Below are 48,122 nucleotides of genomic sequence, written 5' to 3'. Positions count from 1 at the left end.
GAGCGCCCCTGGACACCAGGGGCCGCCCGCAACACGCGGGCGGCCCCTGGTGTCGTCTTCGGCCATGAAGGGCTGGCTCGGGCGACACGCCCGTGCGCCTTCGGCAGGATGACCCGGAGTGGCCGAAGTGCCCACAGGGACGACACGCGCCCGGCGGAGGAGGCGACGACTCGCCCGATCGGATGCTGCCCTTCCGGGCTGCAGCGGAGTCGGGTGGCCACCTGCACGCCGACCCCCGGCCCTGGCCCGCCGGGCACTGGGGGCCGGGTGCCTGGCGCCGGGCACCGGGCATTGTGTGCCGGGTGCCGGGTGCCGGGCGCTGGGCACCGAGTACCGAGTGCCGGGCGCCGGGCGCCGGCAATGATTGCGCCACCAGCAGTTGGCACGGGGCGCGGACCGGGTGATGGTCCGCCCCGACGTCGTCGTCACGGACGGAGATGTCGAGAACGTCGCCCGGACAGGCCCAGCGACCGCCGTCCCGCTCCGGGCACATCTCCAGGCATGTCCCGGTCAGGCCGTCCACGCAGCCTCGGCGGACCGGGGGGCGCTCGCCGTGCGGTGCGATGCGGAGGTGCTCCCGGCGCGCTCCGGGGTCGCCCTGCGACACGGATCCCGTCCGGGCCACTCCGGCTCCGGCGGGGCGCAGTGAGGGGGGTGGAAACGGCGGAAGAGGCCGTCCGCGAGATGCGGACGGCCCCTTCAACCTGTCGACGCCCGCTCCTCGGTGCCCCGCGCCCGGCGCCCGCTCCTCGGTGCCCGGCTCCCGACGGCCGGTGCCGGGTGTGGTGGATCAGCGGACGGGCAGCCCGGCGCGCTCCCAGGCGAGCATGCCGCCGGCCGTGGTGTCCGCGGTATAGCCGGCGCCGGTGAGCGCGTCGGCCACCCGGGCGCTGCGGTGACCGCTGCGGCAGACGACGATCACCGGGCGGGTCCGGTCGATTTCGGGCAGGCGGGAGGTGAGCTGCCCCATGGGGATGTGGAGGGCGCCGGGGATCATGCCGTCGGCGACCCCGACGTCCTCGCGGACGTCGAGGACCTGTTCCTGGGCGCGGCGCTGCTCGGCCTCGGTGACGCCGATCTCGGACATGGCTGCTCCTGGGAATGCTCGATGCTGCGGGACGGTGGCGACGGAGCCGGGCGGCGGCGCACGCGGCCCTCGGTCAGCTCCGGTCAGCGCCGATCGGCCTTGGTGGGGCTCAGGATCCCGCAGCGGGGATCTGGCTGATGGCGGAGGTGGCGGTGGGCTCGTCGGCAGCCCTGTTCCACGGCATGGCTGCGAGCGCCTTGCCCATCGCGCAGGTGTTGGAGGCCGCCGAGAAGGCCAGGCCGGTGCCGACGATCCCGGCCAGGGCGCGCACCTTGGGCGAGATGAGCCGGCCCCCGACCAGCCCCGTGAGCACGAGGGAGCCGGCGGCCATGCGCACCTGGCGCTCCAGGTCCCAGCGCTGGGCACCGCGCACGACATCACCGCCCGCGGCGGCGAAGCCGGGGGCTCCGCCGGTGAGCACGTAGGCGGTGTCGATTCCGGCGGTGGACAGCCGTTGGCGGGCCTGCTCGGCACGGACTCCCGACTGGCACACCAGCACGACGCGCTCACCGAGGCGCGCGGCCAGTTCGGCAGTGTGCTCGGACAGCAGGGGCAGGGGCACGTTGTAGGAACCGCGGATGTGCAGGGACTCGAACTCGGCCGCGGACCGGACGTCGACGACGACCAGGTCCTCGTGCTGGGCCATCCACTGGCGCAGGGTCCGGGGGTCGAGGGTGGTCACGGTGGGGGCGGAGGTCACGAAGTGCCTTTCGACGTGTTGTCGGGGAACGGTGTGACCCCAGTATGCAATATACCCCCTGGGGTATGCAAGGGTCCGGGGCAACCCGCCGGTCGCCTGGCGGCCCGGGATGAGGATCTCGGGCCGCCGAACGCCGCGGGAGCGGACCCGGTCCGCGGCGGAGTGCTCGAGCAGCGGGAGGGATGGGTCAGCGCGCGACGTCGTAGACGGCCTTGACGACGCCGTTCCCGTAGGCCTCGTGCTCGACCAGGTCGAGCTTGCGCAGCGTGTCGGTCGTGTCGTCGAAGAGACGCCGTCCCGCACCGAGCAGCACGGGAAAGATCAGCAGGTGGTACCGGTCCACGAGGTCGGCGGCGGCCAGGCCCTTGGCCAGCGTCGCGCTGCCGTGCACCAGGATGGTGCCGTCGACGGTCTCCTTCAGCCGGGCAACCTCCTCGAGGGAGCGCAGCACCGAGGTGTTGTGCCACGCCGGGTTCTCGAGGGTGGAGGACACCACGTACTTCGGCATGGCGTTGTACTCGGCGAAATCCTCCATCGAGGGCCAGACCGGGGCGAACTCCTCGTAGCTGACCCGGCCCATCAGCATCGCGGCCGCCTCCTGCTGCTCCCGGTCCTTGATCTCGTAGGCGGCCTCGTCGAACTCCACCTGCTGGAAGGTCCAGCCCGCGTGCGGATGCGGGCCACCGCCGGGGGAGTCGACGACGCCGTCGAGCGTGGTGAACTCGGTGATGATGAGCTGGCCCATGGGGACCTCCTGTCGATGACGTGCGGCCGGTGTCGCCGTGCCTCATACTCTGGCGGTACCTCGCGGTTCGCGGAAGGGGCGCGCCGAGCGGGCCGTCACAGATCGCGGAATCTGCCGGTGGTGCACGTGCGGTGCCGCTGTGGACAATGAGGCCATGACCGGCACCGCTCCCCAACCGCGGGCACCGCTCCGGGTGAGCCGCGTCCTGATCGCTGTCGCGGTCTGCCTGATCGGGCTCATGGCGTCGGTGGCCCTGTACCTCGGCCTGGTGCACGCGGTTCCATTGGTGAGCTGGGGCACCGACGAGGAGGAGCTCCTGCGCGTCGAAGGCGCACACGACGTGCGCCGTGCATCCGCGGTGGCCGCGCTGGCCGGCGTCCTGCTCCTCACCGCCCGCGCTCGGTGGACGGGTGGCATCGCGGTGGCGGCCGCCTGCCTGCTGGCCGTGCTCTCCCACGAGAACACGATCGCGTCCTGGGGTCTGCTCCTGGTCTACGTGCTCGTCCTGCTGGTGGGCGGTGGCGCCGTCGTCGGACGGGTCAGGAGTCGACGGGACACGGCGCCGTAGCGGCGGTCCACGATCAGCGACGTCGTGGAACGGCGGGCCTGCGCTCGTGCGCCGGCCGTCGCCTCACCGTCTCGCGAGCCGATTCCTCGCGCCGGGCGTGGCGCACCGAGCCGTCGACCGGGACCCGGCCCGTGGAATCTCGTCGCAGCGTCGCAGCTCTGGGGGCGGACTCAGGCGGGGGCGGTCTCGTCGGCGTCGCCGCCGATCGGTTCGAGGGTGGCCTCGGGGGCGTAGGTAGGAATGCGACCGAGCTTCCACTTGTCGGTGAACACGGCGATCGGTTCGCCGTCGGCCCGCCACAGCACCTCGGTGCCGGGGATGCGGTTGAGGACCTCGGGGTCCGGGGCGACGACCCGCCGGGCCAGGGTGTAGGGCAGGACCTCCAGGCGCACCTGGGCGCCGAACTCCTGGGCCATCCGGTCGGCGACGACCTCGAACTGCATCGGCCCCACCGCCGCGAGCACCGGCGCCTGGTCCCCGCGGGCCTCCGAGCGCAGCACCTGGATGACGCCCTCGTGCTCGAGCTGGGTGATCCCGCGGCGGAACTGCTTGGCCCGTCCGGCGTCCACGGCCCGGGCCACCTGGAAGTGCTCGGGGGAGAAGTGCGGAATCGGCGGGAAGACCACCGGGGTGTCCACGTAGACGCTGTCCCCGGCCCGCAGCACGGAGGCGTTGACCAGTCCCACCACGTCCCCGGGAAAGGCGGTCTCCACGGTCTCCCGGTCCCGGCCGAAGACCTGGTGGGCGTACTTGGTGGCGAACGGTTTGCCGGTGGCCGCGTGGGTGAGGACCGTCCCGCGCCGGAACACCCCGGAGCAGACCCGCAGGAACGCCACGTGGTCGCGGTGGGCGCGGTCCATTCCGGCCTGGAGCTTGAACACGAACCCGGAGAACGGCGCCTCCACCGGTCGCGGGACCCCCGCGGCGTCGGGACGCGGACCGGCCGCCGGAGCGAGGTCGACCAGGACGTCGAGCAGGGTGGCCACCCCGAAGTTCAGGGCCGCGGCGGCGAACAGCACCGGGGTGGCCTCCGCGGCCAGGAACGCCCCCGGCTCGAAGGCCCCGTTGCTCTCGGCCATCAGGTCGGCCGTCTCGCACGCCTCCTCCCACGCCGGCCCTTCGAGCTCGGCGGCCTGGGCGGGGTCGAGCACCTCCGCCTCGGCCACCGCGGCCCCGGCCGCCACCCGGCGGTACCGGGTGTAGGTGCCGGTGGGCACGTCGAGGGTGCCGCGGAAGTCCCCGGACAGCCCCACCGGCCAGGTCAGCGGCACCGGCACCCGGCCGGTGCGCTGCTGCACCTCGTCCATCAGCTCCAGGGCGTCCTTGCCGGGGCGGTCCCACTTGTTGATCACGGTGATCACCGGCAGGCCCCGCCTCGCGCACACGTCGAAGAGCTTCAGGGTCTGGGTCTCCAGGCCCTTGGCGGCGTCGACGAGCATCACCGCGCAGTCGACCGCGGCCAGCACCCGGTAGGTGTCCTCGGAGAAGTCGGCGTGGCCGGGGGTGTCGAGCAGATTGATCACGGTGTCCCGGTAGCTGAACTGCAGGGCGGCCGAGCTGATCGAGATCCCCCGGTCCTGCTCCATCTGCATCCAGTCCGAGACCGTGGCCTTCCGGCTGGACTTGCCGTGCGTGGCCCCGGCCTCCTCGATCACGTGGGCGTGCAGGGCCAGGGCCTCCGTCAGCGTTGACTTGCCCGCATCCGGGTGCGAGATCACCGCGAAGGTCCGCCGACGGGCGGCCTCCGCCGCCACCGTCTCCGGTGCGGGCCCGTCGAGCAGGTTCGACGGGGTGCGTGCTGTCTGCTGTCCGGCCATGCCCTCGACTCTAGCCCGACGTCACGAGGGGGTCGTCGGCGGCGATCCCACGGGCCCGGGGCGCGACGGCGCCGCCGCCACGCGCACGGCCCGGCGGCGCCCGCGGTCACCGCTCGCTCCGTCGCCGTCCGGGGCGGTCCGGACCGCCCCGGGCCGACCGGGGGAGGGCGCCCACGTGGGGGTCTCAGCGACGGGGGCGCCGGCGGGCGAGCCAGCGCACCGGGCCTCCGCGGACCAGCAGGTGCCGGGTGTGGGGGTCCAGGAGGATCAGATAGGCGGTGAACGCCAGCGCTGTCACGAACGCGATCGTCGACGCGTCGACCGGCAGCTCCATGAACGGCCACACGGACAGCTGGTCCTGGGCACCGAAGATGACGAAGAAGGTGATCACGACGTACAGCGAGCGGATCTGCCAGTTGTCCCTGATGCCGGTCGCGGCGAGGAACGGCAGGAACCACAGGATGTACCAGGGCTGGATGATCGGCGAGAGCAGCACCACGGCCGCGAAGGCCAGACCCAGCCTGCGGACCGCCTGCCGGTCGTCGCCGCGGAACATCAGGAGCAGCACCAGCCCGATGGCGGTGTACTGCAGCGCACTGCGCAGCGCCGAGGCCAGCTGAGCGCCCGGCAGGCCCACCGCGTCCGCGAGGTGGTCGACCCGCTGGCTCAGGAACCCGGACGGTGAGTAGCCGGTGAAGCCCGGGGTCGGATCCACCAGCGCCCAGACCCACCCGGTGCCCAGCTGGTAGGGGAGCCCGCTCAGCAGCAGCACCCCGAAGCTCAGGGCCGCCGTCGCGGCCCAGAGGCCGAATCTCCGCCCCCAGGACGCCTTCGGTCCCGCCCACAGCAGCCCGATGAACGGCAGCAGCAGGATGGTGATGGGCTTGATGGTGATCGAGGCGGTCACCAGCAGGACCCCGGCGATCGGCCGGCCCGTGGCCGCGGCGTACGTGCCCGCCACGGCCAGCCCGAGCATCAGGGCGTCGTTGTGCGCGCTGGCCACGAAGCTGATCAGGAACAGGGGATTGGCCACGGCGATCCACAGGGCGCGAGCCGGGTCCACCCCGTGCAGCTGCGCCAGCCGGGGCACATAGACCACGCAGAGGAGGACGCCGGCGCAGGACAGGAGGCGGAAGAGCAGGACCGAGAGGTCCGGTTGGGCGCCGGTGAGGGCCACGACCGCCCGCGCAGCCCACAGGAAGTACGGACCGTAGGGAGTGCGGGCCTCCGCCCAGGCCGGATCGGCGCCCAGCATGAACCAGTTCTCCAGAGTGGAGATGCCGGTCGTGTAGGGATTCTGGTCGGCCAGCATGAGCCGCCCCTGGCCGATGTAGGCGTAGACGTCCCGGGAGTAGATCGGCACGGCGAACAGCAGGGGCAGCGACCAGGCGCACACCGCCAGCAGGACGGTGCGGTGGGCGCCGGCGGGCCAGCCCTGGAGTCTCTGCCCGAGGCGGAGCCAGGAGCGCACCAGCAGCATTGCGCCGACGGTCAGCAGCACGGTGGAGCAGTACACGCCCCACCCTTCGACGCGCAGGGCGATGACCAGGGGATTGCGGACCATGGGGGAACCGCTCGCGATCCACCCGGTGCCGATCGATCCGACGAACATCAGCACGCAGCCGACGAACCCCTGCAGGACGGCGACGTGCGCTCGCGGTGGCCGCGGGGAGGCCGGCTCCGGCCGGGGCCGTGCTGCCGCGGCCTCCTCGGCCTGCTCATGACGGTTCTCCGGTGCCCCCCGATGCGAACCACCTGCCGTCATGACGTGTGCTGATCCCCTAGGTGTGCCATTGCTGGGCGGACAGGTGTGCCGGATGCTCTCCGGGAGCCCGATCCTAGCAGTCACGGACTCCTGGGCCCCGGGACCGCGGGGGGCGTGGTCCCCGCACCGGGGCGCCGGCCGGGGCCGGGGTGTCCGGGGGCGCGGGTGTCCGCCCGCCGCCGCCCGGGCACGTAGCATGGGGGAGCCGCGCAACGGTCCCGGTGACGGCTCGCCGGGACGGCCCGCTGCCCTGTCGCTCAGCCCCTGACGAGGATCGCCCCATGTCCACGGACAAGACCTTCAGCCTGCTCACCCGGTTCCGAGACCGCCTGCTGCCCCAGCGGTGGCAGCTCTGGGCGAACTCCCCGCGCGGACTGCTCACCGGCTTCCTGGCCGTGCACCTGGTGTTCCTGGTGTACGCCCTGGTGACGTCCCTGCTCGGCGGAGCCTTCAGCGACACCTACATCTATCGTGCGTGGGCACAGGCCGGCTTCGACGAGCAGAACCTGGGTGCCGAACCGAGCCCCTGGGTCTATCCGGTGCTGGCCCTGCTGCCGATCGCGGTGGCCGGAGCGGCCGGTCCGGGACCGTTCTTCTTCCTGTGGGTGCTCATGATCACCGTGCTCAACGGCTGGGCCGTGGGGAAGCTGACGGACTGGGGGCGCGACCGCCGGGCCGTCCCGGCCGCGTGGTGGTGGCTGGGCTTCGTCTTCCTGATGGGCTGGCTGGGCTTCGCCCGTGTCGACGGGCTCACGGCCCCGCTGGTGCTCGTCGCCCTGGTCTACGGCGCGGCGCACCCGGTGGTCGCATCGGTCCTGCTCAGCGTTGCCACCTGGATGAAGGTCTGGCCGGCCGCCGTGGTGCTCGCCCTGGTCACGGTGGTGCGCCAGCGGGTGCAGGTCGTCGTCGCGGGCCTGCTGGTCAGCGCGGCCGCGGCCGGGATTGCCGCCGCCATGGGGGAGCTGCCGAGGCTCCTCGACTTCCTCACCCAGCAGGGGGACCGGGGCATGCAGCTCGAGGCCACGTTCACCACCCCGTGGCTGTGGCTGTCCGTGCTGGGGGCGGGCGAGTCCCGGATGTACATGAACACCGAGATCAACTCCATGCAGGTGGACGGCCCCGGGACGGAGACCATGGCCGTGCTGATGCAGCCCCTGCTGCTGCTGGCCGCCGCCGTGGTCACCGTCCTGATCGCCCGGGGGCTGCGCCGCGGTGAGCAGTCCGGCGCCGTCGACCGCACCGAGCTGCTGCTGGCCGGCTCGCTGACCATGGTGACCGCCTTCATCGTGTTCAACAAGGTCGGTTCGCCGCAGTTCATGGTGTGGCTCGCTCCGGCCGTGGCCGTGGGGCTGACCCACCACCGGGCAGTGTGGCGGGTGCCGGCGGCGATGCTGATCGTCATCGCCGTGGCCACGTTCTTCGTCTACCCGCTGTTCTACTACGAGCTCAGCCACAACGACCCGCGGATGGCCCTGGTGCTGACCCTGCGCAATGCCATGCTCGTGGTGCTGCTGTGGTGGTCGGGGCGCCGCCTGTACCGGCTCGGCTCGACGCGGCCGACCACCGTGCTCACCACCAAGGAGTCCTGAGATCTCCGCCGCCTTCCGGGACCGGCTGACCGGTCTGCGCGACACCGTCCTGCCCGCCCGCGCCGTGGCCTGGTTCGCCCGCCCGTCCAGCGTGTGGTGGGGCTTCGCCGTCGTCCACCTCTACTTCCTGGGCTGGATGATGTCCTTCGTCGTCCACGGCGACGCGTTCAGCGACACCGAGCAGTACCGCCGGTGGGCCATGGCCGGGTACGACCCGACCGGTGGCGCGGACGGCATCAGCCCGTGGGTGTACCCGGTGCTGGCGCAGATCCCGATCCACCTGGCCGGGATCGCCGGGCCCGGCCCCTATCTGCTGGTGTGGACGCTCATCATCACGGTGCTCGACGCCGTGGCACTGGCCTGTCTCACCCGTGGTCCGTGGCGTGCGCGCAGCGTCCTCCCGGCGTGGTGGTGGCTGGTCTTCACCGTCTTCATGGGCTACCTCGGCTTCGCCCGGGTGGAGGGCGTCGCGGCCCCGATCGTGCTCATCGGGCTGCTCTGTGCGGCCGGGCGTCCGGTGCTCGGCTCGGTGCTGCTGAGCATCGCCACCTGGATCAAGGTCTGGCCGGCGGCCGTCCTGCTCGCCCTGGTCATCGCCTGCCGGCAGCGGCTCCAGGTCCTGGCCGCCGGGGTGGTGGTGACCGCGGTGGTGGTGCTGGGCACGTATCTCTCCGGCGGCATCGCACGTATCGCGGACTTCCTGGTCAACCAGGGGGAACGAGGCATGCAGCTGGAGGCCACGTTCTCCACCCCGTGGGTCTGGTTGAGCGTCCTCGACGTCGCCGGAGCGCGGATGGCCGACAACGTGGCCATCAACTCCACCGAGGTCTACGGGCCCGGTGCCGAGGTCACCGCGTTCCTCATGCAGCCCCTGCTCGTGCTGGCCGTCCTCGCGGGGTCGGCCCTGCTGGTCCGTGCGCTCCGGCGCGGGGCCGAGCGGGAGGAGCTCCTCTACGAGGGGGCGCTGATGATGACCACCGTGTTCATCGTCTTCAACAAGGTCGGGTCCCCGCAGTTCATGATCTGGCTCGCCCCGGTCGTCGTGGTCGGCCTGGTGCACGACCGACGGCGGTGGAGGGCCCCGGCGGCGCTGCTGATGGGGATCGCGGTGGCCACGTTCGTGATCTACCCGCTCTTCTACACCCCGCTCATCCACGCGCACCCGGTGATGGCGGCCGTCCTCACCGTGCGCAACGCGCTCCTGGTCCTCCTGCTGTGGTGGTCCGTGCGGCGCACCGTGGAGCTGGGCAGCGCCACCCGCTCCGCGCCCCGGACCGTCGACGCCTGAGCCCGCGGACCGGCTCGGGGCACCGCCCGGCCGGACCCGGGGGGCTACCGCCGGTCCGGCCAGTCCAGGGCCTCGAGCATCCGGGACTCGACGTCGGGGGCGAGGGTCTCGCCGTAGGTGGAGGTGACGTGGTCGAGGTCCATGTAGACCTGGATGTTGCCGATCACGCCGGGGCAGACGGTGTCGGTGCACAGTCGGTCGGTGAGGTCGATGCTGTGCAGGTCCTCGTGCCGGGCGGCCAGGGACTCCAGCGGGTTCTCGGGCAGCAGTGACTCGGAGCGGGGCGGGTTGCAGCGGTGGTGGTCGGGGCCGTAGGTCTCCACGCAGGCGAACATGCTGAAGGGGAAGCGCGGGTTGTCGCGGAAGGCCAGCACCGGGATCCCGGCGTCCAGGAACGGGCGCACGCCGTCCTCGTAACCGTCGACGAGCTTCTCGTGCGGGGCCTCGGGCAGGGACCGGGTGCCGATCGTGACGACGGCGTCCGGGTCGGCCGCCAGCGCGGCCTCGCCGGCGGCGGCGTTGAACTCGTCGCACTCGGCGTCGGCCGGCTGGGTGCCGCCCGTGTAGCGGCAGGCCATGCGCAGGTAGGAGATCACCGTCCAGCCCTGGGCGTCGGCCGCCCGGTGGATCGGGGTGAGCAGCTGCTGGGCGTGGGAGTCCCCGATCACCACGACGGTGCGTGCGGGGGCGGCGCCGTCGTCGGGTGCGATCACCCGGCAGTGGCCCAGGCCCTCGAGGGACTCGGGCGTGTCCTCGGGCGGACACGCTCCGCCGGTGTCGCCCCACTCGTGCTCGCGCTCGGCGCCGTTGGGGACTATCGGCACGTCCGGGACCTCGGTGACGTCCCCGCGCAGCACCGCGGCCCCGGGGTAGTTCTGCGCGGTGCGCTCCACCCCGGCGGTGGGGTCGCGCTGGACCGTGTACTGGTGGGCGCCGGTCAGAGGAACCGCCACGAGCAGGGCGGTGGCGGTCAGGCGGAGGCCGTTTCCGGCGCGGATCCCCGGCAGGGCCCGCCAGCCGGCCAGCAGCGGCGCGGTGGCCCGGGTCAGGAGCACGGAGGCGGCGAGAACGCCGAGCCCGTGCAGCACCGGCACGGTGTCGCGGGCCGTGACCAGCAGATAGGTGATCAGCAGCGGCCAGTGCCACAGGTAGATCCCGTAGGCCCGGTCGCCGAAGAAGAGCAGCGGGCGGGCCGTGAGCGCGCGCCCCGCGCTCAGCGGCGCGTCGGGGGCCAGCGCGCCGCCGACCAGCACCGCGGCCGCGCCCACGGTGGGGGCCAGGGCCGCGGTGCCGGGGAAGCGGGTGTCGGCACCGATGAGGAAGGGGGTGGCCACGATCGCGGCCAGCCCGGCCCAGCCCAGCGCCACGCCCACCGGCCGGCGCACGGCGTCCGGGACGCTTCCCCGCGACCCGGCCTGCGGGCGGGACGGGCGGAGGAGCGCCAGGGCGGCCAGGGAGCCGAGGGCGAACTCCCACAGCCGGGTGACGGTGCTGAAGTAGGCCCAGGCCGGCGCGCCGGCCGTCTGCGCCAGGGACCACGCGAAGGAGCCGGCGAACACCAGGGCGAACACGGCCAGGGACACGGTGCGGAAGCGCAGCCCCGCCCGCCGGGCGACGAGCGCGCAGCCGGCCAGCAGCAGCGGCCAGAGCAGGAAGATCTGGCCCTGGACCGACAGCGACCACACGTGCTGCAGCGGGGTGGTGGCCGCGGTGTTGCCGGCGTAGTAGTCCACGGACTGGCCGGCCAGCACCCAGTTCTGCACGTAGGACAACGAGCCCCACACGTGGGAGAGCAGCTCCTCCCACCGGCTGGGCGGGAAGAGGGCCAGCACCGCGGCGAGCACGGCCAGCAGCATGACCGCCATCGGTCCGATGAGCCGCGCGAAGGTGCGCACCCAGTACTCGCGCACCGCCAGGGGCCTCCCGCGCTCCACCCGTCGCGCGAACGTGCCCGTGAGCAGGAACGCGGACAGGACGAAGAAGACGTCGACTCCGCCGGAGACCCGGTCCGTCCACAGGTGGAAGGCCACGACCAGCAGCACGGCCACTCCGCGCAGGCCCTGGATGTCGGGGCGGCGGCCGGGCACGTGGTCACCCGCCGGGGCGGGCGGGGCCGGGGTGGTGGTCGTGGTCGGGTGCGTCATGGGTGGTGGTGCCTGTCGGGGTCGATGGCAGGGTCGGCGTCCGGTGCCGGCCTGCAAGGGCGAGGAGACCCGCACCGCCGTCTCCGGGGCCGCGGCCCGCCCGGGTGGGGAGAGCGCCCACGGGGTGGGCCGGCACCCGGCGTCCGGGGCGGTCGGAACCGGGGTGCTCCCCGGGCGTGCGGTCACCGGGCACGGGACCGCTGCGAGGCAGGGGGCCACAGGCGGAGCCGCCGGGACGGGCGAGCAGGCCCGGCGGCACACCGGCGTCGTCGACCGTCGATCGGAGGCCGCGGGGAGCGGAGGACGGGCCCGCCCCGTTCGGGCGCGGGGCGAACTGCCCTCCGACGTGCACCTCCACGGTACCTGCTCCGCCACGGGGTGCACGAACCGGTGGGCCGCCCCGGGGGCGCAGAGCCCGCCGGGGCGGCCCGAAGGGCGTGGATCAGGCGTCGATGACGACCGCGGTGACCAGCGGGGCCCGGCGGTAGGCGCGCTCCAGGTGGCGGGCCACGGTGTCGCCGATGAGCGACTCGAGCTCGTCGAGGTCCTCCAGCTTCTGCGTGGCCGGGCGAGCCAGGGCGTGCTGGACCTTCTCGGCGGCCTTGTCGAAGATGTGCTCGTCGTGGACGAAGCCCTTCGCGATGAACTCCAGCGGCTCGGTGAGCGCGTTGGTGTCGGCGTCCACGATGGCCACGACGGTGACCACCCCGCCCTCCTGCAGCAGGCGCCGCTCCACGAGGGTCTCCTCGGTGACCTTGCCCACCGTGTGGCCGTCGACGTAGACCAGCCCGGCCTCGACCTGCCCGGAGATCCGGGCCCGGCCCTCGACGAGGTCGATGGTGCTGCCGTCCTTGCCGATGAGCACGTTGGCCGGGTCCACGCCGGTGCGGATCGCCAGCTCGGCGTTGGCGTGCAGGTGCTTGGACTCCCCGTGCACGGGCATCACGTGGGTGGGCTTGACGATGTTGTAGCAGTAGACCAGCTCCCCGGCGGAGGCGTGGCCGGAGACGTGCACCTTGGCGTTGCCCTTGTGCACGACCTTCACGCCGAGGTCGGTGAGCTTGTTGATGATCCCGTAGATCGCGTTCTCGTTGCCCGGGATCAGCGAGCTGGCCATCAGCACCGTGTCCCCGGGGTTGAGCTGGATCTGGTGGGTCTCGTTGGCCATCCGCGACAGCGCGGCCAGCGGCTCGCCCTGGGAGCCGGTGCACACCAGGGTGACCTTCGCGTCGGGCATGGAGCGCAGCTTCTTGAAGTCGACCACCAGCCCGCGCGGGATCTTCAGATAGCCCAGCTCGGTGGCGATGCCCATGTTCTTCACCATGGACCGGCCGACGAAGGCGACCTTGCGCCCGTGGGCGTGGGCGGCGTCGAGGACCTGCTGGATCCGGTGGACGTGGGAGGCGAAGCTGGAGACGATGATGCGCTTGGGCGCGGTGGCGAAGACGTGGTCGATCGCCGGGGTCAGCTCCTGCTCCGAGGTGGTGAACCCGGGGACCTCGGCGTTGGTGGAGTCGGTGAGGAACAGGTCCACGCCCTCGTCGCCCAGCCGGGCGAAGTGGCGCAGGTCGGTGATCCGGTCGTCCAGCGGGAACTGGTCCATCCGGAAGTCCCCGGTGTGCAGCACCAGCCCGGCGTCGGTGCGGACGGCCACGGCGAGGCTGTCCGGGATCGAGTGGTTCACCGCCACGAACTCGCACTCGAAGGGGCCCGCCCGGTGCTTGTCCCCGGCCTCCACGTGCACCGTCCTGGGGGTGATCCGGTGCTCGGTGAGCTTGGAGGTGATGAACGCCAGGGTCAGCTCGGAGCCGATCAGCGGGATGTCCGGGCGCTCCTTGAGCAGGTACGGCACGCCACCGATGTGGTCCTCGTGCCCGTGCGTGAGCACGATCCCCACGATGTCGCCCAGCCGGTGCCGGATGGAGGTGAAGTCGGGCAGGATGACGTCGATGCCCGGCTGGTGCTCCTCGGGGAACAGCACCCCGCAGTCGACGACGAGCAGCTTGCCGGCGTGCTCGAACACGGTCATGTTCCGCCCGATCTCGCCCAGGCCCCCCAGCGGGGTCACCCGCAGGCCTCCGGCGGGCAGCGGCGGCGGGGACTTGGGCTTGCGGGAGGAGCGGGAGGAACGGGAGGTGTTGGTCAACGGTTCACGCTTTCTTGGTGGGTTCGGGCACGGTGGTGCGGCCGGCTCGCGCGGAGCACGGCTCGCGTGCGGGGTGGAACGGCCCCGCGAAGTCTGGGTCAACTCTAACGTGGTGGGAAAGTTCCCAGGCGCGGGCGGCAGCCGGAGGCGGGCGCCGGCGCTGCCCGGATCCCGCGCGAGGGTGGGGAACCGCCGGCCGGGGGAACTGCCTGGGCAGGGAACGGCCGGGCAGGGGATCCCGTCGCACGAGGTCTCCACGCGCCCGGCACCCGTGGTGTTTGCGCTTGTCAGAGAACATTTCGTCCCGATAGGCTCCCGGCCGTACATGCAATGACATCCATGAATCCCGGAGCAGCGCGGGCGGACGTCCTCATGGGCCGGAGCCGACTGATCCCTCCCGGGAGCAGCACGGGTGCCGTGTGCCGCTCGGACCGCCCCGCGGCGATCTCCTGGGACCGTCACGAGAACAGGAACGCCCAGTGCACACGCTCTTCCCGATCAGGACCGCGACCACGAGCCGGCAGGCCCGCCGCCGGTGGTGGTTCCTGCGCCCGGCCGCCGGTGCTGTGCTCGCCGGCGGACTGCTGCTCGCGGCGGCTCCGGCGCAGGCCGTGACCACCAGCTCCACCGGCTGGCACCCCGTCAGCGGTGCCGACCGGGTGTTCCGCGCGGACAACGGCATCTCGCTGACCTACCACTACTACGCCGAGGGCGTGGACTGGGACCGTCCGGCCGGGGCGGTGTTCTTCTTCGACGGGGACGGCACCGCCCGTGCCGAGCAGCCGACCGGGCGCTTCGCCACGCGCATGGCCCGGGCAGCCGCGGACACCAACCGGGCCTTCGTGTTCGTGGAGGCTCCCCACGGCACCCGCAGCTGGCGGGCCGGGAACGTCGGCGCCGTCGCCGAGGCGGTGCGCCAGTTCGCCACGACCAACATCACCCCCACCACCGACGCCGGGGTGCTGGTGGCCGGCTACTCCGGCGGCGCGGAGTTCCTCTCCCGCCACCTGCTGCGCGGGGGCGCGCACTGGTTGCCGGACGGGTCCGGGGTCGCGTTCATCGGCGGCGGCGGCACCTACGGGCAGCCGGTCGGCGAGGTCACTCCGGCCACCGAGGACCTGGCGCTGACCTGGGTCGTCGGCGACCGGGACGGTGCCTACGCGACCGACGCCGGGTCCTGGTCGGCCCGGGCGGCCGCCGCGCAGGCCGAGGCCGCGTACCAGGACGCCGGCTACGAGCGGGCCCGGCGCATCACCACCGCCGGGGCGCACGCCGACTACGACATCCCCGCCCTCGTGGCGGACCGGCTGGCCGCGCTCGACCGGTGACCGTGCCGCCCGCGGGCGGGCGCGGCGTGGCTGTCCGGCGCGGAGTCGTCCTCCGGCGCGGGGTTCGTGGTCGCGTCACTATCACGATTCCGCGTCCACGTCGAAGGTGCACCTAAGGCTACTGAGCAGTACAGTGGTGTGCGGCTCGGACCGCGGGCCTGGGGATCGCCGGAGGCCCGGATGGCCTCGGGGGCGGCGTGCTCCAGGGCGACCTGCTCGAGCCGGAGGTGGCGTCGGGGCCGGGGGGCCCCGAGGCCACTGCCCGGGTGACCGCCCCGCGCGACCGCGGGCAGGACCGCAGCCCCCGCTGTCCGCCGGTCCCTGTATCGTTGACGAGGTGACTATCACACCGCTGTCGACCGTCACCTTCGAGGGGCGCTTCGCCCGTGAGCTCGGCGAGCTGGCCGTGCCCTGGCGTGCCGAGGAGGTCCCCGACCCCCGGCTGCTCGTGCTCAACGAACCCCTCGCCCTCGAGCTGGGCTTCGACCCTGCCGCGCTCGAGAGCCCGGCAGGCGTGCGGCTGCTGGTCGGCAACGCCGTTCCCGGCGACGCCACCCCGGTGGCGCAGGCCTACTCCGGACACCAGTTCGGCTCCTTCAATCCGCGCCTGGGCGACGGCCGCGCCCTGCTGCTGGGCGAGATCGCCGACGCCGGGGGCCGCTTGCGCGACCTCCACCTGAAGGGCTCCGGCCGCACGCCGTTCGCGCGCGGCGGCGACGGCCTCGCCGCGGTCGGCCCGATGCTGCGCGAGTACGTCGTCAGCGAGGCGATGCACGCCCTGGGCATCCCCACGACACGTGCCCTCGCCGTCGTGGCGACAGGACGCCGGGTGCGCCGGGAGCGCCTGCTGCCGGGGGCCGTGCTGGCCCGGGTGGCCGGCAGCCACCTGCGGGTCGGCAGCTTCCAGTACGCCCGGGCCACCGGCGATCTCGGGCTGCTGCGCCGCCTCGCCGACCACGCCGTCGACCGGCACTACCCCGAAGCGGCATCGGCCGAGCACCCGCATCTGGCCCTGTTCGAAGCCGTCGTGGCCGCCCAGGCGTCCCTGGTCGCGCAGTGGATGCTGGTGGGCTTCGTCCACGGGGTGATGAACACCGACAACATGACCATCTCGGGCGAGACCATCGACTACGGGCCGTGCGCGTTCATGGACGCCTTCGACCCGGCCACGGTCTACAGCTCGATCGACGAGCGCGGGCGCTACGCCTACCGCAACCAGCCGGTCGCGGCGGAGTGGAACCTCGCGCGGCTCGCCGAGGCCATGCTGCCTCTCTTCGACGAGGACCAGGACCGTGCGGTGGGTCTGGCGGAGACGTCGCTCGGGGCGTTCGCCGGGCAGTACAGCGCCGCCTGGACGGCCGGCCTGCGCGCCAAGCTCGGTCTGCCCCAGGAGCTCGGCGACGACGTCGTCTCCGCGCTGGCCGACGACCTGTTCGCCCTGCTCCAGGCCAACCACGTGGACCACACGTCCTTCTTCCGCAACCTCGGCGCGGCCGCCCGCGGCGACGCCCGGCCCGCCCGGGACCTGGTGCTCGATCTGCAGGCCTTCGACCGCTGGGCCGAGCGCTGGCGGGCCCAGAACCCGGACCCCGAGATCATGGACCGGACCAACCCGGTCTACATCCCGCGCAACCACCTCGTCGAGGAGGCGCTCGCAGCGGCCGGGGACGGCGATCTCGACCCGCTGGGACGGCTCCTGGAAGCGGTGACCGCCCCGTACGACGAGCGGCCGGGCCTGGAGCGCTACGCCGCCCCCGCGGCGGAGGACTTCGGGCCGTACACCACGTTCTGCGGGACCTGAGGCCGGGCCCCGGCCCGAGCGACCGTCGCAGCCGAGCGCCCGTGGCCGCCGGGCGCTCGGCTCAGGCCGCCGGCCCCAGGTGCTGCAGCAGCTTCTCCGTCGAGATCATCGCCCCGCCCAGGACGGCCGGCAGCCCGCCGCCCGGATGGACGGAGGCCCCCACCCGCCACAGCCACGGGCGCAGCAGGCTCCGGTGGGACGGGATGTGCAGGGGCCCGCTCTGCCACGACGGACGGACCGCGCCGTAGAGCGCCCCCTGCGCCGAGCCGTGGACGGCGAAGAACGCCGGGTCGAGGATCTCCGTGCGGCGGAAGTGCTCCCGCAGCGGGGCCCGCAGCCCCAGCACCCGGGCCGCTCGGTCGAGCTCGCGGACCACGAAGGGGTCGTCGAGGGTGTAGGACCTCCCGTTGGCGGGGGCCGTCAGGAGCAGGGCCAGGGTGGGGGAGCTGTTCGGGTAGACGCCGTGGGCCGGGTAGTAGTTCGCGAAGGCCATGGTCTGCGCGGGCTCCTCCCCGGCCTCCAGGCTGGCGTAGAGCTCCGCCGGGCGGTCCGGCAGGATGACTCCGTGCCGGGGCGTGCCCTCGGGGAGCGCGGCGTCGAGGACGGCGTAGATCGCGATCGCCGAGCAGCTGAGCCGGCGCGGTCGCCGGGGGGCGCCCCCGGCGAGGAGGCCGCCCAGGCGGTGGGCGTCGACCCCGCTGACCACGGCGTCGGCCCGGTAGGTGCCGCGGGCGGTCTCGACCCGCCGTCGTGCGACGGCGGTGACCGGCTCCCCGGTGCGGGTCTCCACGCCGGCCCGCCGGGCCAGCCGCTCCAGGGCCTCGACCAGCTCGTACACCCCGCCGCGGGGGATCCACACCCCGTCCCGGGCCATCACCGCGGGCATGCTCGCGTAGAGGGCCGGGGTGCGCGAGGGGCTGACGCCGGCGTTGAGGGTGTGGATGGCGATCACCTCGCGCAGGCCCTCCGGCATCCAGTCGAGGCCGTCGAGGTAGCTGCGGGTGGTCAGGTGCGGCCCGTAGAGCCGGCCGAGCGCGGCCAGCGCGGGGTAGGAGCTGCGGTCCAGGGGAGCAGTGGTGAGCAGCCGGGTGATGTCCGGGCCGAGACCGCCGTGCTCGGACTCGAAGCGCGCCCAGGCCGCGTGCCAGGGGTGGCCGGGCGGCACGGGCAGCTCGCTGCGGGTGCCGCGGTAGTAGTACGTCCCGATGTCGGGCAGCCGCTCCAGCTCCAGACGGGCCACCGCCGCGGCGTCGGGCTCCCCGGCGCGGGCACCGGTGCCCGCGCCGCGCAGGGTGTCCAGGCGCCCGAGCAGCTCCTGCCACACTCCCGGGAACGTGACCAGCGAGGGCCCGGTGTCCATCCGCTGCCCGGCCTGTTCGATGCGCCGGCTCTTGCCGCCGAGGTGGTCGGCGGCCTCCAGCACGGTGACCCGGTGGCCGGCGTGGCCCAGCAGGGCGGCGGCGGTCAGACCGCCGATGCCGCCGCCGACCACGACGACGCGGCTCACGGGTACCGTCCCAGGATCAGCGCGCCCGCCAGCTGCACCCCGGCCACGGTGCCGGCGACGTAGGGGAACGCGATGGAGTGCCGGTAGAGCCGGTGGCCGGTGGCCGGGGCCGGGGCCTGCAGCAGGGAGACCACGAGCCACCCGGCGATGAGCGCGTTGACCACCGCCACCGGAACGCTGACGAGCGCGAAGCCCAGCACGGACACGGCCCACCACGCGCCGCTCCACCACCCGGTGCCGCGCGCGCCGAGCCGGACCGCCGTCGTGGTGATGCCCACCGCGCGGTCCTCCTCGATGTCCTGGACGGCGTCGAAGGCGTGCTTGGCCACGCTCCAGGCCATCAGGCCCAGCGCCGCCGGCCACACGGGGGTGTCGCCGAGCGCGTAGGCCAGGACGACCAGGGGGAGGGCGTAGGCGGCGTTGCTCAGGGAGTCGAGGAAGGGCCGCGCCTTGAAGCGCAGCGGCGGGGCCGAGTAGAACACGAACACCAGCACGTACAGCGCGATCCAGCCCAGCGCCGCCGGGGGGAGGGCGAGGGCGAACCAGAGGGCGAACGGCAGGTTGGCGGCGAGCACCGACACCCAGATCGTGCGCACCTCGGAGGCCCTGATCCGGGCGCCCTCCAGCGACCCCTTGCGCGGGTTCAGGGCGTCGGTGTCCTGGTCGAAGATGTCGTTGACGCCGTAGATCAGCAGATTGAACGGCAGGGTCAGCCACAGCAGCAGCGGCACGGCCTCCCACCGCAGCAGCGAGCCGGTGAGCCACATGCCCAGCACGCCCGGGCCCAGCGTGTTGATCCAGAGCACCGGCCGTGAGATGTGCACCATCCGCCGGAGGGCGGGAGCGGGGCCTGCTGCTGGCACGGTGGTGGTCCTCCTCGGACGACGGGCACCCGGGAAGCCCGGGCGCCCTCCACTCTACGGGGCCGCGGGAACCGGGGAACTTCCGCGGGCGGGCGGGGCGCCCGGCCCGGAGGGCGGCCGGGGCGGCGCCCACGGCGGTTCGTGCCCGGCCGTGCGGCCGGGCAGACTGGTGGTCGTGCGCATGATGCTCCTGACCTCCGGAACCCGCGGCGACGTCGAGCCGTTCGCAGCCCTGGCCCGCTACGCCGCCGCCCGGGGGCACGAGGTCCGGCTGGGGGTGCCGGACCGGTCCGGCGCCGACCTGTCCGGGCTCGACACCGTGCGTCTCGGGGTGGACTTCCACCGTCTGCTGCGCACCGACGGGCTCTCCCCGCGCGCGGCGCTGCGCCACTACCGCACCGAGGTGCGCCCCGGCATGCGGCGGATGCTCTCGGCCGCGGTGCGGGAGACGCTGGCCTTCGGCCCCGACCTGGTCGTGCACCACCCGCTGATCCTCACCGCCCCGGCCGTGGCCGACGCCCTGGGCGTCCCGCGGGTGCTGACCGAGTTCGTGCCCGTGGCCACGCCCACCCGCGAGTTCTCCGCCCCGGGCGGGCCCACGGTCAGCGCGGACCTCGGGCGGTTCAACCGGGCCACCTACGCGGTGCCGCGCGGCGCGGCGCGGCTGTTCCGCGCCGACGTCGAGGGTGCCTGCGCGGCGCTGCCCGGTGGCCGGGCCCCCTCGTCCCGCTCGCCCTCCCGGGCCACGCTGATCGGGGCCAGCCCGCACCTGCTGCCGCGGCCCGCCGACTGGCCGGCCGCGGTCCACCTGACCGGAGCGTGGCACGACGAGGCGCTGGAGCCTGCGACGGAGCCCGTGGTGGACCGGTTCGTGCGCGGCGGACCGTACCTGGTGGCGACCTTCGGGTCCATGCGGGCGGGCGACGCGCAGGCCCGGGCCCGTGCGGTCGTGGCCGGGGCGCGCGCCCACGGCCTGCGCACCCTGCTGCTCAGCGGATGGGGCGGCCTGGTCCTGCCGGAGGACCACCCCGGGGAGGACGTGCTGGTCGTGCCGTCCGCGCCGCTGGGCCCCGTGCTCCGGGGGGCCGCCGCGGCGGTCCACCACGGCGGGGCCGGAACGGTGCACACCGTCGCCCGCGAGGGCGTGCCCTCCGTGGTCGTGCCCTTCCTCGCCGACCAGCCGTTCTGGGCCGGGCAGCTCCACCGCCTGGGGATCGCGTCGGCCCCCGTGCCCCACCGGAGGCTAACGGTGGAGACGCTGGTCCCGGCGCTGGGCGAGGCCCTGGCCCGGGGCGAGCGGGCCGCGCGGCTGGGACGCGCCATGCGGCAGGAGCGGGGGCTGCGGACCGCGCTGGACGTCCTCACCGGCCTCTGAGCCGGCCCGCCCCGGCTCGTCCGGCGCGCACGCCCCGTTCGGTGCGCAGTGCCCGTCCGGCGTGCAGTGACCTTTCGATCGTGCGGAACGGCCTGCTCGTCCGGAGCCTGCTGTCTGTCCGGCCCGCCCCGTCCTTCCGGCTCGGTCACCCGCCCTGCCCCCGGAAGAGGGGTCAGACGGGCCCGGTCGGGCCGTGCCACGATGCCGGGGGAACGACGCCGAGCGGAGGGGGACCGCCATGCCGAACCAGATGACGCTGCTGTTCATGAACCTGCTGCTGACGATCGTCCTCGTCGTGGGGTTCTCCCTGCACCTGGGCGGATGGCAGTGGTGGTTCCCGTGCCTGTGGCTCGTGGGCATGGCCCTCGGCTCCGTCTGGAGTGCGCTGCCCCGCCCGCACGCGGTGCGGTCCCGGTGGGCCGGCACCGGATGACCCGACGCGGGAGCCGGCGACGGGTCCGGCGCGTTCGGTCCGGGGATCGGCGGCGGCGCATGTGACGCCCCGTGTCGCGTGCTGCCCGGTGCTCCCGGACGGGCCGGCCGGGAGCGGGCGTCAGGCCAGTTGCGCGGAGGTCGCGGGGCCGACGGGGTCCAGCGGCGCGCTGCCGAGCGCGGCGTCGGCACGGGCCAGGCCGGACACGGCCCGTTCCAGCTCCGCGACGGGCAGCGTGAAGGGCAGGCGCAGGAACCGTTCGAAGGTCCCGTCGACGCCGAAGCGGGGCCCCGCCGCCAGGCGCAGCCCGTGGCGCGGCGCGAGCGCGGCCAGCGCGCTGCCGACCGGTTCCGGCAGCTCGGCCCACAGGGAGAGTCCCCCCGGGGGCACCTCGAACCGCCAGCCGGGCAGGTGCTCGCTGAGGAGGGCGACCAGCGCCGTCCGCTGGACGCGCAGCTGCTCCCGGCGGGCCGGGAGCACGTCCGGGTCCCGCAGCAGTGCCGCCGTCGCCAGCTGCTCGACGATCGGCGAGCCCATGTCCACGCTCGGTCGGGCCGCCGCCAGCCGGGCGGCCGTCCCGGGTGCCGCACGGACCCACCCGATGCGCAGACCTGCCCAGTAGGACTTGCTCGTCGAGCCGATCGAGATGACGTCCGGGTGGTGGACCGCAGCCGGAGGCGGGGGCGGTCCGTCGAGGTGCAGGTCGACGAGGGTCTCGTCCACGACCAGCGTGGTCCGGGACTCGCGCGCGGCGCGCACGATCGCGGCGCGCTCCTGACCGGTCATGCACCGACCCGTGGGGTTGTGGAAGTCCGGGATCACGTAGGCCATGGTCGGCGCGGTCTGCCGGAGCGCGGCGCGGAAGCCCTCGACGTCCCACCCGGTGCTCCCGAGGGCCACGGGCACGGGACGGCAGCGCGCCTCCCGCACGGCGTCGAGGGCGTGCGGGTAGGAGGGGTGGTCGACGACGACGCGGTCGCCCGCCGCGGTGACCAGTCGGAGCACGAGGTGCAGGGCGTGCTGCGCCCCGGAGGTGACGAGGATCTGCTCCGCCGTGGTCGGCAGGCCCCGGGCCGTGTACGTCTCGGCGACGGCCTCGCGCAGCACGCCCACCCCGGCCGGGGAGTACCCGTGGCTCGGCAGGTGCGCCGGCAGGTCCTGGAGAGCCGCGGCGTAGGCGGCGTGCACGGCCTGCGGCGCGGCCGGCAGCGCCGCGTAGGCGAGGTCCAGCACTCCGTCCGGTGCCTCCGGGCCCGGTGTGCTCGTTCCGCTCCTGCCGGGCAGGGCCGTGGTGCTGCGCGCGCCCTGCCGGCCGGTGAGACAGCCGTCCTCCCGCAGCAGCCGGTAGGCCCCGGTGACGGTGGTCCGGCTCAGGCCGAGGGCGGCCGCCAGCTCCCGCTCCCCGGGCAGCGCCACGCCCAGCGGCACTCGTCCGTCCAGCACGAGCAGGCGCAGGTGGTCCGCCAGCTCTCGATAGGCGGGTCCGCGGCCGGACGGGGGCGGGAGCATCGGGGCCAGGGCACGGGCGCTGATCCTGCGGGTCACGAGAACCAGTGTTCACCGACTGGCTATAGCAAGCAATGCCAGTCGAGCTGAAACTGGAGGCATGTTGAGGCGCAGACTCGTCCAGTTGTACACCGGCCTGGTGGCTTACGGCTTCTCGCTCGCCCTGATGCTCCGTGCCGACCTCGGCCTGGATCCCTGGGACGTCTTCCACCAGGGCGTGGCCGAGCGGCTCGGCTGGAGCTTCGGGGCGGTGGTCATCGCCACCGGCGCGCTGGTCCTCCTGCTCTGGGTGCCGCTGCGGCAGCGGCCGGGTCTCGGGACGATCAGCAACATCGTGGTCATCGGCCTGGTCGTCGACGCAGCCCTCCTCGTGCTCCCGCACGTCACCGGGATTCCTGCCCGGGTGGGGCTGCTCGCGGGCGGTGTGCTGCTCAACGGGGCGGCCACCGCCGCCTACATCGGGGCCCGCTTCGGCCCCGGCCCCCGCGACGGCCTGATGACCGGGCTGGTGGCGCGCACCGGCGGCTCCGTCCGGCGGGTGCGCACGGCCATCGAGCTCTGCGTCCTGGCCACGGGTTGGATGCTGGGGGGCAGCGTGGGCGTGGGCACCGTCGTCTACGCGCTCGCCATCGGGCCGCTCGTCCACCGCCTGCTGCCGGTGCTGGACCTTCCCGCCGGTCCCCGCACCGTGCCCGCGCCCCGGGAGAGGACCGCGCCCCGGGAGAGGACCGTGCCGCGAGTTCACGGCTGATGCCGCTCCGTGCCCTGATCGCCGCTCTGCGCCCTCGGCGTCCTCGGCTGCGGCGTCCCGGCGCCGCCGGCACGGTGTCCGGTGGCGCGCACAGGTGTCCTGACCGCCGGTGGCGCGTACCGTGGGCGAGGTGATGGACGTCTTCGGGAAGGTGAACCCATGAGTACGGCAGTGCACTTCGGTGCAGGCAACATCGGACGGGGTTTCGTGGGGCTGCTGCTCCACGAAGCGGGCTACGAGGTGGTCTTCGCGGACGTGGCGGCGCCGCTGATCGACGCGCTGGCCTCGACCCCCAGCTACACGGTGCACGAGGCCGGCGAGGGCGGCCGCGACCACGTCGTCGAGGGCTACCGGGCGGTCAACTCCGCCACGGACGAGGACCGACTGGTCCAGGAGCTGGCCCGAGCGGACGTGGTGACCACGGCCGTGGGCCCGAACATCCTGCGGTTCGTGGCCCCGGCCATCGCCAAGGGCCTGGCCGCCCGCCCGGCCGGGGCGTCCCGGGTGGCGGTGATGGCCTGTGAGAACGCGATCAACGCCACCGACATCCTGGAGCGGGAGGTCCGGGCCGCTGCCCGGGACCAGGGCCTCGACGACGCGGCGGTCGACACCCGGGCTGTCTTCGCCAACACCGCGGTGGACCGCATCGTGCCGAACCAGGAACCGGGGGCGGGCCTGGACGTGCGGGTGGAGCCCTACCTCGAGTGGGCGATCGAGCGGGGACCGTTCGGCGACACCGTCCCGGAGATCCCCGGGGTGACCTGGGTGGAGGCACTAGGCCCCTACATCGAGCGCAAGCTGTTCACCGTGAACACCGGCCACGCGGCCGCCGCCTACTTCGGGCGCGCCGCCGGGAAGCGCAAGCTCTCGGACGCGCTGGCCGATCCGCAGATCCGGGCCAAGGTCGAGGCGGTCCTGCAGGAGACCAAAACGCTGCTGGTGGCCAAGCACGGCTTCGACCCCGCGGAGCAGGAGGCCTACGTGCAGAAGATCCTCACCCGCTTCGCCAACGCCGAGCTGCCGGACACCGTGGACCGGGTGGGCCGGGCCCCGCTGCGCAAGCTGAGCCGGCACGAGCGGTTCACCGGGCCGGCCGCGGAGCTGGCCGAGCGCGGACTGGGCACCGCCGCCCTGCTGGACGCCATGGCCGCGGCCCTGCGCTTCGACGCCCCGGACGACCCGGAGGCCGCCGAGCTCGCGCAGCTGCTGGGCGGACCGGACCCGGACGAGACCCTGGCCGGGCGGCTGACCGGCCTCGAGCCCGGTCACCCGCTCTTCGAGGACGTCGTGGGCGTCGTCGCCGCCGCCCGGGCGTCCCGGCGGGACTGAGACCGCCGGGCACCGCACGGGACGGGCGTCCCGGACCCCGGTCCGGGACGCCCGTCCCTGCCGGGTGCCCCGGTGGGCCCGCGCCCCCGGATGAGGGGTCAGACACGGCGGTGCCCGGGGTGGGAGGATGCGGTCATCGAGCACGTCCGACCGGGGGAGGACCACGTGCTGACCGGCGTCGACAAGCTGCTCCTCGGGCTCTGGCTGCTGCCTCTGGGCCTCGGGTTCGTCGTCGGCCTGCGCGCCGGGGGCGACGACGGACTGGTGCTGCTCTTCGTCTCGGGGGTCGTGGCCGCGATGTATCCCGCGGTGCTGGCCGGCATGCTCCACCACGCGCGTCGCCGGCGCCGCTGGGCCGACCTCGTCGCCGCGGACGGGCCTTTCGGGCGCACGGACCGGACGCCTCCGGCCGGCGAGGACGTTCCCGAGGCCCCGGGCGAGCGGGGCCGGCTGCTGGTGGTCCGTGCCCTCCCGCTGCTCCTCGTCGTGCCCCTGGCCGTCCACCTCGTCGCCGCCGAGGGCGGCTGGGCCTCCGCGGTCATCACCGCCCAGCTCATCACCGTGGTGACCATGGCCGCCCATGTCCACCAGGGGGGCAGGGAGCCCGGCCCCGCCTCCCCGTGGCCACCCGCCTGAGGCGCCCGCGGCGACCGAGGGAGCCGCAGGCCGCCGTCCCGCCGCAGGCCGCCAGGAGGGGACGGCCACGGGGATCGCGCCCGCCGGCTCAGGGGCCGTCCGGAGGCACGGCCTTGCGGTAGTGCCGTGACGGCTGGGCGTAGCCGTGGCGTTCGTAGAACCGGTGGGCCCGCCGCCGCCGGTTCGAGGTCGACAGCTCCAGCGCGGTGGCCCCCATGTCCCGCGCCGTCCGCTCGGCCGCGGCCAGCAGGAGCGCGCCCACGCCCTGGGACCGGGCGGGCTCGTCGACCACGAGCGCGGTGAGCCGGGCCCGGTAGGCGCTCTCGGTCAGGAACGGCACCCGGTGCAGGTGCGCCAGGCCGACCACCCGTCCGGCCGCCTCCGCCACCAGACACCGGTCGTCGGGTCCGCCGGTGCACACCCAGGCGCGCACCCAGCGCGCCTCGGGGGCGTAGCCGAGCTGCCCGAGCAGGGCCACCACGGCGGGGACGTCGGTGGCCCGGGCCCGGCGGACGGAGACGGCGGGGACCTCCTCGGTCACGGCGGCGTGCCGTCCGGCGGATCGGCGGGGCCACGGGCCGGAGCGCCTCCCGCGGACCCGCCGCCGGACGCACGGCCTGACCGTCGGGTGCAGAGCACGTCGCCTACCGGCGCACGACCAGGACCGGGCAGTGCGCGTGGGAGACCAGCGCGGAGCTGACCGAGCCCAGGATCATGCCGAGCACCCCGCCGACGCCGCGCGCCCCGACCACCAGCATCCGGGCGCTCCTGCTCTCCTCGACGAGCAGCTCGGCGGGGCGTCCGCGCAGCAGCCGGGTGCTCAGCCGGGCGGGGCGGGTCTCGCCGAACACCTCCTGGAGCGTGTCCTGGAGCATGCGCCGGGCGTCGGCCTGGAACGCTTCGGGATCGAGTTCGGGGATGTATCCGTAGGAGGTCGCGTACAGGGCCGGATCCTGCCAGCACGCGATCACCTCCAGAGGGGCGTCGAAGGCCTGCGCCAGCCGGGCCGCTTCCCGCAGCGCCTCCCTGGAGTGGTCCGAGCCGTCGACGCCCACGATGACGCGGTCGCCGGTGGGGGTCTCGATCGGGGTGTCGCTCATGGCGCTCCTTCTGTGCGGGGCCGGCGCTGCCGGGGAGGGTGGATGGGGTCGCCCCGTCCCCGGGACGCCGGGCTCGAGGCGGTGCGGTGCACCGTGGCCGGGGCCGCGGTCGGGCCGCGGTCGGGCGGCGGGTCGCACACCGGTGGAACCGCCGCCGCGGGCGGTGACCCTAGGCGGAGCCGGATTCCCGACGGGTCACCGGGATCTTCTTGGTGGCCTGTTCACCCGGCTCGCGCATCGGGGCCCGGACCTCGAGCACCCCGTCGGTGTAGGCGGCGGTGATGTCCTCCTCCCGGCAGCCCTTGGGCAGGGGCAGGGCGCGGGAGAAGGAGCCGTAGTGGAACTCGGAGCGGTAGCTGCCCTTGTCCTTGTGCTCGGTCCTCTCCTGGCGGGTGGCCCGCAGGTGCAGGGTGTCGTTGACGACCGTGAGCTCGACGTCCTTGTCCGGGTCGATCCCGGGCAGCTCCGCCCGGATCACCATGGTGTTGCCGTCCTGGAACTCCTCCACGCGCGGCCACGTGGTCTCCAGGTCCCCCTCCATGAGACGACGGAGGGGCTCGAGCACGTCGAAGGCCTCCCTGCGCATCAATCCAGCCATGACCAGACTCCTCATCGTGAACTGACCGGCGCCGGCCCCCGTGGCCGACGCCCCCGGTGCCGGCGTCCGGATCCCCGGGACCGTGCGCTGCACGTGGGCATTTCCACCGTAGGCACCCTGTGCCGGTGCGGTAAGGCCCGGGGCCGACATGTCCCGATCGTGACGCCGCCCGGGAAGCACCGGCGCTGCGCAGAGCCGCCGCGGACGCGCTCAGGGGGCTGAACGTCCGTGCCGGGGGTCCGGAGCCGATGATGTCGTCGCGGCGGCCGCCGCCGACGTCGGTCAGGGGGCGCACGTGCCGGTCGCCGCGCCGGCCCCTGGCCGCGCCGGCGCGGCTGCCGTCCGTCGCCCACCCGAGGGTTCTCCCGGGTGCGACGACTTGTTGCGCCCATCGGCCGCCGCGCCGGACCGGCCCCGGTCCCGGCGGCCTACCCTGGGTCCAGGGGGGTGGTGGCCGTGCCACGGAGGACCGCGACGATCGTGCTGGGGACCCTGCTGCTGGCCGCGGGGGTACTGCTACTCCTGGAGGCGACCGGCCTCATGGGAGCCGTCGGCGTGCTGTGGGGACTGCTCTTCCTCGCGGCCGGCGCCGCGTTCGCCGTCCTGTACGCCACGGACCCGTCCAAGTGGTGGGCGGCGATCCCCGCGGGCACCCTGCTCGGACTCGGCCTGCTCGTGCTGTTCGACGACGCCGGTGTGCCCGGCAGCCAGCAGTGGGGCGGTGCCCTGTTCCTCGGCGGCGGCGGCGCCGGATTCGCCGCCGTCTACCTGCGCGACCACCGCCGGTGGTGGGCCCTCATCCCGGCCGGTGTGCTGATCACCCTGGCGCTGCAGGCCCTGCTCACCGCCGCCGCCCAGGAGGAACAGGCCGGCGGAGTGCTGTTCTTCGTGGGGCTGGCCGTCACGTTCGCGCTCGTGGCCGTGCTGCCGACCGGCGCGGCCCGCAACCGCTGGGCGTGGATCCCCGCCGCCGCCCTGGCCCTCCTCGCGGCACTGATCGCCCTGGAGGCCACCGTGCTGCTGTCCGCGGTGTCCTACCTGTGGCCGCTGGCGCTCATCGCGGCCGGCGGCTACCTCATCGTGCAGTCCCTCCGGCGCCGGCACGACACGCCCGAGCACGGGCCGGCGCCCGGCCCCGGCAGCACCTCGAGCGCGGCCCGCGACCGGTGAGCGGGCCGGGCCCCCACCCGGCGCGGAGTCGGGGACGAGCGCTCGCGGCCGGTGCCGCGGACCCGCTGCGCGGTGGGCAGAGCGCGCCGCCTCCCGGGCGCTCTGCCCCGCGCGCCCCTCCCGCACCGGCGGGGCCCCGTGGCGTGCTCGGTCAGGGCAGCCGGGCGGGGCGCAGCCGGACCGCGTCCCCGGCCCGCTCCGGGTCCAGGGGCACCGGGCTGTGCAGCACGGCCGGCCCACGGTGCAGGACTCCGTCCGAGAGCGGCCGGCAGCGCAGACCTCCCCGTCCGCGCATCGCGGCGTGCGCCCCGGGGGCGAGCATGCGGTCCATCCACGCGCAGGGGTGAGCGGGCCGCCCGGCTCGCAGTCGGACGAGCTCACCGCGCGACTCCAGGGCGAACTCCTGCCCGAGCAGCGGGGCCAGCTCGGCGCCGCGCAGGACCACGTTGCGCCGGGCGAGCAGAGGGTCGAAGGGGTCGGCGCCAAGGTCGGCCGCGATGGCCTCGAGCGCCTCGACGGCGAGCAGGGTGACGGCCGCGTCCATGTGCGCGGCCTTGCCGAAGAACCGGTCGCCGACGATGCCCTTGCCGGTCACCAGCTCGGCGCGGTCCGCGTCCGTCGTCGGGACGTCCGCGGCGCCGTCCCGGGCCCGGCCGAAGTAGGCGTGGCCGGGGGAGACGAGCAGGTGGAGGATCTCCACGTCGTAGCGGTGGGTCGTCGTCATGGGTTCCAGCCTCTCACCGGCTGCGCGCGGCGTCATGCGGCCCGGCGGCGAGGCCCTCCGGGGGCGCTGCCGCAGGGGGACCGCCGAGGGGCTCCCGGCCCCACATCGCCCGGTGTATCGTCACGAGCGTGACCGACTCCACGCCCGGTGCCCCGGGCCCGCGCGCAGCCCTGGTCGTCGTCGACGTCCAGCGGGGTTTCGACGACGCCGCGTACTGGGGCCGGCGGGACAACCCGTCGTGCGAGGCGAACATCGCGGCCCTGCTGGCCCACTGGCAGGAGAGCGGCAGTCCCGTGGTGTTCGTCCGGCACGACTCCACGACCCCGACCTCACCGCTGCACCCGGACCGCCCCGGCAACGCCTTCAAGGACATCCTCACCGGCACCCCGGACCTGCTGGTGCGCAAGAGCGTCAACTCCAGCTTCCACGGCAGCCCCGACCTGCACGCCTGGCTGCAGGCCCACGACGTCCCGGAGCTGGTCGTCTGCGGCATCACGACCAACCACTGCTGCGAGACCACGGCCCGGGTCGGGGGCAACCTCGGCTACCGGGTCCACTTCGCCCTGGATGCCACCCACACCTTCGACCGCACGGGACCGGACGGCGTGACCGTGCCCGCGGCCGACCTGGCCCGGGTCACCGCGGTCAACCTGCACGGGGAGTTCGCCACCGTGGCGACCACGGCGCAGCTCACCAGCCCGTCCCGCTGACGAGGGACGAGCGGGCCGGCCGGCCCGCTCCGCCAGCCGCACCGGACCCGCGCACCGTCGGCGCCCGCCCCGGCGCGGAGGACCGGCGCCGGGACGGGAGGCGTGCGCGCCCCTGCCCCGTCGGCCCGCGTGCGGCCGCGGGCCCGGTGCTACGCTCCACGGACTCGAGGGGAGTGATGTCATGCACCACAGAGTTCGGATCGTCGCACTGGTCGTCCTGCTGCTCGCACTGGGCCTCTTCGCCGTGACCGAGTGGCCGCCGGCGCTGTACCTCGTCCCCGCGGCGGGAGGAACGCTGCTGGTGAACGAGTACGGGGCGCGGTCACCGGGGCCGGGCCGGCGGGAACGGGATCGGCCACGCCCGTGAGGTCCCACGGCGCCCCGGGCGGGGGATCCGAGGTCCCGGGCGCCCCACCGCCGCGGGCGCCCGGGCGGCCGGGGCCATGACCGGTCCGCCTGACCCGATCGCCGGCGCGTGGCCCCGGCGCACGGACCGGTGCCTGTTGCGCCCGGTGCGCGCCTCCGACCTCGAGGCGATGCTCGCCTACCGGGGCGATCCGCACGTCACCGAGCACCTGGGCCATGCCCCCTTGTCGCGCGAGGAGGTCCGGGACCGCATCGACGCCCGTCTGGCGGGACGCGACCCGGGGTCCGGGCGGGTCGTGCGCGGCGTGGCGATCGTGGTCGACGGCCGCTGCGTGGGAGATGCGATGCTGCGCCTCCAGCCGGCGCCCGGGGAAGGGGGCTGGCAGCTGTGGATCGGCTACGCGCTGCGACCGGAGATGTGGGGGCGTGGTCTGGCGACCGAGGTGGCCACCGAGCTCGTCGGCATCGCCCAGGACTGTGGTCTGCCGGTGTGGGCCGAGACGTTCGCGGAGAACCTGGCCTCACAACGGGTGCTCGAGAAGGCGGGACTGGAACTCGTCGACGAGGTGCTGGCCGAGGGCCGGCGCTGCCGCATCTTCGCTGCCGGACACCCTGGGTCACCGGTGCCGGCACCTCCTGTCCCGTCCCGGTAGGGCGCGCTCGACCGGTCGACCGCACCAGGGCACACCGGCTCCTCGTCGCCGCCCCGTGGGCCGCAGCGGGCCGCTCAGCCGGCGCCGCCCCGCAGCACGTCCACGTGCACGTGGTCCAGGTGGCGCAGGATCTCGTTGGCGGGCTCGGGGGCGTCGTAGTCCTGCCAGCGCCCGCGGGCGCTGTGCGCGCTCCAGAACCGGTCGTCGAAGATGACGTACTGGACGTCCAGGTCCTCGGCGTGCGCGACCAGCCATTGGGCCAGCACCCACCCCGCCCGCCGGTTCTCCTCGGTCACCGGCCGGAAGAAGACGTCGACGGCGCGCCCGTCGTAGTGCGTCGACTCCTCGCCGTGCCCCCGATCCACGCCGCCCGGGGCGAACCCGCCCAGGCTCTGCTCGCCGAACACCTCGGTCATCGCCGCGCGCAGCCGCTCGGCGCGGGGCGTCAGACCGGTCCCGGTCAGCTGCTGCTCGGGCAGCCCGCCGTCGGCCGGGCCCCGGCAGGCCAGGCTCGCGCCGGCGTCCTCGGGCGGCCCGTCGGCCAGCCGCTGCAGCACCGTCTCGTCGAGCCCGGCGGTGTCCACGGCCTGCCCGCGGGCGGCGAGCGCCACCGCCGTCGTGGCCCGCTTCGCCTCCTCACGGGTGAGCTCCACCTCCCCGTCCGCGGTCTCGACCGTGCACTCCGGGCCCCAGCGCGCCCAGTCGTCGCCCGCGCGCAGACCGCTCAGCAGGTTCGGCCCGACCAGCACCAGCGCGCCCGCGAGCGACCCCAGCAGCAGCAGGCTCAGGACGAGCCGGAGAGGCCGGCGACGCCCCCCGGGCGTCCCGTCCGGACTCATCGTCGGCGCGGACGGGGCGCCGGCACGAGCGCCGTCCCCGTGCTCGTGCGCGCGCCGGCCGGTCCGGGGGCCGGGGCGGGGCCGACGCCTCCGGCGCCGGCTGCGGTGATCGTGACGGTGATGTCGCACCTGCTTCTGCTCGGTCTGCTGTTCGGTCTGCTGTTCATCCTGCTGTTCGATCTGGTGGTGATTTTTCCGGTCCTGCCGGGCTTCCAGCTATAGCAGAGCGGAGGAACGAGGGCAGCACCCGGGCGGGGACTGGAAATTTCCATAATGCACTGTCAGTGCATTACGGTGCACTCATGGACGAGAGCACGACGACCTTGGCGACGGCCATCGGCACCCGCGTGAGACAGGAGCGGCAGCACCGGCACTGGACGCTGGACCAGCTGGCCGAGGCCGCCGGGGTCAGCCGCCGGATGGTGGTCAACGTGGAGCAGGGCGCGGCCAACCCCAGCGTGGGCACCCTGCTGCGGATCAGCGACGCCCTCGGCATCGGGCTGCCGGCGCTGGTGGAGCCGCCGCAGCCCAGGCCGGTGAAGGTCACCCGGCACGGGGAGGGCGCGGTCCTGTGGACCGGGAACTCCGGCGGCCGGGGGGTCCTGGTGGCCGGCACCGCGCCCCCGGACGTGGTGGAGCTGTGGGACTGGACCCTGGGCCCCGGCGACCGGCACGCGAGTGAGGCCCATGCCCCGGGCACCGAGGAGCTCCTACAGGTCCAGCAGGGCACGCTCACCGTCGAGATCGCCGGCCGGTCCGTCCCCCTCGACACCGGCGACGCGCTCACCTTTCCCGGCGACGTGGCCCATGCCTACGCCAACCCCGGGGCCGGGCCGGCGCGCTTCTCCCTGACCGTCTTCGAACCGGGCGTGGGCTCGGGACACCGCCAGGAGGGTTCTCATGACTGAGCCGAGCACACTGGAACGGCTGCTCGACGAGGCCCGGGTCGAGGCGGAGGTGTTCGCGCTGCGACCGGACTACCGGGCCGCGCTGCTGGCCGTCGACGGGATCGTCCCGGGTCCGAGCGACGAGACCGGTGAGGCGCTGCTGCAGGAGGCCGAGGCCGCCGCCCGCCGGGCGCTGGACGGCCGGCCGGTGGAGCAGCTGCCGCACGTGGCCGCCTGGCGGGAGGCCTACCGGGCGTTCGGGGCGAAACCGCAGCGCACCCGCAACAGCCTGGAGGCCCTGCTGCGCCGGGCCTCCACCGGGCTGCCGCGGGTCAACCGGCTCACGGACCTCTACAACGCGGTCTCGGTGCTGCACCAGATCCCGCTCGGCGGGGAGGACCTCTCCCGCTACCGCGGCGCTCCGCGCCTGGCCCGCGCCACCGGTGCCGAGCCGTTCGACACGGTCGCGGCCGGCGCACCGGTGACCGAGCACCCCCAGCCCGGAGAGGTGGTGTGGTGCGACGACGCCGGCGTGACCTGCCGGCGCTGGAACTGGCGCCAGGGACGCCGCACCGGTCTGACCGAGGACACCACCACCGCCCTGTTCGTCCTGGACGCGCTGGCGCCGCTGACCGACGCGGCCCTGCACGCCGCGGTCGAGGACCTGGCCACCCGCCTGGTCCGGCTCGGCCCCGAGGTGCAGATCACCCACCGCCTGCTCACCGCCGGCCCGACGTCCGCGCAAGGAGACTGACATGACCCACCACTCCGGGGCACCCGCCCCCGGTCGCCGGGGATCCCGGTGGGACCGGCCATGACTGCTCCCGTCCCCTCCACCGCTCCCACCACCGCCGTGCCTCCGTGGGGGCTGGCCGTGGCCGCGATGCTCTCGATCCAGCTGGGCTCGGCCCTGTCCGTGGACCTGATCGGCACGGTCGGCCCGGCCGGGACCGCCTGGCTGCGGCTCAGCGCGGGAGCGCTGATCTTCCTGCTCCTGGCCCGCCCGCCGCTGCGGTCCGTGCGCCGGTCCGACGTGCCGGCGCTGCTGGGCCTGGGCCTCACCACCGGGGTGATGACCACCGGCTTCCTCGCCGCGATCGAGCGCATCCCGCTGGGCACCGCCGTGGCGATCGAGTTCCTCGGCCCGCTGACCGTGGCCGCCGTGCGCTCCCACAGCCTCCGGGCCCTCGCCTGGCCCGCCCTGGCACTGTCCGGGGTGGTGCTGCTGACCGAGCCGTGGCACGGCCGGATCGACCTCGCCGGCATCGGGTTCGCCGGGCTGGCCGCCGTCGGGTGGGGGTTCTACATCCTCCTCACCCAGCGGATCGGTGACCGCTTCACCGGCATCGGCGCGCTGTCGATGACCGTGCCCGTCGCCGCGGTGACAGCAGCGGTCCTCGGCGTCCCGCAGGCCGCCGGGCACCTCACCCCCGGCGTGCTCGCCGCCGCGGCCGGGCTCGCCCTGCTGCTCCCCGTCCTGCCGTTCGCCCTGGAGATGCTCGCGCTGCGCCGGATGACGCCCACCGCCTTCGGCACCCTGATGGCCGTCGAGCCGGCCTTCGGCGTGCTCCTGGGGCTGCTCGTGCTCCACCAGCATCCCTCCGGCGTGCAGACCGCCGGCATCCTGCTCGTCGTCCTCGCCGGCGCGGCCGCCCAGCGCGGTGGCCGGCGCCGCCCGCGGACCTCCGGGCCCACCGCCGACCTGCCCGCCCTCGACCTCATCGGGTAGGGCACCCCCGTCCCTCGCCGCTGCCGCGCCCGCCGGTGCACCGCGCACCGGTGGCGCCGCCGCCCCGTCCCGGCATGCCACCGGCCGCGCCCCCCTGCGTGCCGGACCGCGTCGGCCGGACAGTCCAGGACCACGTCACCCGGCACGCCGACCGGCCCGCCGACCGGCACACCGACCAGCACAGGAGAAACCACGATGTTCACCGGCTTGAGCGCCTTCCCCCTCACCCCGCTGGCGGACGACGCCGTGGACGAGCCCGCTTTCACCGGCCTGGTGCAGCGGCTGGCGGCGGCCCGGATCGACTCCATCACCGTGCTGGGCTCCACCGGCTCCTACGCCTACCTGAGCACCGAGGAGCGCCGCCGGGTCGCCCGGCTGGCGGTCGAGCACGCGGGGACCGTCCCGGTGTTCGTCGGCATCGGAGCGCTGCGCACCTCCCAGGTCCTCACCCACCTCGAGCACGCCCAGCAGGCCGGGGCCTCCGCGGTGCTGCTGGCGCCGATGAGCTATCAGCCCCTGACCGACGACGACGTGGTCGGGCTCTTCGACACCGTCACCGCCCACTCCTCGGTGCCGGTGATCGTCTACGACAACCCGGGCACCACCCATGTCACCCTCAGCACCGAGCTCTACGGGCGCGTCGCGGAACTGCCCCGGATCGCCTCGATCAAGATCCCCGGTGTGCCCGCCGACCCCCAGGCCGCACGGGCGCGGGTGCGCGCGATCCGCGAGGTCGTCCCCGAGCACGTGCGCATCGGGGTCTCCGGGGACGCCACGGCGGCCACCGGCCTGGTCGCCGGCTGCGATGCCTGGTACTCGGTCCTCGCCGGGACGCTGCCGGTCCCAGCGCTGAGCATCACCCGGGCCGCACGGGAGGAACGAGCCGCCGAGGCCGCGGCCGAGTCCGAGCGGCTGGCACCGCTGTGGCGGCTGTTCGCCGAGCACGGGAGTCTGCGGGTCGTGGCCGCGATCGCCGAGCAGGAGGGACTGGTGCCCGGCGCGTGCCTGCCGCTGCCCCTCCGCGGACTGGACGACGCGCAGCGCGCCCTCCTCGCCCGCGTCCTCGGCGACCTCGGCCTCGCCCGGCAGCGCTGACGCCGGTCCTGCCCGCGGCCCGGCGGACCTCGTGCAGCCATCTCCGTGCCGACCATCCCGTGACGACGACCGTGCGCCGCGGTCCAGGCACGGCAGGGACCACCTGGTAGGTTCCCCGCATGAGGACCGGGTGAGCGCCTGCCCCGTGACCGCCGCATCCCCAGCACGTCAGGAGCACCACCAATGCCCCACCCGACGCCCGGACGCCCCCTGCAGGGCAGGACCGCCCTCGTCACCGGGGTCTCCCGCCGCCGCGGCATCGGCTACGCGGTGGCCGTCGAGCTCGCCTCCCTGGGAGCGAGCGTGTTCTTCCACCACTACGGCCCGCACGACGCGGACCAGCCCTGGGGCGGGGACGACCTGGACGCGGTCCGCGCCGGCGTCCGGGAGGCCCTGGTCGAGGGGGCGACGGCCGGCGACGCCTCCGCGGACCTGCGCGACGCGGACGCCGTGGAGCAGCTCGTGGAGCAGGCGTGGGCCTTGACCGGCCGGCTGGACATCCTGGTCTGCAACCACGCCCGCAGCGGAGGGGACGGGTCCGTCCTGGACATGACCGCCGGGATCCTGGACGCGTTCTGGGACACCAACACCCGCTCCACGCTGCTGCTCACCCGCCACTTCGCCCACCGTCATCTCGCCCACCGTCGCTCCGCCCACCACCGCACCACCACGACCGCGCGGGACGCACCGGCCCGCCCCGGGGACCGTCTCCGGGGCGGCGGACCGGTCGACGAACGGACCGCGGGACGGGTGTTCTGGATGACCTCGGGCCAGGGCGAGGGGCCGATGCGCGGCGAGGTCGCCTACGCCGTCAGCAAGGCCGCCCTGGCCGGGGCGACCCCCACGGTGGCCGCGGAGCTGCTGGAGCTCGGCATCGTGCTGAACACCGTCAATCCGGGGCCCGTCAACACCGGCTACCTCGACCCGGGCAGCACCGACCGGCCCCTGGAGGAGATCGACGCGTGGCGCGAAGCCACCCCGTTCGGCCGCTGGGGGCGCCCGGCGGATCCGGCGCGGCTGATCGGGTGGCTGGCCACCGACCAGGGCGTGTGGGTCGCCGGGCAGGTCATCACCACCGACGGGGGCATGGGCCTGACCTGATCGCCGGGACCCGGACCGCGCCCCCCTCCGCGCGACTCCGCCCGGGTGCACGGCCCGCGCCCGGGGCCGAGGACCGATTCAGTCACCTGCGCCGAGGCTCTGTCGCCCCCGGCGTGGGGTTCCTAGAGTCGTTCCATGGGGCCACGAGGGGAACGCGTCACCGGTGACCGGGGCGGCCGGGCGGTCGGGGTGTGGTGGGACGCACGCCGGACCCACCGGAAGGGCCCGGAGGCGGTCCGGAGCCGACAGCAGGAGCGGCTGGCGGAGCTGGTGGTCTTCGCGCGGACGAACTCCCCGTACTACCGGCGGCTCTACCACGGGCTGCCGGAGCGGATCGAGGACGTCACCGCGCTGCCGGTGACGGACAAGCGGGCGCTGATGGCTGCCTTCGACGAGGTGGTCACGGATCCGGCGGTGACGCGCGCGGCGGTCGAGGAGTTCGTGGCGGACCCCGCCCGGATCGGGGAGCGGTTCGCCGGGAAGTACCTGGTGGCCACCACCGCCGGCACCACCGGCACCCGGGGCGTCTTCGTGCTCGACGACCGGTACCGGGCGGTGGCCTCGGGGCTGATGGCCCGGCTGAGCGCGGACTGGCTGCCGGCCCGGGAGGTGGTGCGCCTGGTGCTCCGCGGGGGACGATTCGCCGCGGTCGTGGCCACCGGCGGGCACTTCCTGGCCGTGGCCACCAGTACCCGGGAGCTGCGGGAGCGGCCACGGCGCCGCCGCCGGCTGCGGATCCTCCCGGTCCACCGGCCGCTGCCCGAGCTGGTGGCCGAGCTCAACGCCTTCGACCCGCTGGTGTTCGGGGCCTACGCCAGCGTGCTGCGGCTGCTGGCCTCCGAGCAGCGGGCCGGGCGGCTGCGACTGCGACCGGTGCTCGTGCTCAGCACCGCCGAGGGCCTGCCCTCGGAGGAGCGCATCCGGCTCGAGCGGGCCTTCGCCGCACCCGTGCGGGAGGTCTACGGCTGCACCGAGTCCGGCTACGCCGCCTCCGGCTGCGCGCAGGGCTGGCTGCACCTGATCGGGGACTGGGTGATCCTCGAGCCGGTGGACGCCGAGCACCGCCCCGTCCCGTCCGGGACGGTCTCGCACACGGTGCTCCTGACGAACCTGGCCAACCGGGTCCTGCCGATCATCCGCTACGACGTGGGCGACCGCGTGCTGGTCAAGCCCGAGCCGTGTGCCTGCGGGAACCCGGCCCCGGCGCTGCACGTGCAGGGGAGGGCCTCGGACGTCCTCACCTTTCCTGCCGACGGCCCTGGCCGGGTGACGGTCCCTCCGCTGGCGCTGGGCACCGTCGTCGACCGCGTCCCCGGGGTGGAGCTGTTCCAGGTCGTCCAGACCGGCCCCACCGGTCTGCGGGTGCGGCTGCATCCCGCCGCGGGGGCGGACCCGGAGCAGGTCTGGACGGCCGTGCTGAGCGGGATCACCGGCCTGCTCGGCGATCTGGGGCTGGCCCACGTCACCGTGCAGCGGACGGCCGAGGCTCCGCAGCAGGGCCCCGGCGGCAAGTACCGCACCGTGGTCCCGCTGCCCGCATCCTGACCGGATCAGCGGGGCGAGGCGTCCCTCCGGTGCGCCGGCCCACGAGCCGGCCGGCGCATCGGCGGGGCGCCAGGAGCGGCGGATCCGGCGGAGTCCGTGTCCCGGAGTCCAGGAGCTCGGTCCCGCGATCCGGAGCCTCCGCGTCGGTGCGGACGGACCGCTCAGCCGCGCAGCTGCGCGTGGAGCCGTGCGGCCTGCCGCGTCAGGTGGTCGCGTTCGGGGAGGCTGGACGCCAGCCGGGCGGCGTCGGCGTAGAGCCGTGCTGCGGTCCCCGTGTCACCGGCACGCTCGTGCAGATAGGCCGCCGCGGCGGTGCGGCGGGGCAGCCCGGGGTCGAGTCCCGCCAGGGCGTCCAGCCCGGCCCGCGGGCCCCGGGCCTCGCCGACCGCCACGGCCCGGTTGAGGCGGGCCACGGGGCTGTCGGTGAGGCGCAGCAGCTCGTCGTACCACTCGACGATCTGCACCCAGTCGGTCTCCTCGGGCGTGCGGGCGTCGGCATGCAGCGCGGCGACGGCGGCCTGGGCCTGGAACTCGCCCAGCCGGTCCCGGGCGAGGGCCGCCTGGAGGACCTCGACGCCCTCGGCGATCAGGAGGGCGTCCCACCGGCGGCGGTCCTGCTCGGCCAGGGGCACGAGGCTGCCGTCGGGGCGGGTCCGCGCCGGGCGGCGCGCGTGGTGGAGCAGCATGAGCGCGAGCAGTCCCGCCACCTCCTCGTGCTCGGTCCCGGCCCGGAGCCGGCGGGTGAGCCGGATCGCCTCGGCGGCGAGGTCGACGTCACCGGAGTAGCCCTCGTTGAAGACCAGGTACAGCACGCGCAGCACCGTGGCGAGGTCGCCGGGCTGGTCGAACCGCACACCCGAGACGGTCCGCTTGGCCCGGCTGATCCGCTGGGCCATGGTCGCCTCGGGCACCAGGTAGGCCCGGGCGATCTGCCGGGTGCTCAGGCCGCCGACCGCGCGCAGCGTGAGCGCGACGGCCGAGGCCGGGGTCAGGGAGGGGTGCGCGCACAGGAAGTACAGCTGGAGCGTGTCGTCGACCGCCCCGCCCGTGCCGGGCGGGGGATCCGCCTCGGCACGCTCCTCGCGCCGCCGCCGCGCGGTGTCTGCGCGGACGGCGTCGAGGAACTTGCGCCAGGCCACGGTGACCAGCCAGCCCTGCGGATCCCGCGGCGGATCGCGCGGCCACACGCGCACCGCCTCGACCAGGGCGTCCTGCACGGCGTCCTCGGCCGCCGCGAAGTCGGCTCCACGGCGGACGAGGACGCCCGTCACGGTGAGGGTGAGGGCCCGCAGCAGGTCCTCGTCCACCGCGCGTCACTCCGTGACGGTCGGGGGCGCGCCCAGGAACGGGCGCACCTCGAGCCACTCGTGGATCGGCTTCCCGCCCGCCCCCGGGGCCGCGGACAGCTCACCGGCCAGCTCCACCGCCCGTTCCCGGTTCTCGACGTCGATCACCATCCACCCGGCGATCAGGTCCTTGGTCTCCGCGAACGGGCCGTCGGTGACCGGCGGCCGGCCCTCGCCGCCGTAGCGGACGAACATGCCGTCGGGGGACAGCGCCTGCGCGTCGACGAACTCGCCGGTGCTCTCCAGCCGAGCGGCGAAGTCGTTCATGTACTGCACGTGCGCCACGATCTCCTCCGGCGTCCAGTGGTCCATCGGCACGTCGTTGACCGGCGCCGGAGCGCCCCGGTAGTGCTTGAGCAACAGGTACTTGGCCATCGTGAGCTCCTCTGTGCGGTACGGCCCATTGTGGCCGTGCTCCCCCCCAGGACGGAGCCGCGCGCAGGATCTCGACATCCCGGCGCGACATGTTCCGTCGAATGCCGTGGGCACCGCGGGCGTGGACGAGGATGACGACGAGCACGAGGGGAACGAGCGCGAGGAGGGGCGTCATGAGGATCGCCGTGGCCGGGGGCACCGGGGTCGTGGGCCGTCACGTGGTGGAGGCCGCCCGCGGGCGCGGGCACGAGGTCGTCGTGCTGGCCAGGTCGCAGGGGGTGGACCTGAGCACCGGGGCGGGCCTGGACCTGGCCGGGGTGCAGGCCGTCGTCGACGTGACCTCCATCCGCGCCACCAGCGGCCGCAGCGCGACCCGGTTCTTCACCGAGGTGACCCGGCGCCTCCTCGCCGCCGAACGGGCGGCAGGTGTGGGGCACCACCTGGTGCTGTCGATCGTGGGCCTCGACGACGCCCCGTACGGCTACTACGCGGGCAAGGCGGCGCAGGAGCGCCTGGTGCAGGCCGGCGAGGTGCCGTGGACCCTGCTGCGGGCCACCCAGTTCCACGAGTTCGCCGGGCAGGTCCACGAGCGGATGCGGCTGGGCCCGGTCGCGCTCGTGCCGGCCATGCGCTCCCAGCCGATCGCGGCGCGGGAGGTCGCCGCACGGCTGGTGGCGCTCGCCGAGGCCGGTCCGGCCGGCCGGGTGCCGGACCTCGCCGGTCCGCGCGAGGAGCGGATGGCCGAACTGAGCCGGCGGTGGGCCGCCGCCACCGGCGTCCGCGGCCGGGTCCTGGAGCTTCCGGTCCCCGGCCGGTTCGGCCGCGCGCTGCGCGACGGCACCCTGCTGGCCCGGCCCGGGTCCCAGCACGGCGAGCAGACCTTCGAGCAGTGGCTCACCGCGGGACGGGCGCACCCGGGCCCGTGACCGGTCCCGCGGAGACGTGGGCGGCGGTGTGCCCCGGGTGATCGGCCGGGACGGCCGGGGGAGGGCGCGGGACCGGCCGGGACACGTGCCGGGGGCTGCGCAGCGCGGGGCCGTGGCGCGCGCACCGGCGGGAAGTGCCTCCCCTCACCTCCACCGTACGACGCCGCGGGGGGCTTGCGGCAAGCCCCCCGCGGCGTCGCAGAATCACAGACCGGGACCGGGGCGGACCCGGTGCCGGCGGACCGAGGGGGAGCGGATGCACGAGCACGCGGTGGTGATCGTCGGCGCGGGGCCGACGGGCCTGATGCTGGCGGGTGAGCTGGCGCTGGCGGAGGTCGACGTCGCCGTCCTGGAACGGCGTCCCGGCCAGGACCTCGTCGGCGCGCGCGCCGGCGGGCTGCACGCGCGCACCATCGAGGTGCTCGACCAGCGGGGGCTCGCCGACCGGTTCCTGTCCCGGGGAGCGACCGCCCAGGTCGCGGGGTACGCCGGCGTGCCCCTGGACATCAGCGACTTCCCCACCCGCCATCCCTACGGGCTCGCGCTGTGGCAGAACCACATCGAGCGCCTTCTCGCCGACCGGGCCGGCGAGCTGGGGGTGCCGGTCCACTACGGCCACGACGTGACGGGCGCCGTCCAGGACGGCGCCGGGGTCGACGTCGACCTGTCCGACGGCCGGCGGTGGCGGGGCCAGTACGTCGTCGGGTGCGACGGCGGGCGCAGCCGGGTCCGCAAGACCGCCGGCATCGCCTTCCCGGGCTGGGACGCCACGACCAGCAGTCTGCTCGCCGAGGCCGAGACGGACGAGGAGCCGGAGTGGGGCATCCACCAGGACGCCCTCGGCAAGCACGCCTTCCGCCGGACGGAGGGAGGGCAGGTGGGGATCATGGTGACCGAGCGCCACGTCGGGCCCGGCCGCGAGCCCACCCTGCGCGAGCTCCGCGACGCGCTCGTGGCGGTGTACGGGACCGACTACGGGGTGCACAGCCCCACCTGGCTGACCAGGTTCACCGACACCACCCGGCAGGCGGCGTCCTACCGGGAGGGGCGGGTCCTGCTGGCGGGCGACGCCGCCCACGTCCACGCCCCGGACGGCGGCCAGGGCCTCAACACCGGTGTGCAGGACGCGGTGAACCTGGGCTGGAAGCTGGCCCAGGTGCTCCGGCGGACTTCGCCGGAGCACCTCCTGGACACCTACCACGCCGAGCGGCACCCCGTCGCCGCCCGCGTGCTGCGCCACACGATGGCCCAGGTCGCCCTCCGCCGGCCCGACGAGCGCCTCCGGGCCGTGGGCGGGACCGTCGCCGAGCTGCTGGGCATGGAGGAACCGCGCCGCCGGTTCGCCGCGATGATGTCCGGGCTGGACATCCGCTACGACCTCGGGCCGGGGCACCCGCTGCTCGGGCGGCGCATGCCGGACCTCGACCTCCGCACGGCGGACGGGCCCCTGAGGGTGTTCGGCCTCCTGCACGAGGCCCGGCCGGTGCTGCTCGAGCTCGCCGGGCAGGCGCCGGACGGCGTCGACGTCCGCCCCTGGGCGGACCGCGTCCGACGGGTGCACGCCGAGTGCGCCGGCCCCTGGGAGCTGCCGGCGCTCGGCACCGTCCCAGCGCCCACGGCCGTGCTGATCCGGCCGGACGGCCATGTGGCCTGGGTGGGGGAGGGGACCCGGTCCGGGCTCGAGGAGGCGCTCACCACCTGGTGCGGACCCCCTGCCGGGGCTCGCGGCGAGGCGGCCGGGACGGTCGCGCCGGAGCCCCGCCCGCCCTGCCGCCGGATGGTGCCGGAGGACTAGAATCGGCATCCTCACCGGGGTGCCGCGCCGTGGCCCTCCGGTGCCGTCCGGCCGTCACGCGCACAGCCCCGGCCCCGGTCGGCGACGCCTGCGCGGGCCGGCGCGCGGCGTCGATCTCCGCCCGGGACGCCGAGACCCCAGGAGCGTCCGATGGCACCCGAGTCCTTCACCCAGCTGCTGACCCGTCAGGTCGGCCACGAGTTCGCCGCCTCCCATCAGTACGTCGCCGTGGCCGTCTGGTTCGACGGCCAGGACCTGCCCCAGCTGGCCCGGCACTTCTACCGGCAGTCGCTGGAGGAGCGCAACCACGCCATGATGATCGTCCAGTACATCCTGGACCGGAACCTGCCCCTGGCCGTCCCCGGGGTCGGGGAGGTGCGCAACGACTTCACCGATGTGCGCGAGCCCCTGGCCCTGGCGCTGTCCCAGGAGCAGGAGGTGACCGAGCAGATCAAGGCGCTGTTCGCTGCCGCCCGGGCCGAGGGGGACCCCCTGGGGGAACAGTTCATGCTCTGGTTCCTCCAGGAGCAGGTGGAGGAGGTGGCGTCGATGACCACGCTGGTGAACATCGCCGCCCGGGCGGACAATCTCTTCGACATCGAGAACTACCTGGCGCGCGAGCACGTCGGGGACGGCGGCCACGGGCACGGCGGCGGCCACGGCTCCGGCACCCCGGAGGCGGCCGGCGGGGCGGTCTGACCGGCCCGCACCGCGTCTCCCGGCCGTCCCTCACCGGCCGTCCCTCACCGGCCGTCCACCCGGCCGGAGGTCGCGGGGGCCTCCCGGGAGCCCGTGGCGGCGCTGCGGCGGGCGGCGTCGAGCACCGCGGCCGTGGCGACGGCGTCGGCGGGGTCCACCGGGACGGGCCCGTCGTCGAGGATCCACCGGGCCACGTCCCGGTAGAAGTCGGCGGGCCCGCCGTTGGCGGTGGGCACGGGGGTGCGCTCGGTGCCGCGGACCAGCCAGCCGGTCGTCCCGGCCCCGGGGTCCAGGACGTCGAAGGGCCCGGGGCTGTCCTCGTGGCCGGGCACCAGGAAGGCGCCCGCCGAGCCGAGCACCCGGGTCCGCGGCCCCGGGGCGCCCACCAGGCTCGCGGCCCACAGGTGGCTGATCGTGCCCGAGGCGTGGTCCAGGGCCAGGAAGACGTCGTCCTCCGTGGGCGTGGTCAGGGCGCGCAGCTCGGCCCGGACCCCGGTCACGGGACCGAAGAGCTGCATCGCGGCGTCCACGAGGTGCGGGCCCAGATCGAGCAGCAGCCCGCCGCCCGCACCGACCGCGTTCTCCCGCCACCGGTTCTTGGGCACCGGGCGCCAGCGCTCCCAGCGGCGCTCGAACCGGTGCACGTCCCCGAGCCGGCCCTCGGCCAGCACCCGGGCGAGGGTCAGCTGCTCGGCGTCCCAGCGGCGGTTCTGGAAGACGGTCAGCGGCGTCCCGGTGGTCTCGGCCCGCGCGGCGACGGCGGCGGCGCCGGCGTGGTCGAGGGCCAGCGGCTTGTCGACGACCACGGGGATCCCGGCGTCCAGACCGGCCAGCGCGTGCTCGACGTGCCGGCCCGTCGGCGAGGCGACGACCAGCACGTCCGGGCGGGAGGCATCCAGCAGCGCGGTGAGGTCCGGGTGCACCGACACCCCGGGCCAGTCGGCGTCGGCCTCGGCGCGACGGCCGGGGTCGGTCGTGACGACGTCGGTGACCCGGCAGCCGGCCTCCCGCAGCAGCGGCGTGTGGAACTGCCGACCGGCCATGCCGTATCCGACCAGTCCGGCGGTCAGCGTCCGTCCAGTGTGGTGTGGGGCCATGCCGTCACGATAGCCGTCACGGCATCCGTCACGGCATCGGACCGGCGGCGCCCCGCCGTGGCCGGGTCACGTCTCGGACATGCCGTCGATCGGGCGCAGGTCCCGGGAGCAGGGCACCCGGGCGTCGGGCACCATGCGGTTGGTGACCCGCGCGAGGCTGTCCCGGTGCCGGGGCACCAGGTGCAGGGCATGGTGCAGGTAGGCGTCGACCTCCAGCTCGTCGACCTCCCCGCCGCTGCGGCGGTACTCCCCCCACAGCTCGCGCACACCCAGCCCGGCGTCGCTGATCGCGGCGCGGATCATCCGGGCCTGGGTCCTGGCGATCGTCCGGTCGTCCATCCTGCACCTCTCGACCAGTTCCGCCCAGCGTAGTCCCGCCCGGCGGCCCGCGGGAGGGGGGCAGCCGCCGACGGGGCGGTCATCGGCACCCCGCGGTGGTCCCGGCGCGGACCCCGAGCCGGCCGCCCGGGGGCCGCCGGTTCCCGTCCCGGCCGGGCACCGCCTTTGCCCCCGGTGGCCGGGGGAGCGATCATGGTCCTGTGCTCCGCAGCCCCGCACGGTCCTGCTCCCGTCCCGGTGCGCGGCCCCGCCGCGGCCGCCCGTCGTCGCCGGTGGGGCCGTCCGACGGCGAGCGGACCTGCCGATCCCGCCGGTGACCTGCCGGCACCGCGGACCGAATTCCCGAGAAGGACACCATGACGGACCAGCAGACCCCCGACGACGAGCCGGGCCCGCCTCGGCGCAGCCTGTTCCGCCGCTTCGACGACCTCGCCATGCGGTTCTACGGACCTGCCGCGCGCAGCCGCCGGGACCTGCGGGGCCAGGACCAGCCCAGCGAGCAGACCCGGCAGTGGTACCAGGACCTGCAGCAGGAGTACGTGGTGGAGAAGGACGCCAGCGGCCGCACCTATCTCCGGCCCCGGCGACCCTAGCGGCCGGTCGGGCCCGCGACCGCCGCCGGCCCGGGCCGTAGAGTGTCGGACCATGGACGGAAACGACGTGCAGCCGCTGACCGACGCCGAGGTGCGCGCCATCCGGGAGGACTTCCCGCTGCTGGCGGGTGCATCGGGGAGCTACCTGGACTCCGGAGCCACCTCGCAGAAGCCGCTGGCGGTGCTGGACGCCGAGCGGGAGTTCTACCTGCACCGCAATGCGGCGGTGCACCGCGGCGCGCACGCCCTGGCGGTGGAGGCCACCGACGCCTACGAGGAGGCCCGCCGGGTCGTGGCCGGGTTCGTGGGGGCCACCGAGCGGGAACTGGTGTGGACCTCCAACGCCACCGAGGCGATCAACCTGCTCGCCTACTCCTTCTCCAACGCCGCCGCCGGGCGCGGCGGCGAGGCCGCCGCCCGCTTCCGGCTCGGGCCGGGGGACGAGATCGTGACCACCGAGGCCGAGCACCACGCCAACCTCGTCCCGTGGCAGGAGCTGGCCGCCCGCACCGGGGCGAGCCTGCGCTGGATCCCGGTCGACGGGTCCGGGCTGCTCGACCACGAGGCCGCCCGGCAGGTGATCGGGGAGCGGACCCGGGTGGTGGCCTTCAGCCACGTCTCCAACGTCACCGGCGCCGTCACCGACGTCGCCGACCTCGTGGGCCTGGCCCGGGAGGCCGGGGCGCTGAGCGTGCTGGACGCCTGCCAGTCGGTCCCGCACCTGCCGGTGGACCTGCCCGCCCTGGGAGTGGACTTCGCGGTGTTCTCCGGGCACAAGATGCTCGGGCCCACCGGCATCGGGGCGCTGTGGGGGCGGGCGGAGCTGCTGGACGCGATGCCGCCGTTCCTCACCGGCGGGTCGATGATCACCCGGGTCACGATGGACTCCGCCTCCTATCTGCCGGCACCGACCCGCTTCGAGGCCGGCACGCAGCGGATCGCCCAGGCCGTGGGCCTGGCCGCGGCCGTGCGCTACCTGCAGGGCGTGGGGATGGGCCGGGTCGCCGCCCACGAGCGGGAGCTGGGGCAGCGGCTGGCCGCCGGGCTGGCGCAGCTGGAGGGGGTCCGGCTGATCGGTCCGTCCCCGGGGGCGGACCGGGTGGGGCTGGCCGCGGTGGACGTGGCCGGGGTGCACGCCCACGACGTGGGGCAGGTCCTCGACGTCGCGGGGGTGGCCGTGCGGGTGGGCCACCACTGCGCCCAGCCGCTGCACCGGGCCTTGGGCCTGACCGCGACCACCCGGGCCAGCGGCTACCTCTACACCACCACCGAGGACGTGGACCGGTTCCTGGACGAGCTGGCCGGGGTGCGGGCCTACTTCGGCGTGGCAGGCTGATCCCGTGCGCATCCGCACCGCGCGCACCCACACCGTGAGCACCGACCCCGGGCGTACCGACCCCGGGCGTACCGACCCCGGGCGCACCGCACCGGACCGACCGAGGAGACGACGATGAGCGCGCTGGACGGGCTGTATCAGGAGGTGATCCTGGACCACGCCAAGCGGCGCTCCGGGAAGGGCCTGGCCGCACCGGCCCCCGGCCACGCCGTGGCCGAGTCGCACCAGTACAACCCCACGTGCGGCGACGAGATCACCGTGCGGGCCGAACTGGCACCGGCGCCCCCGGGCGCGGAGGACGCGGAGCCGGTGGTGCAGCGGATCAGCTGGGAGGGCGAGGGCTGCTCGATCTCCATGGCCGCGGCCTCCGTGCTGGCCGAGACCGCCCCGGGCCTGACGCGGTCCGAGCTGCTCGGGCTGATCGGGGCGTTCCGGGAGCTGCTGCGCTCGCGCGGCACCGTGGAGCCCGACGAGGAGCTGCTGGGCGACGCCGCCGCCTTCGCCGGGGTGTCCCGGTTCGCGGCCCGGGTCAAGTGCGCGATGCTCGGCTGGGTCGCCGCCGAGGAGGCCGTGGGCCGGACCGGCTGAGCCGCGTCGGTCCCGGAATGCCTCCTCCGCCGCGGCGGTTGAGCCGGACATGCCCCTCTCCGACATCGCCCTGTCCCTGCTCGACCGCGCCGCCACCCGGCGCGGGTCCACGGAGGCCGAGGCGCTCGCCCGCGTCCTGGACCGGGCGCAGCGGGCGGAGGAGCTGGGCTACCACCGGTTCTGGGTGGCCGAGCACCACGGGGTGCCCGGCATCGCGGGCTCCGCGCCGGCGGTGCTGATGGCTGCGGCCGCGGCCCGCACCCGCCGCATCAGGATCGGCTCGGGCGGGATCATGCTGCCCAACCACCAGCCGCTCGTGGTCGCCGAGCAGACCGCCACCCTCCAGGCCCTGCACCCCGGCCGGATCGACCTCGGGGTGGGCCGCTCGCTCGGGTTCACCGGCGCGGTCCGGGACGCCCTGCGCACGGGCAAGGAGGCCGCGGACCGCTTCGGGGACGACCTCGCCGAGCTGCTCGCCCACCTCTCCGGCACCGCCCCCGTGACCGCCCGCCCGCGCGACCACGCCGCGACGCCGGTCTTCGTGCTGGCCACCGGCGCCGGGGTGGACGTCGCGGCGCGGGCCGGGCTCGCCGTGGTGCTCGGCGGTCCCGCCCTGTTCCGGCCGGGCCCCGAGGGCGCCGCCGCGGTGCTGGAGCGCTACCGCGAGCGGTTCCGCCCGTCGTCGTGGTGGCCGGAACCGCACGTGGTGGTCTCGGCGAACGTCGCGGTGGCGGGCACCCGGGAGGCCGCGCGGCGGCTGCTCCTGCCCGAGGCCCGAGCGCTGGCCGCCTCCCGGACGCGGGGTGAGTTCCCGCCCCTGGAACCGGCGGGACCGGCGGACCCGGAGGTGCTCCCGGACCGGGAGCGGCGCCTGGTGGAGGAGTCCCTGGCGGCCTCGGTGCACGGCACGGCCCCGGAGGTCCGGACGGGCCTGGAGCAGCTGGTCGCCCGGACCGGGGCGGACGAGCTGCTGGTGACCGGCGGCGCGTACGACCTCGCGGCCCAGGCGGACTCCGACCGCCGGCTCGCCGCGCTGTTCGCCCTCCGCCCGCACTGAACGCCGCGGCGCCGCCCCCCCCCCCGGCACCCCGCCCGGCTGCGGCGCTCCGCCCCGCCGGACCCCTTGGTGGCCC

47 protein-coding genes are annotated in these 48,122 nt (G+C 75.0%); 28 read left to right on the top strand and 19 right to left on the bottom strand.

The features are described from left to right. Positions 1-790: 790 nt before the first annotated feature. The 3 genes from ABL57_RS17045 to ABL57_RS17035 all read right to left on the bottom strand — a co-directional run bounded on the left by ABL57_RS17045 (position 791) and on the right by ABL57_RS17035 (position 2,532). Positions 791-1,087 (bottom strand): rhodanese-like domain-containing protein, encoded by a 297-nt coding sequence (locus tag ABL57_RS17045; protein WP_047804671.1) that lies wholly within the window; start codon positions 1,085-1,087, stop codon positions 791-793. A 109-nt stretch (positions 1,088-1,196) separates the two neighbouring features. Beyond that, positions 1,197-1,787: a rhodanese-like domain-containing protein gene (locus tag ABL57_RS17040; RefSeq protein ID WP_047804670.1), complete on the bottom strand. Its 591-nt coding sequence runs from the start codon at positions 1,785-1,787 to the stop codon at positions 1,197-1,199. Positions 1,788-1,974: 187 nt separating this feature from the next. Beyond that, positions 1,975-2,532 (bottom strand): dihydrofolate reductase family protein, encoded by a 558-nt coding sequence (locus ABL57_RS17035; RefSeq protein ID WP_047804669.1) that lies wholly within the window; start codon positions 2,530-2,532, stop codon positions 1,975-1,977. Between the two features lie 154 nt (positions 2,533-2,686). On the opposite strand from ABL57_RS17035, the gene ABL57_RS17030 reads away from it, so the two are divergent. Further along, on the top strand, positions 2,687-3,100 hold the full coding sequence (locus ABL57_RS17030; protein ID WP_047804668.1) for a hypothetical protein: 414 nt from the start codon (positions 2,687-2,689) through the stop codon (positions 3,098-3,100). Between the two features lie 170 nt (positions 3,101-3,270). Here the strand turns inward: ABL57_RS17030 and ABL57_RS17025 are convergent, their stop codons facing one another. Together ABL57_RS17025 and mptB are read right to left on the bottom strand one after the other, a co-directional pair. After that, positions 3,271-4,917 (bottom strand): peptide chain release factor 3, encoded by a 1,647-nt coding sequence (locus ABL57_RS17025; protein WP_047804667.1) that lies wholly within the window; start codon positions 4,915-4,917, stop codon positions 3,271-3,273. Between the two features lie 184 nt (positions 4,918-5,101). Then, entirely contained in the window at positions 5,102-6,682 is a 1,581-nt protein-coding gene (gene mptB / locus ABL57_RS17020) for a polyprenol phosphomannose-dependent alpha 1,6 mannosyltransferase MptB (RefSeq protein WP_047804666.1), read from the bottom strand. 281 nt (positions 6,683-6,963) lie between these two features. Between mptB and ABL57_RS17015 the strand changes: the two genes are divergently transcribed. Continuing rightward, positions 6,964-8,271 carry a glycosyltransferase 87 family protein gene (locus tag ABL57_RS17015; RefSeq protein ID WP_047804665.1) on the top strand — a complete coding sequence of 436 codons (1,308 nt, stop codon included), beginning with the start codon at positions 6,964-6,966 and terminating at the stop codon, positions 8,269-8,271. 64 nt (positions 8,272-8,335) lie between these two features. Next, a complete protein-coding gene (locus ABL57_RS17010) occupies positions 8,336-9,559 on the top strand; it encodes a glycosyltransferase 87 family protein (protein ID WP_238986102.1) in 1,224 nt (407 codons plus the stop codon). A gap of 44 nt (positions 9,560-9,603) precedes the next feature. On the opposite strand, the gene ABL57_RS17005 is transcribed toward ABL57_RS17010, so the two are convergent. Together ABL57_RS17005 and ABL57_RS17000 are read right to left on the bottom strand one after the other, a co-directional pair. Beyond that, positions 9,604-11,703: an acyltransferase family protein gene (locus ABL57_RS17005; protein ID WP_047804664.1), complete on the bottom strand. Its 2,100-nt coding sequence runs from the start codon at positions 11,701-11,703 to the stop codon at positions 9,604-9,606. 442 nt (positions 11,704-12,145) lie between these two features. Continuing rightward, a complete protein-coding gene (locus ABL57_RS17000) occupies positions 12,146-13,849 on the bottom strand; it encodes a ribonuclease J (protein WP_047804663.1) in 1,704 nt (567 codons plus the stop codon). A 479-nt stretch (positions 13,850-14,328) separates the two neighbouring features. On the opposite strand from ABL57_RS17000, the gene ABL57_RS16995 reads away from it, so the two are divergent. Further along, positions 14,329-15,177 (top strand): hypothetical protein, encoded by an 849-nt coding sequence (locus ABL57_RS16995; RefSeq protein WP_047804662.1) that lies wholly within the window; start codon positions 14,329-14,331, stop codon positions 15,175-15,177. Between the two features lie 337 nt (positions 15,178-15,514). Beyond that, positions 15,515-16,978, top strand: a complete 1,464-nt coding sequence (locus tag ABL57_RS16990) for a YdiU family protein (protein ID WP_047804661.1) — start codon at positions 15,515-15,517, stop codon at positions 16,976-16,978. 61 nt (positions 16,979-17,039) lie between these two features. On the opposite strand, the gene ABL57_RS16985 is transcribed toward ABL57_RS16990, so the two are convergent. Together ABL57_RS16985 and ABL57_RS16980 are read right to left on the bottom strand one after the other, a co-directional pair. Beyond that, positions 17,040-18,485: an NAD(P)/FAD-dependent oxidoreductase gene (locus ABL57_RS16985; RefSeq protein WP_047804660.1), complete on the bottom strand. Its 1,446-nt coding sequence runs from the start codon at positions 18,483-18,485 to the stop codon at positions 17,040-17,042. Further along, entirely contained in the window at positions 18,482-19,348 is an 867-nt protein-coding gene (locus ABL57_RS16980; protein WP_082157522.1) for a UbiA family prenyltransferase, read from the bottom strand. The genes ABL57_RS16985 and ABL57_RS16980 overlap by 4 nt, the downstream gene beginning before the upstream one ends. Positions 19,349-19,529: 181 nt before the next feature. On the opposite strand from ABL57_RS16980, the gene ABL57_RS16975 reads away from it, so the two are divergent. Then, positions 19,530-20,723, top strand: coding sequence for a nucleotide disphospho-sugar-binding domain-containing protein (locus tag ABL57_RS16975; protein WP_047804658.1), 1,194 nt, complete (start codon positions 19,530-19,532; stop codon positions 20,721-20,723). 238 nt (positions 20,724-20,961) lie between these two features. Beyond that, complete coding sequence (locus tag ABL57_RS16970) at positions 20,962-21,156, top strand: hypothetical protein (RefSeq protein WP_047804657.1); 195 nt, start codon at positions 20,962-20,964, stop codon at positions 21,154-21,156. 120 nt (positions 21,157-21,276) lie between these two features. Here the strand turns inward: ABL57_RS16970 and ABL57_RS16965 are convergent, their stop codons facing one another. Further along, the gene (locus ABL57_RS16965) at positions 21,277-22,701 is read right to left on the bottom strand and encodes a PLP-dependent aminotransferase family protein (protein ID WP_203225668.1); all 1,425 of its coding nucleotides are present in this window, start codon (positions 22,699-22,701) and stop codon (positions 21,277-21,279) included. A 61-nt stretch (positions 22,702-22,762) separates the two neighbouring features. On the opposite strand from ABL57_RS16965, the gene ABL57_RS16960 reads away from it, so the two are divergent. The 3 genes from ABL57_RS16960 (at position 22,763) to ABL57_RS16950 (ending at position 25,378) form a co-directional block, all read left to right on the top strand. After that, a complete protein-coding gene (locus ABL57_RS16960; RefSeq protein ID WP_047804655.1) occupies positions 22,763-23,413 on the top strand; it encodes a YitT family protein in 651 nt (216 codons plus the stop codon). A 159-nt stretch (positions 23,414-23,572) separates the two neighbouring features. Continuing rightward, positions 23,573-24,742 (top strand): mannitol-1-phosphate 5-dehydrogenase, encoded by a 1,170-nt coding sequence (locus ABL57_RS16955; RefSeq protein WP_047804654.1) that lies wholly within the window; start codon positions 23,573-23,575, stop codon positions 24,740-24,742. Between the two features lie 165 nt (positions 24,743-24,907). After that, entirely contained in the window at positions 24,908-25,378 is a 471-nt protein-coding gene (locus tag ABL57_RS16950; RefSeq protein ID WP_047804653.1) for a hypothetical protein, read from the top strand. 88 nt (positions 25,379-25,466) lie between these two features. On the opposite strand, the gene ABL57_RS16945 is transcribed toward ABL57_RS16950, so the two are convergent. The 3 genes from ABL57_RS16945 to ABL57_RS16935 all read right to left on the bottom strand — a co-directional run bounded on the left by ABL57_RS16945 (position 25,467) and on the right by ABL57_RS16935 (position 27,076). Continuing rightward, entirely contained in the window at positions 25,467-25,919 is a 453-nt protein-coding gene (locus ABL57_RS16945) for a GNAT family N-acetyltransferase (RefSeq protein ID WP_047804652.1), read from the bottom strand. Between the two features lie 103 nt (positions 25,920-26,022). Continuing rightward, positions 26,023-26,478 (bottom strand): universal stress protein, encoded by a 456-nt coding sequence (locus ABL57_RS16940; protein WP_047804651.1) that lies wholly within the window; start codon positions 26,476-26,478, stop codon positions 26,023-26,025. A 169-nt stretch (positions 26,479-26,647) separates the two neighbouring features. Further along, a complete protein-coding gene (locus ABL57_RS16935; protein WP_047804650.1) occupies positions 26,648-27,076 on the bottom strand; it encodes an Hsp20/alpha crystallin family protein in 429 nt (142 codons plus the stop codon). A gap of 456 nt (positions 27,077-27,532) precedes the next feature. Here ABL57_RS16935 and ABL57_RS16930 point away from each other — a divergent pair, with 456 nt between their 5' ends. Further along, complete coding sequence (locus ABL57_RS16930) at positions 27,533-28,246, top strand: hypothetical protein (protein ID WP_152683436.1); 714 nt, start codon at positions 27,533-27,535, stop codon at positions 28,244-28,246. A 151-nt stretch (positions 28,247-28,397) separates the two neighbouring features. On the opposite strand, the gene ABL57_RS16925 is transcribed toward ABL57_RS16930, so the two are convergent. Next, complete coding sequence (locus ABL57_RS16925) at positions 28,398-28,970, bottom strand: MOSC domain-containing protein (protein WP_047804649.1); 573 nt, start codon at positions 28,968-28,970, stop codon at positions 28,398-28,400. A gap of 128 nt (positions 28,971-29,098) precedes the next feature. Between ABL57_RS16925 and ABL57_RS16920 the strand changes: the two genes are divergently transcribed. The 3 genes from ABL57_RS16920 to ABL57_RS20905 all read left to right on the top strand — a co-directional run bounded on the left by ABL57_RS16920 (position 29,099) and on the right by ABL57_RS20905 (position 30,699). Next, on the top strand, positions 29,099-29,680 hold the full coding sequence (locus ABL57_RS16920) for a cysteine hydrolase family protein (RefSeq protein ID WP_047804648.1): 582 nt from the start codon (positions 29,099-29,101) through the stop codon (positions 29,678-29,680). 181 nt (positions 29,681-29,861) lie between these two features. Further along, positions 29,862-30,047, top strand: a complete 186-nt coding sequence (locus ABL57_RS22005) for a hypothetical protein (RefSeq protein WP_152683435.1) — start codon at positions 29,862-29,864, stop codon at positions 30,045-30,047. A 76-nt stretch (positions 30,048-30,123) separates the two neighbouring features. Beyond that, complete coding sequence (locus tag ABL57_RS20905; RefSeq protein ID WP_082157520.1) at positions 30,124-30,699, top strand: GNAT family N-acetyltransferase; 576 nt, start codon at positions 30,124-30,126, stop codon at positions 30,697-30,699. 74 nt (positions 30,700-30,773) lie between these two features. Here the strand turns inward: ABL57_RS20905 and ABL57_RS16910 are convergent, their stop codons facing one another. Continuing rightward, positions 30,774-31,538, bottom strand: a complete 765-nt coding sequence (locus ABL57_RS16910) for a hypothetical protein (protein WP_047804647.1) — start codon at positions 31,536-31,538, stop codon at positions 30,774-30,776. A gap of 39 nt (positions 31,539-31,577) precedes the next feature. Between ABL57_RS16910 and ABL57_RS16905 the strand changes: the two genes are divergently transcribed. The 7 genes from ABL57_RS16905 (at position 31,578) to ABL57_RS16875 (ending at position 37,895) form a co-directional block, all read left to right on the top strand. Continuing rightward, positions 31,578-31,760 (top strand): hypothetical protein, encoded by a 183-nt coding sequence (locus ABL57_RS16905; RefSeq protein WP_047804646.1) that lies wholly within the window; start codon positions 31,578-31,580, stop codon positions 31,758-31,760. Positions 31,761-31,840: 80 nt separating this feature from the next. Further along, positions 31,841-32,446: a helix-turn-helix domain-containing protein gene (locus tag ABL57_RS16900; protein ID WP_047804645.1), complete on the top strand. Its 606-nt coding sequence runs from the start codon at positions 31,841-31,843 to the stop codon at positions 32,444-32,446. Beyond that, positions 32,439-33,179 (top strand): B3/4 domain-containing protein, encoded by a 741-nt coding sequence (locus tag ABL57_RS16895; RefSeq protein WP_047804644.1) that lies wholly within the window; start codon positions 32,439-32,441, stop codon positions 33,177-33,179. The genes ABL57_RS16900 and ABL57_RS16895 overlap by 8 nt, the downstream gene beginning before the upstream one ends. A 60-nt stretch (positions 33,180-33,239) precedes the next feature. Further along, positions 33,240-34,154, top strand: coding sequence for a DMT family transporter (locus ABL57_RS16890; RefSeq protein WP_047804643.1), 915 nt, complete (start codon positions 33,240-33,242; stop codon positions 34,152-34,154). Positions 34,155-34,349: 195 nt separating this feature from the next. After that, positions 34,350-35,249, top strand: coding sequence for a dihydrodipicolinate synthase family protein (locus ABL57_RS16885; RefSeq protein ID WP_047804642.1), 900 nt, complete (start codon positions 34,350-34,352; stop codon positions 35,247-35,249). 183 nt (positions 35,250-35,432) lie between these two features. Continuing rightward, positions 35,433-36,350, top strand: coding sequence for an SDR family oxidoreductase (locus ABL57_RS16880; protein WP_047804641.1), 918 nt, complete (start codon positions 35,433-35,435; stop codon positions 36,348-36,350). A gap of 135 nt (positions 36,351-36,485) precedes the next feature. Continuing rightward, positions 36,486-37,895 (top strand): phenylacetate--CoA ligase family protein, encoded by a 1,410-nt coding sequence (locus ABL57_RS16875; RefSeq protein ID WP_238986101.1) that lies wholly within the window; start codon positions 36,486-36,488, stop codon positions 37,893-37,895. Positions 37,896-38,056: 161 nt separating this feature from the next. On the opposite strand, the gene ABL57_RS16870 is transcribed toward ABL57_RS16875, so the two are convergent. Beyond that, on the bottom strand, positions 38,057-39,202 hold the full coding sequence (locus tag ABL57_RS16870; RefSeq protein ID WP_047804640.1) for an RNA polymerase sigma factor: 1,146 nt from the start codon (positions 39,200-39,202) through the stop codon (positions 38,057-38,059). Positions 39,203-39,208: 6 nt separating this feature from the next. Further along, a complete protein-coding gene (locus ABL57_RS16865; protein WP_047804639.1) occupies positions 39,209-39,616 on the bottom strand; it encodes a YciI family protein in 408 nt (135 codons plus the stop codon). Between the two features lie 173 nt (positions 39,617-39,789). On the opposite strand from ABL57_RS16865, the gene ABL57_RS16860 reads away from it, so the two are divergent. From ABL57_RS16860 to ABL57_RS16850, 3 genes are all read left to right on the top strand, one after another. Then, positions 39,790-40,542 (top strand): SDR family oxidoreductase, encoded by a 753-nt coding sequence (locus ABL57_RS16860; protein ID WP_047804638.1) that lies wholly within the window; start codon positions 39,790-39,792, stop codon positions 40,540-40,542. Positions 40,543-40,798: 256 nt separating this feature from the next. Then, positions 40,799-42,337 carry an FAD-dependent monooxygenase gene (locus ABL57_RS16855; RefSeq protein ID WP_047804637.1) on the top strand — a complete coding sequence of 513 codons (1,539 nt, stop codon included), beginning with the start codon at positions 40,799-40,801 and terminating at the stop codon, positions 42,335-42,337. Between the two features lie 150 nt (positions 42,338-42,487). Beyond that, positions 42,488-43,036: a ferritin gene (locus ABL57_RS16850; RefSeq protein ID WP_047804636.1), complete on the top strand. Its 549-nt coding sequence runs from the start codon at positions 42,488-42,490 to the stop codon at positions 43,034-43,036. A 44-nt stretch (positions 43,037-43,080) separates the two neighbouring features. Here the strand turns inward: ABL57_RS16850 and ABL57_RS16845 are convergent, their stop codons facing one another. Both ABL57_RS16845 and ABL57_RS16840 read right to left on the bottom strand, forming a co-directional pair. Further along, the gene (locus ABL57_RS16845) at positions 43,081-44,133 is read right to left on the bottom strand and encodes a Gfo/Idh/MocA family protein (protein WP_047804635.1); all 1,053 of its coding nucleotides are present in this window, start codon (positions 44,131-44,133) and stop codon (positions 43,081-43,083) included. A 66-nt stretch (positions 44,134-44,199) separates the two neighbouring features. Continuing rightward, positions 44,200-44,472, bottom strand: coding sequence for a hypothetical protein (locus ABL57_RS16840; protein ID WP_053005077.1), 273 nt, complete (start codon positions 44,470-44,472; stop codon positions 44,200-44,202). 356 nt (positions 44,473-44,828) lie between these two features. Between ABL57_RS16840 and ABL57_RS16835 the strand changes: the two genes are divergently transcribed. From ABL57_RS16835 to ABL57_RS16820, 4 genes are all read left to right on the top strand, one after another. Continuing rightward, entirely contained in the window at positions 44,829-45,065 is a 237-nt protein-coding gene (locus ABL57_RS16835) for a hypothetical protein (protein ID WP_047804634.1), read from the top strand. Between the two features lie 52 nt (positions 45,066-45,117). Then, entirely contained in the window at positions 45,118-46,401 is a 1,284-nt protein-coding gene (locus ABL57_RS16830) for an aminotransferase class V-fold PLP-dependent enzyme (RefSeq protein ID WP_047804633.1), read from the top strand. A gap of 114 nt (positions 46,402-46,515) precedes the next feature. Beyond that, on the top strand, positions 46,516-46,989 hold the full coding sequence (gene sufU / locus ABL57_RS16825) for a Fe-S cluster assembly sulfur transfer protein SufU (protein ID WP_047804632.1): 474 nt from the start codon (positions 46,516-46,518) through the stop codon (positions 46,987-46,989). Between the two features lie 49 nt (positions 46,990-47,038). Next, positions 47,039-48,046 carry an MsnO8 family LLM class oxidoreductase gene (locus tag ABL57_RS16820; protein WP_047804631.1) on the top strand — a complete coding sequence of 336 codons (1,008 nt, stop codon included), beginning with the start codon at positions 47,039-47,041 and terminating at the stop codon, positions 48,044-48,046. Positions 48,047-48,122 lie beyond the last annotated feature (76 nt).

Origin of the sequence: Kocuria sp. SM24M-10, from assembly GCF_001027955.1 — a bacterium.
Classification (GTDB): Bacteria; Actinomycetota; Actinomycetes; order Actinomycetales; family Micrococcaceae; genus Kocuria; species Kocuria oceani.
The sequence above is the reverse complement of the archived record's forward strand: the minus strand, read 5'-3'. Positions and strand labels throughout refer to the sequence as shown.

Bases quoted from the DNA above. Each gene is read 5' to 3' on its own strand.
- ABL57_RS17045 (WP_047804671.1), bottom strand. From the start codon at position 1,087: ATGTCCGAGATCGGCGTCACCGAGGCCGAGCAGCGCCGCGCCCAGGAA.
- ABL57_RS17035 (WP_047804669.1), bottom strand. From the start codon at position 2,532: ATGGGCCAGCTCATCATCACCGAGTTCACCACGCTCGACGGCGTCGTC.
- ABL57_RS17030 (WP_047804668.1), top strand. From the start codon at position 2,687: ATGACCGGCACCGCTCCCCAACCGCGGGCACCGCTCCGGGTGAGCCGC.
- ABL57_RS17025 (WP_047804667.1), bottom strand. From the start codon at position 4,917: ATGGCCGGACAGCAGACAGCACGCACCCCGTCGAACCTGCTCGACGGG.
- mptB (WP_047804666.1), bottom strand. From the start codon at position 6,682: ATGACGGCAGGTGGTTCGCATCGGGGGGCACCGGAGAACCGTCATGAG.
- ABL57_RS17015 (WP_047804665.1), top strand. From the start codon at position 6,964: ATGTCCACGGACAAGACCTTCAGCCTGCTCACCCGGTTCCGAGACCGC.
- ABL57_RS17005 (WP_047804664.1), bottom strand. From the start codon at position 11,703: ATGACGCACCCGACCACGACCACCACCCCGGCCCCGCCCGCCCCGGCG.
- ABL57_RS16975 (WP_047804658.1), top strand. From the start codon at position 19,530: ATGATGCTCCTGACCTCCGGAACCCGCGGCGACGTCGAGCCGTTCGCA.
- ABL57_RS16970 (WP_047804657.1), top strand. From the start codon at position 20,962: ATGCCGAACCAGATGACGCTGCTGTTCATGAACCTGCTGCTGACGATC.
- ABL57_RS16960 (WP_047804655.1), top strand. From the start codon at position 22,763: ATGTTGAGGCGCAGACTCGTCCAGTTGTACACCGGCCTGGTGGCTTAC.
- ABL57_RS16955 (WP_047804654.1), top strand. From the start codon at position 23,573: ATGAGTACGGCAGTGCACTTCGGTGCAGGCAACATCGGACGGGGTTTC.
- ABL57_RS16940 (WP_047804651.1), bottom strand. From the start codon at position 26,478: ATGAGCGACACCCCGATCGAGACCCCCACCGGCGACCGCGTCATCGTG.
- ABL57_RS16935 (WP_047804650.1), bottom strand. From the start codon at position 27,076: ATGGCTGGATTGATGCGCAGGGAGGCCTTCGACGTGCTCGAGCCCCTC.
- ABL57_RS16925 (WP_047804649.1), bottom strand. From the start codon at position 28,970: ATGACGACGACCCACCGCTACGACGTGGAGATCCTCCACCTGCTCGTC.
- ABL57_RS22005 (WP_152683435.1), top strand. From the start codon at position 29,862: ATGCACCACAGAGTTCGGATCGTCGCACTGGTCGTCCTGCTGCTCGCA.
- ABL57_RS20905 (WP_082157520.1), top strand. From the start codon at position 30,124: ATGACCGGTCCGCCTGACCCGATCGCCGGCGCGTGGCCCCGGCGCACG.
- ABL57_RS16910 (WP_047804647.1), bottom strand. From the start codon at position 31,538: ATGAGTCCGGACGGGACGCCCGGGGGGCGTCGCCGGCCTCTCCGGCTC.
- ABL57_RS16900 (WP_047804645.1), top strand. From the start codon at position 31,841: ATGGACGAGAGCACGACGACCTTGGCGACGGCCATCGGCACCCGCGTG.
- ABL57_RS16895 (WP_047804644.1), top strand. From the start codon at position 32,439: ATGACTGAGCCGAGCACACTGGAACGGCTGCTCGACGAGGCCCGGGTC.
- ABL57_RS16890 (WP_047804643.1), top strand. From the start codon at position 33,240: ATGACTGCTCCCGTCCCCTCCACCGCTCCCACCACCGCCGTGCCTCCG.
- ABL57_RS16885 (WP_047804642.1), top strand. From the start codon at position 34,350: ATGTTCACCGGCTTGAGCGCCTTCCCCCTCACCCCGCTGGCGGACGAC.
- ABL57_RS16880 (WP_047804641.1), top strand. From the start codon at position 35,433: ATGCCCCACCCGACGCCCGGACGCCCCCTGCAGGGCAGGACCGCCCTC.
- ABL57_RS16875 (WP_238986101.1), top strand. From the start codon at position 36,486: ATGGGGCCACGAGGGGAACGCGTCACCGGTGACCGGGGCGGCCGGGCG.
- ABL57_RS16865 (WP_047804639.1), bottom strand. From the start codon at position 39,616: ATGGCCAAGTACCTGTTGCTCAAGCACTACCGGGGCGCTCCGGCGCCG.
- ABL57_RS16860 (WP_047804638.1), top strand. From the start codon at position 39,790: ATGAGGATCGCCGTGGCCGGGGGCACCGGGGTCGTGGGCCGTCACGTG.
- ABL57_RS16855 (WP_047804637.1), top strand. From the start codon at position 40,799: ATGCACGAGCACGCGGTGGTGATCGTCGGCGCGGGGCCGACGGGCCTG.
- ABL57_RS16850 (WP_047804636.1), top strand. From the start codon at position 42,488: ATGGCACCCGAGTCCTTCACCCAGCTGCTGACCCGTCAGGTCGGCCAC.
- ABL57_RS16845 (WP_047804635.1), bottom strand. From the start codon at position 44,133: ATGGCCCCACACCACACTGGACGGACGCTGACCGCCGGACTGGTCGGA.
- ABL57_RS16840 (WP_053005077.1), bottom strand. From the start codon at position 44,472: ATGGACGACCGGACGATCGCCAGGACCCAGGCCCGGATGATCCGCGCC.
- ABL57_RS16835 (WP_047804634.1), top strand. From the start codon at position 44,829: ATGACGGACCAGCAGACCCCCGACGACGAGCCGGGCCCGCCTCGGCGC.
- ABL57_RS16830 (WP_047804633.1), top strand. From the start codon at position 45,118: ATGGACGGAAACGACGTGCAGCCGCTGACCGACGCCGAGGTGCGCGCC.
- sufU (WP_047804632.1), top strand. From the start codon at position 46,516: ATGAGCGCGCTGGACGGGCTGTATCAGGAGGTGATCCTGGACCACGCC.
- ABL57_RS16820 (WP_047804631.1), top strand. From the start codon at position 47,039: ATGCCCCTCTCCGACATCGCCCTGTCCCTGCTCGACCGCGCCGCCACC.